Raw genomic sequence first — 57671 nt, forward strand, 5'->3', positions numbered from 1 at the left:
TATAACCGCATATTTGGCGGGAGCGAAGAGAAGGTGGAGAAGCATTTGGTTCAGTCGCTTAGCGCCTTGATTGCTCAAGGTTATAAGATTAACATTTATTCGGTATGGGGACCTGACCGCGAGGCGTGCAAGCGATTATACGCGAAGCTTGGGGACAAGGAGAACGTCGAGCTGGATCTGGAACTCTACCATCATGAGGATCTGCTTGAGAAGCTGAAATCCTACGCGCTGACCATTAACTTCAAGCTGCATGCGAGCTATCTTTCCGCATCGGCGGGGGTCCCTTTCGTTTGCCTCGGTTATCGTTTTAAAGCCATTGATTTTGGACTTTCGCTTAAGCTGCCTGAATTTGTGCTCTCCACTGGAGACGAACAGCTTAGCGACAGCATATTGGACAGAGTGGGCAAGATAGAGAAAGGGGCCGATAAAATACGCGAAACCTTCTATACGCAGCAGCGGCATTACCGGAGCCTGCTAGAAACGCCTTTTCAAGAAGGCCTGCTGTAATCCGATAACGATTCACTTGTGAAAAAGAGCCGTTCCAAAAGGTCCTCGACCTTTCGAACGGCTTCTTTTTTTTTGTTATTTTCCGAGCTGCCGGTTGACATTAAAAAATGGTTTATGTTATATAAAAATAAGGATTAGCACTCTAAGGAATTGAGTGCTAAGATAGAGGCTGACGCAGTTGAGCATTTGTACAAGCCACCTGTCACACATCCTTAATGATTTTATGATTGATGAATGGAAGGGGAACGACCTACTCATGTCCAAAAAACAGTTTAAAGCAGAATCGAAAAGACTGCTGGAAATGATGATTAACTCCATTTATACGCAAAGAGAGATTTTCCTAAGAGAGCTTGTATCGAACGCGAGCGATGCGATCGACAAATTATATTACAAAGCTCTGACGGATGATCAGCTTGTTTTCAACAAAGAGGATTATTACATCAAGGTAGTTGCAGATAAAGCAAACCGTACGCTGACCATTACGGATACAGGCATCGGCATGACGAAGGAGGACCTTGAGAACAATCTTGGCGTCATTGCCAAGAGCGGCTCCTTTGCCTTTAAGAAGGAGAACGAGCTTAAGGACGGCCATAATATTATCGGCCAATTCGGCGTAGGCTTCTATTCGGCGTTCATGGTTGCGGACGTGGTGACGGTCGTATCGAAGACGCTTGGCAGCGATGAGGCGTTCAAATGGGAATCAACAGGTGCGGACGGTTATACCATTGAGCCTTGCGAGAAGGACACTGTAGGTACGGAAATTGTGCTGAACATTAAGGAAAACACCGAGGATGATCAGTACGATGAGTATTTGGAGGAATATCGCTTAAAATCAATTATTAAAAAATATTCCGATTTCATTCGTTATCCGATCAAAATGGACGTCAAGGGACAACGTCCGAAAGCAGACAGCGAGAATGAGTTTGAGGAATACCAGGAAGAGCAAACGGTCAACAGCATGGTGCCGATCTGGCGCAAAAACAAAAACGAGCTGACCGCTGATGATTATGAGCAGTTTTATTTCGAGAAGCGTTATGGCTTCGATAAGCCAATCAAGCATTTGCACATAAGCGCTGACGGCGCTGTTGTATATAACGCGATTTTGTATATTCCGGAGAACACCCCATTCGACTATTACACGAAGGAGTACGAGAAAGGGCTGGAGCTCTATTCGAACGGCGTTCTCATCATGGAGAAGTGCTCGGACTTGCTGCCCGACTATTTCAGCTTCGTGAAAGGGATGGTAGATTCCGAGGATCTGTCGCTGAATATTTCCAGAGAGATGCTGCAGCATGACCGCCAGCTGAAGCTGATCGCGAAAAATATTAATAGTAAAATTAAAAGCGCGCTGCTTGGCATTCTGAAGGATGAGCGCGAGAAGTACGAGACCTTCTACAAAGCTTTCGGCAGACAGCTGAAATTTGGCGTGTACAATGATTACGGCGCTAATAAGGACGTGCTGCAGGATCTGCTGCTGTTCCACTCCTCCAAGGAGAACAAGCTGGTTACGCTGGATGAGTACGTATCGCGCATGGCAGAGGATCAGAAATATATCTACTACGCATCAGGTGAGTCGATTGAGCGGATCGAGCGCTTGCCGCAAACGGAAATGGTTTCTGACAAGGGCTACGAGATTTTGTACTTCACGGACGATATCGATGAGTTTGCGATTAAAATCGTAGCGAAATACAAAGATAAAGAATTCAAATCGGTCTCAAGCGGCGATCTTGGCATTGAAGCGGACGAGAAGGACAAGGAAACAGCTGAAGAGCAGGATGCCAACAAAGAGCTATTCGAGCAAATGAAAACGATCCTTGCAGGCAAAGTGAAGGACGTTAAAGCGTCGAAACGTTTGAAAACCCACCCGGTATGCTTGTCTACTGAGGGCGAGGTTACGATCGAGATGGAGAAAATCTTGAAGGCGATGCCAAACAGCCAAGACGTAAAAGCGGACAAGGTGCTCGAAATCAACGTCAATCACGACATTTTCCAATCGCTAAAAGCAGCTAACGAGCAGGATAAAGAGAAGCTGGGCCTTTATACAACCTTGTTGTACAATCAGGCGCTGCTGATTGAGGGCTTGCCAATTCAAGACCCTGTTGCGTTCACGAACGATATTTGTAAAGTAATGGTTTAAGAACCAATTGCCCGTGGGATGGCCTTCATCGTGAAGGTTGTTCCACGGGTTTGTATTTATTTACAAAAAAGCGCTTGCAGAAAAAGCAGTTAATGTGATATAACCGAATTATACAAAATCTAAACGTTTAAAAAAGGGGTGCTCGCGTGACTAACATAAGCATTAAAGACATCGCCGCAAAGGCGCAGGTATCCACAGCGACAGTATCCTATGTATTAAACGGCACACGCAATGTCAAGCAAAATACCCGGGAACGGGTGCTTCAAGTCATTGAGGAAATGAATTACAAGCCCAATAATGCTGCCCAGAGCTTAAAGCGCAGGCGAACCAACACGATCGGCGTTATTGCGGAGGATGTAACGGTATTTAACGTACCGGAAATCATTGACGGCATTCATGATTGCGCAGAGCGGCTCGATATGCATATTTTGCTAACGAACATGAGGCTGGACAAACGAATTAGACATAGCTTGGACGATATGGACACTTATCGGCAATATGCGGAAAGTGCCGTTTCCGAGCTGCTTAGCAAGCAGGTAGAAGGCATTATTTATATCGGTGTGCATCCGCGTGACTTAACAGGGCTGTGCGATACTTCCGGAAAGCCGATTGTTTATACCTACAGCTACACACAGAGCAACCCTTCTATTCAATACGATGATGAACAAGCAGCTTATGATGCGATGAAACATTTGATCGACAAGGGCCATTCGCGAATTGCGATTATTAGTGGAATTATGAATTCCATTCCTTCCCGTCTGCGTTTTAACGGTTTTTACAAAGCCGTTACAGAATTTGAGCTGCCCTTTGATCCTTTGCTGATTAAAATGGGCGATTGGGAAGCGGAATCCGGTTACCAGCTGACGAAAGAGCTGCTAGGTCTCTCTGTTCCGCCAACGGCTATACTGGCAATGAATGATGTGATGGCAGTAGGCGTGATGCGGGCGGCGTTTGAGATGGGTTTTGCGATTCCTGAGCAGCTATCGGTTATGGGCTTTGATAATCGTGAGTTCACCCAATATTTAATCCCGCGCATTACGACGATGGATTTGCCGCTGCATGAGATTGGCTATCAAGCGATGGAAGCCATATCCCGTATTCTGCAAGGGGAAGACGCTCAGATTTCCGAGAAGCCCTTATGCAGATTAGTCGAAAGAGATTCCGTAGCTCCTCCAAAAAGGTGAACACCTTTTTTTTAGTGGGTAAGTTAAACGTTTAGATATTAGTTGGAAACGCTTACTTTCAGGTTGGCTATGATCCGATAGGATTGAGCATAAAAAAACGTTGCGGGGGATGAAGAAATGCGCAAGATGGGTCTAGGTTTGACAGCACTATTTTTAGTTTTGACGATGGCGTTGACAGCATGCAGCAGTACAAATAACGGTACGAACGTTAAGCCCTCGGCTTCGCCGGCAGGGACGAAAGCCGAAGGTGGCGAGGCGCCGCCAGCAGCGGAACCGACAAAACTAACGCTCTGGACCTTCGTTCAGCAGCATGCCGATTTCTACAACTTTATGGCTGCCGAATGGAATAAAGGCAATCCTGACCAGCAAATTGAGCTTGATGCGCAAAATATACCTTACGACGATATGCACACCCGGCTGCTGCTTGCGCTTCAGTCTGGCAAAGGTGCACCCGATCTGGTTGACATTGAGCAAAGCAAGTTTCCTAACTTTATGAAGGGCGATGTGCAGCTTGTCGAGCTTAACGATATCGTTGAGCCGGAAATTCCGAATATCGTCAAGTCGCGCGTTGAAATTTACAGCAAGGATGGGAAATATTACGGTGTTGATCTTCATGTAGGCGCGACAGTCATGTACTACAACAAAGAGCTGATGGATAAAGCGGGCGTAAATCCAGACGATATTAAGCTTTGGAGCGATGTTGAAACTTACGGAAAAACAGTCGCTGAAAAAACGGGCGTTCCGTTTATTACATTTGAAGGTAGCGGCAACTGGTCTTGGTGGCCGGCCATTAACCAAATGAAATCGGATCAAGTAGGTCCGGACGGCGAAATCACCGTAGATGATCCGCGCAATATTCAAGCGATGACATTCTTTAAGAAGCTGGTCGACGAGAAAATTGCCGCAGTTTCTCCAGGAACAGGCCATGATACTCCGGAGTACAAAGCCTTTATGAATGGCGGGGGAGCCGCAGCCGTATTTATGCCTTTCTGGTTCATGAATCGCTTTACGGATGAAATGCCTGATCTAAAAGGGAAAATGATTATCCGGCCAATGCCAGCGTGGGAAGAAGGCGGCAACCGCTCGGCAGGTATGGGAGGAACGGGTCTTTCCATCACAAACCAAACCAAAGCGCTGGAACTCTCCAAGAAGTTTCTAGCTTATGCGAAGCTTTCAAAAGAAGGCAACATTCAAGTATGGAAGCAGCTAGGCATGGACCCAATCCGTACTGAGGTTTGGAGCGATCCGGCGATGTCAGAGCCAAATAAGTTTACGGACTACTTCGGCACGGATATTTTCGCAACGCTGACTGAAATTAAAGACGAGATTTATCCAGTCAATATTCGTGAGACCTCGCCGAAAGTATTCGACGCCGTTCGCAACGAGATTGTGCCTAAAATTTTTCAATTCGGTGAAGATCCGGAGACGGTGATTAAGAAAGCCGCTGAAGCGCTTCGCAAAGATACAGGGAAATAATTAAATTCATGAAATAGAGAGTAGGATGGCAGCCGGCGCTGCCAGCAGCCGGAAATGAGGCAGCAGCGCTGGTGGTCATTTTGCAACAGATTGCGTAGGGGTGAGACAAATATGAACGCCGGTAAACAAGTCCAATATGGCCAAAGCAGAGCTGTTAGGACAAGAAAGATCAATGGGCAAAAGCTGGCACCCTATCTTTTTATTCTGCCTTTTATTTTATCGTTTCTCATTTTCTTCTCGTACCCGTTATTGAATGCCATTTTGATGAGCTTCCAACGGGTGCTGCCTGGTGACGTCGCATTTATCGGCTTGGATAATTATAAGAAGCTGCTTAACCCTGATTTCTACAAAGCGCTGCTTAACAGCACTCGCTATACCTTCTGGACATTGCTTGTGTTAATACCGCTGCCGCTGCTGCTCGCGGTGTTCCTGAACGCGAAGCTGATGCGTGCTCGAAATTTCTTTAGAGCAAGTCTCTTTATTCCCGCGCTTACCTCCATCGTCGTCGCGGGCATCATCTTTCGCTTAATTTTCAGTGAGCTTGACGGTGCGATTATGAACTCATTTATTAGCTGGTTTGGCTTCGACAGCCAGAAATGGCTACTCAGCTCATCGCTCAGCATGGTTGCCTTAGTCGTGCTTGCAACATGGCGCTGGGCGGGTATTAATATTCTCTATTTTCTGTCTGCGCTTCAAAGCATTCCAAACGAGCTATACGAGTCGGCAGATATCGATGGAGCGGGAACGCTAAATAAGTTTTGGAAAATAACGGTACCGCTGCTGCGGCCAATCACGATATATGTGTTTACGATTACGATCTATGGCGGCTACGCGATGTTTACCGAAAGCTTTATGCTGTGGGGAAGCAGAGGATCACCGCAAAATATCGGCCTGACGATGGTAGGCTACATTTACCAGCAGGGCTTTCAATATTTTGATTTGGGCTTTGGCTCGACCATCGGTATCACACTGCTAGCCATAACGCTGCTGGTCAGCATGCTGCAGTTAAATGTGCTTGGTTTCTTTAAGAAGGAGGACTAGTGGGATGGTAGAAAAACGATCAGGGAAAATACCCTCCTTCGTATTGATTGTTTTCTTTTCGGTGCTTGCCGTCATATCGTTGTTTCCGCTGTTTGCTTTATTTCTGGCCTCGGTGAAGCCGGCTTCGGAGCTTTTTCGTTACGGGCTGAACGTGCGGCTTGATTTCGATGTGATGACCTGGGCGAATTACAAGGCTATATTTTCGGGCAAAGGCGGCTCGCAAAACTTTTTTTTCTGGTACCGCAATAGCTTAGTCATTACGGCCGTATTTACTTTGTTATGTTTGTTTTTATCATCGATGGTAGGATACGGACTTGCCATGTACCGGTTCAAGGGAAGAACGCTCGTATTTACTCTGGTGCTGGCCGTAATGATGATTCCGGTCGAAATCATTATTTTGCCGCTCTACAAGCTATCGATTGATTTGTTTATTATCGATTCGATTTGGGGAGTCATCTTGCCATTTGTTGTTGCGCCGCTGCCGATTTTTTTCTTCCGCCAGTTTGCCATGGGCTTGCCCAAGGACTTTATGGATGCAGGAAGAATCGATGGCTGTACGGAAATGGGCATCTTCCTGCGTATCATGGTTCCGCTTATGCTTCCCGCTTACGGGGCCATGACGATTTTGCAGGCGTTGTTCAGCTGGAATAACTTCTTGTGGCCGGTCATCGTGTTACGGTCGACGGAAAAGTTTACGCTTCCAATCGGCCTTGCAGGCTTGTTGTCGCCAACCAGCAACAATTATGAGGTGCTGCTTGCAGGCTCCATTTTAACCATTTTACCTATACTGCTGCTATTCCTGTTCTTTCAGCGCTTCTTTATCGAAGGCCTGACGGTAGGCGGCGTGAAGGGATAACGATAGAGCGAAAAGGAGAAAGAGGCATGATTAATAAACAGAACCATACGTTCTCCGAGCCATCGGCAGTTCAAAAGGTAAGCATACAGGATCATTTTTGGTCGGACTATATTCAGTTGGTTCGGGATGTCGTGGTTCCTTATCAATGGGAAGTGCTGAATGACCGCGTAGCAGACGCGGAGCCAAGCCACGCGATCCGAAACTTTAAGATTGCTGCCGGACTCGAGCAGGGCTCATTTTACGGCATGGTGTTTCAGGACAGCGATGTGGCGAAATGGCTGGAGGCGGTCGCTTATTTATTGGAAATGGCGCCTGACCCTGAGCTGGAGAAGGCGGCAGACGAAGTGGTCGCGCTAATTGCCAAAGCGCAGCAGCCCGACGGCTACGTGAACACTTATTTTACGATTAAAGAGCAGGGACAGCGTTGGACGAACTTGGCGGAGTGCCATGAGCTTTACTGCGCAGGCCATCTCATAGAGGCGGCGGTTGCGTATTCGAAAGCGACGGGGAAAAGTGCCATTCTTGATGTTGCCTGCCGATTTGCAGATCATATTGACCACGTATTTGGTTCGGAGCCCGGCAAGCTTCAAGGCTATGACGGACATCAAGAAATTGAGCTGGCTCTGATGAAGCTGTACCGGGCGACAGGCAGAACAAGCTATTTGGAGCTGAGCCGTTTCTTTCTGAACCAGCGCGGCGCGAAGCCTGATTTTTATGAGCAGGAGTGGGAAAAACGAGGGAAGACGGTTCATTTTCCTCATTTGTCTATGGTCCAAGATTTGGAATACAGCCAAGCCCATCAGCCTGTGCGGGATCAGGAGCAGGCGGTAGGTCATGCGGTCCGCGTCGTTTATATGTGTGCCGCGATGGCGGATGTAGCCGCGGAGACCGGAGACGAGGGAATGCTGGCGGCATGCAAAAGGCTGTGGGGAAGCATCGTTTCCAGGCGCATGTACTTGACAGGCGGGATCGGCTCCATGGCGCAGGGTGAGTCCTTTACACAAGATTATGACCTTCCAAACGATACGATTTATGCGGAGACTTGTGCTTCCATCGGATTGATTTTCTTTGCCCGGCGGATGCTGGAGATGGAACCCGACAGCGAATACGCGAATGTGCTAGAGCGAGCGCTCTATAACACCGTTGTCAGCGGCATGTCTCGGGATGGCAAGCACTTTTTCTATGTGAACCCGCTGGAGGTATACCCGCCGATTCTTGGCAAAAACAAAAATTATGACCATGTGCAGCCCCGCAGGCAGGGCTGGTTCGGCTGTGCATGCTGTCCGCCTAATATTGCCCGTCTGCTTGCTTCTCTTGGCCAATATGTGTATACCGTTCAGGATGACGCCATTTATGCCCACTTATATATCGGTGGACAAGCGGATTTTCTTATTAACGAAACGGCCATCAAGCTTGAGCAGCAGTCCAATTATGCTTGGGAAGGGCAAGTGCGCTTCACTGTCTCCGTCTCGCAAAAAGCGGAATTTACGCTGGCCGTCCGGATTCCTGATTGGAGTACCGACGCTCAGCTTGTCATCAATGGTGTTGACTACTCCCCTGACGAGAGTGATGTCGTGAATGGATATTTGCGGATCAAGCGGGAGTGGCAGACGGGAGATACGCTTGATATTCAATTCGCTATGCCTGTTCTTCGGATGAAAGGACATCCGCTTATTCGTCAAACGGCCGGCAAAGTCGCGCTGCAGCGGGGGCCATTCGTTTATTGTCTGGAGGAAGCCGATAATGGAGCACAGCTGTATCATTTGAGCCTTCCATCAGCCAGCGAGCCCCAAACCGTGTTCGATGCTAATTTGCTCGGAGGCATGCAGGTGATCCTGGTCGAAGGCACGCGTTACGATTCCGCGGATTGGGAAGATGAATTGTACCGACAGGATACGAGTGAAGCAGCGGAAAAAATAGATTTGAAATTTATTCCTTATTTTGCATGGGCGAACAGGGAGCCTGGAGAAATGGCGGTTTGGATCAACAGCTCCCTTTAGCTACCCATAGACGAAAGCGAAATTCCCCTAGGTTCAGCAGCAGGCTTTTACTTAAGTGCCGCTCTGAGCATTAGGGGTTTTTAGTCGTCCTTGCAATAAATGGAGAGGAGGTGATGCGCGGTTGCAATAACGAAAGGAGGGATAGAGGCGGCAATGCAGGCAGCGTTGCTTCAGACGTAAAGAAGAATCTAAGCAACAGGATATGGACATAAGGCTACTCATAATTTATTTTTAGGAGGCATTAGGAATGAGGGTCCAATCGCTACCTGTTAACAAGAAAATGCTTATGCTTGGCGCTAGCTTTTTTGTAACCGCTTTATTTATATTGTTTACTCCTCAATCGGCGTTTGCCTACACGCTCTCCGACAGCAACTTTAATATTACGACCGGTACGCACGGCGAAATTAATTCGCTTCGGCTCACCGGCGATACGTTCAACACGCAATATGTAATGAATCCGACCGTTACGCCCAACCAGAATACCTCCGACCATCAGTGGCTGGGCGAGCTGATGTTCAAATACCGCTTCGGGACCGGCGCTTGGCAAACGGCGATGACGCAAAGCTCCGCAGATGCGAGAACGCAAACGCAAAGCGGAAATACAGTAACGGTTACGTATCAAAATTCTACCAATGCCAACGGTGTGAAAAACTTCAAGTTGGTTAACACCTACTCCCTCGTCAATGATTATTTCCTCTGGCAGTTTGAGCTAACGAATACGGGCACCCAAACGATTGAATTCGGCGATGTGGGACTTCCGCTGCCCTTCAACGAATTTTGGTCTGGCGGCAACAACGAGCAAATCTATGAGACAAGAGTGCTGACTCACTCCTTCGTCGGCAATAACAGCTCTTACATCACGGCAGCACGGCCAAGCGGAATTGGTCCATCGTTATTGATGGTACCGGATGCAAGCACAGGTGCAGGGTTCGAATACCAGGATCGTTGGAGAGTGGAGGAGCACCCGGGCAGTAAATGGGCTATGGATCAAGGCGGATGGGTCGAAGGCTTGAATGTGTTTTATATCCATTCCAACGTGATTAAGAGCACGAACCGCGGATACCTTCCGAACACGAGCTTGACGCTCGCGCCAGGCGCAAGCAAGACGTATGGATTTAAATTTTTTAAGGTAGCTAATGAAAATCAGGTAAAGGATCGGTTGTACAATGAAGGCCATATTGACGTGACGGTCGTGCCAGGCATGATTGTGCCAACGAATCAAACGGCGAAGTTCGACCTTCATACAACTAAAACCATTAACTCCGTTACGGCGCAATTCCCTTCCGATACGACGATTGTTTCCCTTGGCACAACCGGCACGAATCACAAAATTTATTCCATCCAAATGAACAAGCTGGGGCCTAACAACGTGACCGTCAGCTATGGCAACGGCGAGAAGACGGTTCTGCAATTTTATGCGATAGAACCGGTGGATGCTGCGCTGCAGCGACATTCTACCTTTATGGTAAACAGCACGCAATGGAACGTGCCTGGCGATCTGAGAGACAAGGTATTCGACGACTGGATGATGGATTCAAACTCGAAGCGGAATGTATTTAATGGCTATTGGGGCTGGGGAGACGATTGGGGCTTGACCCATGGTCAATTCCTCGCAGAGAAAAACGTCCAGACGCCTGTCGCTTCCGAGGTTGAAGCGGTTGACGATTATTTGACGGTCGCCATCTGGGGCAAATTAATGCGCGAGCATCAGACTGATTATCTGATTCATGATTTCCTCATGCCGGACCCGAATGATACGCCAACGTATCGGGGTTACGCTTATCCTCATATTTACAATACTTATTTCAGCATGTACAAGATCGCAAAGCTTTACCCGGGTCTCATCACGTATGACAATCCGAGAAATACTTATCTGCTTCGGGCTTACAATATTTTTAACGCGTTATACGGACCAGGCGTAGCCTACAACTGGAATACGGGCTTGATGGGCGAGCTGACGACACCGGAAATTATTAAAGCTCTGCAGGATGAGGGATACACGGCGGAAGCTAATAATCTCATTTCCAAAATGGCCACCAAATACAATAACTTTGCGAATACGACTTACCCTTACGGATCGGAATACAACTACGACAATACAGGCGAGGAAGCGGTCTATACGCTTGCTAAGATGAACAATAACAATACGATGAAAAGCAAGATCAATACCAAAACGCGCGCGGCGCGCGGACATATGCCGGTATGGTACTACTATACCGATCCGGTAACCATTACGGGAGAGAACTGGTGGAATTTCCAGTACACCGTTTCACTGGCGGGTTATGCCATGGACGATTGGATTCGCAACAATTCCACGAACCCTGAAGTGGAGCAGCGCTTATCCTATGCAGCGAAAATCGCCAACGTAGGAGCCATTAACTCCGGTCAGATCAGCTCTGATCCTGCCGATATCGGGGCTGTCGCATGGACCTATCAAGCGGAGAAGGGCAATTATCCGGCGCTTGGCCATGGCGGAGGTCCTCTGCAAAACGGCTGGAGGGGCATGTCGGGCGAATCCGACCTGGGGCTGTTCGGAGCGATTAAAATTTTGAGTGCCGATGTTTCGGTAGATCCGATCTTCGGCGTTTATTGTTACGGCTGCGACGTAACGGACAGCACGGCAAGCTATACGGTCGTTCCGAAGGACGGCGTATTCCAAAGGTTGAATCTCATTACCGAGAAATTCGGCATGGAGCTGGAGCGGGACAAATATACGACTGCTACGGTCGCAAAGGCGAAAAATGCGCTTAGCTTTACGCTGAAAAACAGCACGCCAGGTACGGCGCATACAACGAAAGTGGCGCTTAAAGGCCTAGCTGCAGGCTCGTACAATATTTTGATTAACAATGCGGCTGCCGGCTCGGTCAATGTGGCTAGCGGCGCAAGCGCGACAATTAGTTTGAGTATTGGCACGGCAGCCACGTATTCCATTAGCTTGCAGCAAGGGACGCCTTTGCCTAATACGGCGCCAGTCGTTGATGCGGGAGCTAACGGAAGCTTCACGCTGCCTGCAGCTGTTACGCTCTTAGGAACCGTGACCGATGACGGTTTGCCAAGCGGAACGGTGACGACAACTTGGTCGCTCGTAAGTGGACCGGGAACAGCAGTCTTCGCAAACGGCGGTGCAATCAACACAACGGCAACCGTATCAGCGGCAGGCACCTACGTTTTCCGGTTGACGGCAAGCGATGGCAGCTTGACGGCAAATGATACGGTAACGCATACCGTCAATCCGGCAGCGGCGATACCAGAGGTTGTAGCCAATTATTTATTCAATGAAACAAGCGGAACGACAGCAAATGATGCTTCGGGCAACGGGAAGCATGCGACGTTGAGCGGAAGCACTTCATGGGTAGCGGGCAAATCGGGCAATGCGCTTGATTTGAACGGTACGAATGCTTATGCAAGCCTGCCCACAGGCATTGTCAGCGGACTGAACGACTTCACGATTGCCGCATGGGTGAAGATCGACAGCTTAAGCAATTGGGCACGCATATTCGATTTCGGCACGGGAACTAGCCAGTATATGTTCCTTGCACCACAGGTTGGCGGAGCGGGGCTTCGGTTTGGCATTACGACCAGCGGGAACGGTGCGGAGCAGCAATTGAATGCGCCGGCACTGCCAACGGGGGTATGGAAGCATGTAGCCGTTACGCTCTCGGGCACAACCGGGCGGTTGTATGTGGACGGCGTACAGGTGGCTAGCAATACGAGCATGACGCTTAAACCGTCAAGCCTTGGCAGCACAAGCCTCAATTATATCGGTAAATCCCAGTGGTCCGATCCTTATTTGGACGGAGCGGTGGATGACTTCAAAATTTACAGCAGAGCCTTAAGCGTAACCGAGGTAGGCGCTTTATTCAGCGGTTCGACCGCGTCTTCGAATATCGCTCCGCAGGGCGTAGCGACCACATCCTTTGTGTCATCATGGGAAAGCCTTGCCGGCTTGAACGATGGTTATGCGCCGACCAGTTCGGCGGATCGCGGGCATCCGATCTATGGCAATTGGAACAACCCGAACACGACGCAATGGGTACAATACGACTTCTCCCAAAACTACACGATCTCCAGCATTGAAGTTTATTGGTTCGATGATGACGGAGGCATTGATTTGCCGGCATCGTATACGATTCAATATTGGAATGGCACCGCATGGGTCAATGTCGCCAGCCCGTCAGGTCTAGGCCTGCTCGGTAACCAGTATAACACCACGACCTTCACGCCGGTCTCAACGAATAAGCTGCGATTGAACGTTACCGCGAAGGCAACGACTTCTACAGGCATATCTTCATGGAAAGTAAACGGTTCCTAAACGCAGTTGAACAAAACGCAGCCCTGGTGCATTCGCAGGGCTGCGTTTTTTATTTATTTCTATAAATCTAAAAGGAGGACCGATATTTGTAAGTTAAACTAAATTTCTCGAGAACGATCTTCTCGTTTGGCTTAAACTTCACTTCTTTCGTTCAACTGATCTAGACCCAACATGCCAACAACAAACTCATCCTATATAGAACCAACTTGAATACAACAAATCTATCTTAATTAGACCCAACACGCCAACAACAAATCTATCTTATTTAGATCCAACTTAAATAGAACAAACCCATCTGCGGTTAGGTCTGTATTGCGGGTTGCTGACTTTATCTAAGTTTTTCCTTCGTCGATTTTCGCATTGTTTTGGACAATGACTTCTCTCCATGTAACTTAGATGGAATTTGTCCCTCTATTTTTGATGATTTTAGGATTTTAGGTCATTTAGATGGAATTTCTCCCATTAATTCTAGTCTATTTCCCGAAAATGACTTGAAACCGTTAGATTAACGGGACAAAATCCAGTTAATTGTTTTTGCCCGGCGCATAACGGTATTTTAACAGGACAAAATCCAGTTAAATCATGCCCAGTCGCTCCAGCTACATAAAACCAGCCACTCTATAGCCGCTTAAGCAAATAAGTCCTGTCCAATTAATAGTCACTCTAGCAAAATAAGTCCTGTCCAGTCATTAGTCGCTCCAGCAAAGTAAAACCTGCCCCCACTATACTCGCTCCAGCAAAAAGGATAGATAGCAACGGAACGCTTACTGGGTCACTGGGAAGTCATCTTAACTGCAACCGTGTGGGGTTAGAGAGAAGCCGCCTCCTGCATGCTTGCTTCATATACACTGAAGGCGTTTTTGCCGCTGCGCTTGGCATGATAAAGAGCCATATCGGCGCAAGTGTACAGCTCCTCGGAATCTTGGGCATGCAAAGGGGCAATCGCGATCCCGATGGAGACGGTTGTGCTCAAGTCATTAATGACGTTCACGCCTTTGATTTCAATGGGGCGGTTAAGCTCATGAATGATATGCTTAGCTGCATCCATTGCTCCTTGTTCATTGTCGATATGTTTAAGAATGACGACGAATTCATCGCCGCCGAGCCGTGCGGTCACATGCTCGGGGTTTGCGACGGCAGAACGAATCCGTTTGCCAATTTCAATAAGAAAGGAGTCTCCCGCATCATGGCCAAGCGTATCGTTTACCCTTTTAAAATTGTCCAGGTCGATATGCAGCAGCGCGGTTTTTTTCTTTTTCTTCTTATTTCTATCAATTGTGGCGCTAAGGGCGCTTTCAAATGCGGCGCGGTTGGAGAGCCCGGTAAGCAAATCATGAGAAGCCAAATAAAGCGGTCTGGCAACCAGCTTGGAAATGATGTATGAAATAATGAGAGCAATGGCAATGGTAGCTAATAGCTGGAGCAGGAACACTTGGTTATTTTGCTTCAGCTTGCTATTTAATTCCGAATGGTTAAAAACGATTTCAATCATCCGCTGATCCGTAAAGCGGGTGATCTCGTTGTCGAACTGAACCGTGTAGGGCACATAACGGTAGGTAACAGGAAAGCCATCCCGTTCACCCTGAATGACCTGAACCGAGGACTCTTTCAGCGCTTGGTTGAACGTTGCGAGATTCTCATGGGATACAAGGAGCGATCGGGTGTCCTCTCCGGTTTTTCCGATTGATTTTCCCGTCGTCGTAAATATAGTAATGTCGTTAATATAGCTGTATTTTTGGATGAGGCTGTTACTGATTTCAAGAAAATTAAAGCTTTGAAAGACGGGATTACTATCCAAATACAGTCCGAGCTCAATTAAGTATTTGTGATCGGGCGTTGGCATGTAGCTATATTTGCGCAGCCTGCCCGTATTAGATTCCTGATCGATTCCATCAGCAGTGAAACGCTTGCCGTTTAATCGCTCTTCCAGCAGGCGTGAGAAGGAGGGGAGTGTGCCGCTGTCTTCATTGAAGTTCAATCCGACGTCAAGCGGGAAGCTGCTGAATCGAACGGTGAGAGAACGGTCAATAACATAGATGTCCATACCGTCCATTTGTTCTTTGAGCGCTTGGTAGTCCCAAGAAGAGACATCAGCCTGCTCACTATATTTTTGCAGCAATTTATCGGAATGGCCCTTCATTTTATTTTCGATGTCTTGATCCGAGAGCTGAAAGGCTTTGTCAGCAGCGGAGACGGCGGCGACAACGGTATCCTCCACTAAAGCGGACTCTCTCTCGTAACTTGCGATTAGATTGGTTTTTAAGCGGTTTTGATTCACCAGGGACACGCTGAGCGTCAGTAAAATGCTGAAGATGCCCATGATGGTCATTAGTTTAGCTTTAAAGCTAAGCTGCACAATACTACCTCCTCTTGGATGTTCATGGACGCAGCCCATGAGAGCAGCAGAAAGAGCTTCCTACAAGGGTTTGGAGGAAAAGAACTGCTAGGTCTATTTACCTAAACTATATATCGGTTGGCGAATTCATTTCCTGAACGGAGCGGTGGAAAAAATTTCAATAAAATGGCGAGCCGAATAGCGTTTGCGAATAGGCAGGAGCAGCATTAAAAAAGCTGCCTTCAAGGCGGTTAACCTTGAAGGCAGCTCTATGACTTGCGCATAAGCATTTATTCTGCATTATAGTTTTTCTGGTATTGCCGTGGCGTCAGCCCCGTCCATTTCTTGAAGGTAGAGCTGAAATGGCGCTCTTCCTGGTAGCCTACCAGCTTGGAGACGGCATAGATCTTGTAGCTTTGCCGGAGTAGCTCCTTCGAGCGCTCCACTCGGTACTGATGCAGGTAATCGAGGAAATTGACGCCGAGCTCCTGTTTGAACAGCGAGCTGAGATAGGAATTGCTGACAAAGGTTTCCTTGGCGGCAAGCTCAAGCGTAAGATTCGTATTGTACCGCTGCTTAATAAGCTCAATCGTAGCGGAAACGGTGCGATGCAGTGATTTTTGGTTGGATACCGCCTCCACGATGCTCTGGACAATTTTTTGGAGGACGACAGAGCAATCATCAAGCGTCTCCATATTCGGAATTTGTTCGATCCAGTTCACGAAGCTGTCCTGCCATTCAATGGAGGCAACCTTCCTTTCCCGAGCGAACTTTTGCAGCTCCAGAATCAGGCTTGTGGAGCGCAGGTGCACCTCCGCTTTGGAATAGCCGGAGTTATTGCGGATATGCGACATGCTGGCTTCGATCGCATCGACAGCTAGTTCATACTGCTCGTTTTGCAGAGCGATGAGCAGTTCTTTCTCAATGCGCTGCAGGAAGGGGTCCTCGAGGATGGAGCTCTTCGCAGCCTGCGGCTTGCCTTGGCCGGCGTAGAAGAAAATGCCGCCCCGGCCCTGATAGAAGCGGGCTTCCATCGCTTCAATTGCTTCCTGATAGCCGATATGGGCCGTATCAACTGAGCGCTGGGCGGAGCTGATGGAGATGCTGATCGAAAGCTTGAGATAAGCTTCGAGGTTAAGCTGAAGCTTCTTCATAGCGCCTTCTACCGCATCATGCGTCATATGGTCCGGATAATTGCCGATCCAAAGCATCTCGCCCCCATACCGGAACACCTCCAGATTTCCGCCGTACAGCGGCTGGAGCGTCTCATCGGTAATGTTCAGCAGAGCATAACGAATGAGCTCGAGATCCCTTTTCGAAGCGGCGGCATTAGGGCCGTTGCTAGAATCGATTCGGATAATGCCAACCTGGACCGGTCCTGGCAGAAGCCCCATACCTACTTCCCGCAGGACGCTTTGACGGTTCTCGAGCGGCATTAACGGCTGCTGAATCCACTGGGATAAAATTTGGTTTTTGAGCAAGTGAATGTTGCGGTTCCAGCTGCGGTTAAGATCGGACAACGCTTTATCCTCGTTTTCCGAGTCCTCGATTTTTTGCTTGAGCTCCAAAATTACCCGCACGATGTCATGCGGCATGCATGGCTTTAAGAGATAATCCGATACGCCGAGCTTGATCGCTTCCTTGGCGTATTCGAACTCGTTATAGCCTGTGAGCAGCACCGAGCGAAATTCAAGCCCGGCGGCTTTGGCCTCGCGGATCAGGTCCAGACCGTTCAGATGAGGCATGCGGATGTCGGTGAGAAGCAGATCCGGCGGATCATTCATAATCATTTCCAGTGCCTGCCTGCCATTTTCCGCTTCCCCCGCAATTTCAATGCCGTATAGCTTCCAATCCACTAACGTAAGTATGCCTTCACGGAAGGATTGCTCATCCTCCGCTACGATCATTTTTAGCGCCATGCCCATCGCCCCTTTGTTTGATTCGCAGTTGCACTCTTGTACCTAAGCCTTCCCGGCTTACGATCTCAAATTCCGCCTGCTCGTAAAATAAGGCAAGCCTTTCCTTAATATTGGATAACGCCATCCCCGAGTGGGGGGCATTCATCTGCAAGGCTTTCATCGGCTCCTGCTCGGGAGCCCTATTCAAGCGTTGAACTTGCGCTGCGGGCATGCCGGGCCCATTATCTGCAACCTCAAGCACAATGTGTGTGTCCTCGGTGTAAGCCCGGACATGGATGTGGCCGTTGCCGCCGGAGGGCTCGATGGCATGGATGATGGCATTCTCGACCAGCGGCTGCAGCAGCAGCTTCGGCATGCGGAAATGCTGAATGGACGGCTCCATATCAATCTCGAAATTAAACCGGGTAGTAAACCTTTTTTTCTGCAAAAATAAATAGTTCCGTACCAGCTCCATCTCATGCTCCAATTCGACAAAGTCGTTGCCGCTGTTGAGGCTGAGCCGGAACACCTGGGAGAGGGACACGACCATTTCGGATATTTCGTTGTCGCCTTTCTGCATGGCCGTCCAGTTGATCATATTCAAGGTGTTATATAGAAAATGCGGATTGATTTGCGATTGCAGCGCTTTAAGCTCGGCTTCCTTTTCCTTCAGCCGCGAGGCATACACATCATCGATCAATGTCTTAATCCGCCCGACCATCGTATTGTATAGGTGTCCGAGCCGTCCGATCTCATCATTGCCGTTAAAATGCACCCGCTGCGTGAAATCGCCGGTTTGGAGCGCCTTCATCGACAGCATCAGCTTTTTCATCGGATTGGTGACGATGCGGGCGATGACCCAAGACAGGGCAATCGTCACCAGCGTAACGACGGCCATGATCGAGAAGGTGACCGATCCGATATGCTTGAGCTCAAGCACCAGCTTGCTGCGGTCCTGAATGACGACCGTATGCCAGCCGGTAATGTCAGAGACGGAATCGGACACGATGTATTGCTCATTGCTCTTTAGCATCGCCAGGCCGCGACCGGGATGAATCGTTTCCGTATCCGTCTCATCGAACATCGGAAGCACCGTTACCGGCTTGCCGATCCACTTCATGTCCGTAGCTGCAAGCACAATGCCTTGATCGTTCATGATGAATTGGGCGGCATCCTCGTTGTCGTGGTATAAGGTTTTGCTCAGCTTATCCGAATCCATTCCGATAATGAGCAGTCCAGTGCGCGCGTAATTGTAAAAGTTTTTGTAAGGCTTGATCAGGACGATCTTATGGTGGTAGTCGCCCGGCAAAATGTAATCCGACGGATAGAACATATCCCATATTTGCCCGGAAGGCGATTTCGCCAGCCTCTCATAATAACGGGTCTTGGCAAAGCCATCCAAACTGATAGCGCTTGCAATACCTGTCTGCGTGATGGCAAACGGAGCTCCCGAGTTTTCCTCGCTGGAGGTTGGGTAAAGGATGAGCGATTGAATCGTTTCGTTCGTCACCATCAGCGGCAGCAGATTCTTGTATACTTGATCGCGCTGCTGCGGCGTATCCCCGTTCATCAGCATGCCCTGCACAGTCGGATTTAGGAACAAATAATTGGCGAAGCTAAGTGTGCTCTTGGCAAAATAGTCCAGCTGGTCCTTCGTCTTGATCGCCATGTTCATCTGGGATTGGCGAAGCTTATCGACCACCTCGCCCGAGGCGATGTAATAGGAATACAGTCCGGTAATGCCTACCGTTACAATAAGAAGCGGAATGACTAAGGTAAGCAGTTTGCGCTGCAAGGTAATATGTCGAAATGGTGGAAAAATTGCTCTCATCCTATTCACCTTTAGCCAGTTGAATTTGTGATTTCAGTATACCAAGAATTAAATCGGGGCAGGGGCTTTTTGCCTATGATCCAAAAAATGAGGCATCTATTCTAAATTATGGGTCATATTTTGGCGCGTGGATTCCAAGTTATAATGGGGGCAGAACAGGAAACGCCTGGTCAAATAAATAAAGGTGGGGTAGCGATGAGAAAAATATGGATCACGCTCGTAGCCATGCTGATGGTATTTTCGGTGGCAGCATGCAGCTCTGGCAACAATGGAACAAACGGAAACAAGGGGGCTTCGCCAAGCCCGACGAATGAGACGAAGGAGACGGCTGCGCCAGACGAGGGCAAGAAAGCCGATCCGGTTACGCTTAAGTTTTTCACGGCGCTTGCTGACCGCTCGAATGGAGCTGGCAAAATCGAGCAAGCGATCATCGACAGCTATATGGCTGAAAACCCGAATGTGAAAATCGAAGTCGAAGCGCTTCAGGATGAGCCTTACAAAGCGAAGATCAAAGTATACGCCTCAACGGATGCATTGCCCGATATTATTCAGGCTTGGGGACAGACCTCATTCATCAAACCTCTTATTGACAACAACATGCTGCTTGAGCTGAACGAATCGGAATTCGATAGCAGCAACTTCGTGCCAGGGGCGAAGGATGGCTTCTCCCAAGACGGCAAGCTGTACGGATTGCCGCGCGGTACCGATTTCCTCGTGATCTACTACAACAAGAAGCTGTTTGACGACAATGGCCTAAGCGTGCCGACAACGACGGCAGAATTGCTGGAGGTGTCGAAGCAGCTGAGAGCGAAAGGCATTAACCCCATTGCGACAAACGCGATGGAAGGCTGGTCGCTTCCGATCTGGTTCGAATATGCGGCGCAGCGCCACACAGGCGATTTCAACAAAATGGATGCCGTGCTGAAAGGCGAAGGCAAGTTCTCCGGCGATGCCGACTTCCTTGCAGCGGCACAGGACATTGCAGCCCTAGCTGAAAATAAAGGTTTGGCTGACGGCTTCCTGACAGCAGATTACGGCACATCCCGCAATCTGTTCGGCCAAGGCCAAGCAGCGATGTATGTGATGGGCAACTGGGAAGCAGGGCTTGCAACGGACGAGAACTTCCCTGAAGAGTTCCGTAACAATGTAGGCGCGATCTCCTACCCTGCATCGGACAAAGGAAAAGCGACCGACGTAGCGGCATGGTATGGCGGCGGATACTCGGTATCCAAAACTTCCAAAAACACGGAAGCAGCGGTAGCATTCCTGAAATATTTCTTTGCGCCAGAGAACTGGGCGAAGCAGGTATGGGAGACTGGTTCCGGCACGCCGGCTCAAAAGTTTGATCAATTCCTGACAGGCAACGAGACTGCGCTGCAAAAGCAACTGGTCGATATCTTTAGCGCCATGACTTCTTCAAGCGGTACGCCGGTCCATGATAATGGCACGGATGAATTCAAGACCAAAGTGATGGAAGCGCACCAGAAGCTGTTCGGCAAACAAATAACGCCAGAGCAATTTTTAACGGAAATGGATGCAGCGGTTGCTGTACTGAAATAAACAAAGATGAACCTGTCAAATGTGCGGCAGACGAACCAGCGTTCGGCTGCCTGCCTTTGCTGGCAAAGAGAGAGCGGGGAGAACCATGCACAAACTGATGAGCAATCGGATCACCATTTTCTGGCTAGTAGCACCTGGCTTTCTGCTGTTTCTCTTCATGGTTTGCTTTCCGATTATCATGAGTGGTTACTACGGTACGACGAATTGGACCGGAATTGGCGCATACGAGTTCGTTGGATTCGATAATTATACGAAGATTTTATTTCATGACGGCGTTTTTTGGCGCTCATTGCTTAATGCTCTGCTGCTGCTCGCAGCGACGCTGCTCATTCAGCATCCGCTCGCGCTGCTGTTTGCGATATTCGTCACCCATGCAGGCAAGTTTGAAAAATGGTTCCGGGCCATCTTCTTTATACCGGCTGTTATTTCCATCGTCGTTACTTCAAAAATGTGGGTAAGCGTATTTCATCCGAATTTCGGGATGTTGAATAAATTGCTGGAGGGCGTAGGCCTCGGCACATGGAAGCAGGATTGGCTCGGCGATCCGCAAATCGCCATCTGGTGTGTCATTGTCGTTGTGATGTGGCAGGGTTTTGGATATGCGCTGCTTCTGTATTATGCCGGGCTTCAAGGCATACCGAAGGATCTGTTCGAAGCGGCCGAGCTTGACGGCGCCGGACGGGTGAACCTGTATACGCGGGTCATTATTCCGCTGCTATCGCCGATGGTGCGAGTGGCGGTAGTCATTGCCGTTACCGCCTGCCTTAAGCAGATGGAGACTGTATTTCTCATGACGAACGGCGGACCAGCCAACACGACGCAATTCATTGGCAACTACTTGTACAAAACAGCGTTCTCTTCCTCGCTGTACGGCTACGGCAACGCAATCTCCGTCGTATTCGTGATCATCTGCTTGATCATTACGCTGGCGATGAACAAGGCATTCAAGAAGGACGTAGGCGAATTTTAGCACCAACACGATAGGCTATACGATTTTGATAGGAGGCATGCTTGTGGGAGCCATCACAGCCCAGACTAACCAGCATACGGCGGGCAGCAAGAAAAAGAAGGATGCCGCATCGCCCGCGTTAAAGGCCGTTCTCCATCTTATTTTGTGGGTAGTGGCGCTGCTGCAAATTTTTCCGCTCATCTGGCTCATTAATTATTCCTTTCTGAAGAGCGGCGATTTTTTTGGCAGCGGCATATTGAAATGGCCTAAATCGTTTGAATGGAATAACTATGTGAATGCATTCACATACGGGAGCGTTCCGCGCTTCCTGCTGAATAGCTTATTTATTACGACCGTGACGATTTTAGTCGCCGCTTTCCTAGCGCTCATGCTGAGCTATGCGTTCACGCGAATGGAGTGGAAGCTGCGTGGGCCGGCGATGGCCTTCATCATGCTGGGGATGATCGTTCCGATCCACGCGACGCTGCTGCCGAACTTTATTTTGTTCGACAAGCTGAATCTGATCGACAATCCGTTGTCGCTCATTTTACCGTATATTGCTTTTTCCCTGCCGATCAGCCTGCTCATTATTTCAGGCTTTCTCGAGACGATTCCAAGAAGCATTGAGGAGTCGGCAGTCATGGACGGCTGCTCCGTTTTTGGCGTCATCTTCCGCATTATTATGCCAATTACGAAGCCTGCGATTGCAACGGTATGCATTATGAACTTTATTAGCTGGTGGAATGAATTCATTATGGCCAATACGTTCCTGACCTCCGAGACCTTTAAGACACTGCCATTTTCCATTATGAAGTTCACAGGGCAATATTCCTCCAACTATGGGGCTCAGTTCGCAGTTATGACAATCATTGCGTTGCCAACCGTTATTATTTACCTGCTGTTTACAGAGCAAATGTCGCGCGGCATTACGGCAGGTGCAGTGAAGGGTTAAGCCAGGCAAATCTGGAGAGAGAGGCGAGGGTAGCGTGCAAACACCAGTGACGGCGAATACGGCGGTTAGCGTCCCGCGCAGGCAAAAACCGCTTTGGCGGCGGTTTTTGGCACAGTGGCAGGTGCAGCTGATGATTTTTCCTGCTTTAATCTTTATTTTTATTTTTAATTACATCCCTATGTATGGCGTGCTTATGGCCTTTCAGGATTACAGCTTGTTTAAAGGTTTTTTCGGCAGCACATGGGTGGGAGTTAAGCATTTTGAAATGTTTTTCAACTCGCCCGACTTCTTCCGCGTCATCCGCAACACCATTGTCATCAGCTTATTGAAGCTGGTCATTAACTTCCCTGCGCCGATCCTGCTTGCGCTGATGCTGAATGAAGTCAGAAACCTGGCGTTCAAAAAGATCATTCAAACGATCAGCTACCTGCCCCATTTCTTGTCGTGGGTCATCGTGTCCGGCTTTACAATCTCGATCTTGTCCGTGGACAACGGGAGCTTGAACATTTCCCTTCAGGCGCTCGGGCTTATCGATAAACCGATTAACTTCCTGTCCCTGCCTGAATATTTCTGGGGCATTATCGTGACGACGAACCTGTGGAAGGAAATCGGCTTTGCTACAATCGTATATTTGGCGGCTATCGCCGGCGTGAATCCAAGCTTATATGAAGCAGCTTCGATTGACGGAGCAAGCAAATTCAAACAGATTTTTCTGATAACGCTTCCATCCATAACGCCGGTCATTATTATTTTCCTCATTCTGAACATCGGCAGCTTGTTGAATGCGGGCTTCGATGATTTGCTCCTGCTTGGCAGAAGCGCAATGCTACGCGACGTGGCAGAGGTCATCGATACCTATGCTTACCGAATCGGGATTATCAATAACCGCTTCTCGTATGCAGCCGCCGTCGGTTTGTTCAAGGCAGTCATTAGCGTAGGGCTGCTGACCATGGCGAATTTCTTAGCCAGAAGAGCGGGGACAAGCCTATGGTAAGGCGGACCGTGCCTGCCAATATTCAGAAAAGTGGTGAAGCCGAGTGAAGCTGAGCAGCAGCGATAAAGCATTGCAAACCTTTATTTATTTTTTTCTGGTGCTATTAGGGCTGGCGACGCTGTACCCCTTCTGGAATTCGGCCGTCATCTCCTTTAATTTGGGGCTGGATACGGCGAAGGGCGGGGTTACCTTTTGGCCAAGGGCTTTTACGCTCGATAATTACAAAATAGTGTTCCAAAACGACCGGATTATCGATGCATTTGCCATTTCGCTCCTTCGTACCGCAGCAGGTACCGTGATATCGATTTTCTTTACCGCAATCTTTGCTTACGGCTTGTCCGTCAAGGGAGTAATCGGGAAGAAATTTTATATGATTTTTGCCATCATCACCATGTATTTCAGCGGGGGGCTAATTCCGTTCTACCTGCTCAACCGCGAGCTTGGCTTAATGGATACGTTCTGGGTCATGGTAATCCCGACGGCCGTAAGCGTATGGAATATGATTATCTTCCGTACCTTCTTCATGGGCTTGCCGGACGGGCTGGAGGAATCGGCCAAGATTGACGGAGCGAGCACGTTTGGCATTTTCTTTAAAATCGTGTTTCCTTTGTCGGGCCCGGTGCTGGCCACTCTCTCTTTGTTTACGGCGGTTTACCATTGGAATGATTGGTTCACGGCGACAATTTTCATTAACGACGCGAAGCTGTACCCGATTCAAACGCTGCTCCAGCAAATTATGAACTCGAACACGATGAGCGAGCAGCTATCGATTGCATCGCAAGGCAGCGGAGCCGCTACGGATGCGCTCAGCCGAATGCAAAGCGTGACGAGCAAATCGCTCACGATGGCCACTATGATGGTGGCTACCATTCCGATTGTGCTGGTGTATCCGTTCGTACAGCGCTTTTTCGTGAAAGGCGTATTGATTGGCTCCTTGAAGGAGTAGCATCGGTATTCGACCGGAGGGCTGCGGCTAAAGGTTTGGATATATAGATTAAAAATTGGGAGGCGTACGACTATGAATGCAAGAAAGCTGTTAACCACGCTGATAACTGTCGGTCTTGCGGGTTCCGTTCTGCTTGCGGGCTGCTCGGGCGATAACGGCGGTAAAGCCGGAAATCTAAGCGATCCGACAAATTCAGGCTCAAATAAAACGAATGAGAGCAATGGGTTTGTTTTGGGGGAAACACCGGTATCCTTCTCGTATTATGTGCATTATGACTGGTGGACGACCGAGCCGTGGGGCGTGAGCCCGAACAGCAAGTGGGTGCAGGATAACCTGAAGGTAACGGTCAATCCAATTCAATCCGGCGGTGCGGCAGCCCAAAAGCTGAGCACGATGATTGCATCCAAGGAGCTTCCTGACGCAATTATGATGGACCGCGGACCTGAGGTTGAACGGCTCAGATCTGCCGGAGCGCTCGTTCCACTGGATGAATATATCGACAAGTATCCCAATTTGAAAAAATGGGCGGGCGAAGAGACGCTGAACATGCTGCGCTCCAGTGACGGCAAAATCTATCAATTCCCGAACTGGTATACGGCAGAGCCTACAGGCAACGGCGGCTGGTTCGTGAACAAGAAGATGTACGCGGAGCTCGGCTCACCTAAGCTTGAAACGACGGATGACCTGTATGCTTACTTGCAGCAGGTAAAATCGAAATATCCTGACGTAGTGCCGTTAGAGGTTGGCGGCAACGGTTCAGGCGTCGAGGTCATGTTCCCTAGCTTCCAAGAAGGAGCAGCGGGTGCATTCCACTCGATGAAGGCTTATCCGAACGGCGATAAATTCGATACCATTTACAATAACGAGGCTTGGAAAGAAACGATGCTGTATGCCAGCAAGCTGTTTAGAGAAGGCTTGATGACACAGGATGCCATGACGCAAAAGGATGACCAAGTGAAAGAGAAGCTGGCGACGGGCAGAGTGGCTGTGTTTGTAGGCGGCAACGCTACGAATATGGGCCGTGAAGGCCATAATGCGCTGAAAGCCCAAGATGCAACCGCGGGCTATGAATTTATTTGGCCAATCGCAAAGTCGGGCTTGGACAAAAACAAGGTGTATCCAAACGGCTACAACGCGCTGGGCTGGAACGTGAACGTCATTACGACCAGTGCCAAAAATCCGGAAGCGATCTTCGCTTATTTGGATTGGATGACTGGAGAAGAAGGCACACGGGTCATGTTCTTTGGGCCGCAGGGCTTGTACTGGGATGATTTCGACGCAGATGGCGCGCCAATTCCGAATGATAAATGGTTCAGCACATCGCAAGAAGAAAAGGACAAAGACAAGCTGGAGGCGTATGTTTGGTCTGGAAATGCTACGTTCGTCGATAAGAGCAAGCAGAAGATCGAGCAAACGCTGCCAGAGGACCAACGCAACTGGGGCGCCTTGGCACAGCTCAACATCGCTTGGAAAACTTCGCAAAACATGACGCAATACAATAATATCGATCCGGCTCCCGAGACGGACGAAGGAATCATTAACCAGCAGGTGAAGGAAACGGCTGACGAGTATTTCGGCAAAATCCTGTTCGCAAAGAGCGACGCCGAAGTGCTTAGCCTGATCGAGGAAGCGAAGAAAACGACGACGGGCCTTGGCTTCGATAAAGTCAATGAATTCCGTACGGCAAGATGGCAAGAAAACTTGGCGCTGATTAGCGGCAAATAAGTGAGTGGCAGGAATGCTTGAATAGTAGTAGGTCTGCTCCGCTGTGGATGGATTCGCAGTGGAGCAGATTTTTTTGCGTTGCGTAACGTGGGATATAAGGCTGGCTGCTGCATACGCCAAAAGGACAGGAATAACGGTTCAATCCTTAAGTATTGCTAAGCAACGACTAGTCGGAGAATCGCGTGGGAAGGGGCTTGAAGTAAATCCATTCCGGATCGCCGTCATCGAGGTTTTCGATGATACCGCTTCGCTCGAAACCAACGGATTCGCAAACGCGCTGCATCGTTGCATTGGACTCATTGGTAGAGGTAAACAGCTTGGCGGTTGTGCAATGGCTCTCGATATATTGGATGAGCGCTCTAGCTGCGCCTTTTCTTCTAAACGAGGGGTTTACAATCAGCAGCGAAAGGTAGTCGTAGCCGAAAAAGGAGGCATCGAAGACAGCAAAGCCGATGATTGTTTCCTTTTCGATCGCTACGATGCATTGCTGCTTGGCGACCGCTTCCGTAAGTTGCTGCTCTCGGCTTCTTGAGCCGATAACGAGGCTGTCTATTTCGCAAATAGAAGGGATATGCTCTGCTGCTGCTCGTTCAATGTTCATAGTGCTGGCCTGCTTTCATGAGGGAGATGCTTGCTGCTATTATCGTACCAAGCAGGAAGGTGCATGGAAAGGTAAAGTATAACTATAGAGAACATTAGTTTAGATATTGACTTATTCAATTGATAACAATTATCATTTGAGCAAGAGGGAATGGCTCTTGGCGAGACGAAGGGCCGCGGAAGGAGCACGCGCTATGGAGCAGCTTGAAGCTGATTTTCATGTACACTTTTACGATTATTTCAACCAACTTGATCTTATAAAGGATAACGGAGCTTACATGGAAGCCTACTATTTGCCGGAACAGGCTGGAGAAGGTTCGCTGAGGCGCTTGATCATTAAACCTGGACTCGAGCTCATTTTATCTGATTATTGTTTCTGGTCGGACATCACAACGACTTTTAAGGGCGATGAACCGATGATAGAGCTTAATTATTGCCTAGAAGGGCATGGGATTATCGATGCATCCGGGCATTCTGCGGATATCCGGCAAAATGATTGCCAGCTTTGGCTCTTGAAGGACGTGGAGGCCTCGATGGTTCATTTGGCCAACAGGCGGGCTTCCTTTGTCGGTCTTCGCATGAAGGTTGATGTATTTGATAACTACATGCAAGCCTGCTATCCGGATGGCAGGAGCGGCTTTTCTTACATTCTTGGTTCGGGCCATCTGCGAATCTATCAGCAGACGATTTCCCCTGGCATACAGGCAATTATTCAACAAATTATGCACTGTCCGCGGCATGAGCCGTTCAAACGCATTTATATGGAAAGCAAGGCGCTGGAGCTGCTCTGGTTGAGTTTGGAGAGCTGTCTTCAAGAGCCGATCGATAGACATAAAAGCTCTATTTTACGAGGTGGGGACCTCGAGAAGATTAGAGCCGCGAAGCGGATTTTGGAAGAGCGGCTGGAACATCCCCCAACGCTGCTGGAGCTGAGCAGGCTCATCGGCTTAAACGACTATAAGCTGAAGGCCGGTTTTAAAGAGGTGTTCGATACGACGGTATTCGGCGCGCTGCGAGAGCTGCGGCTGGAGCGGGCGAAGCAGTATTTGGAGGCGGGCAGAATGAATGTCAGCGAGGTTGCCTTGTCGGTTGGCTATTCCAATCCGGGTTATTTCTCGGAAGCGTTTTGCAAAAAATACGGGGTCAAGCCAAAGCTGCTATTGAACCGTTAATAGGAAATCCTCCGTCTAACCGCATTTATAATCCGTTTAGAGGAGGTTTTTTTTTCGTTACAGTGATAATCTTTCTCATTGACGGCATGATCTACTGCTGCAAAAGAGAATGGGAGAGATTAGCATGAGCAAGAGGTTCGGCAAGGCAGGATTAGGAGTGATTATCGCTTTGATGATCGCATCCGGGAATAGATAAAGGAAGGCGGGAACGATGTGCGCAAAAAAACAGGATTGGCAAGATTATTGGAGCTCGCTGGCGAGAGAAAAGGGCTTCTCTGGCTTGCTGCCGTCTTATCCACCATTAGTGCCCTTCTCATGCTGGTACCGTATGCGTCTGTGTACTTTATCGTGAAGGAGCTGCTGGAGCATGCTGCAAATCCCGCGTTGGCGGACGGGGGATACATGATTCGGTATGGCAGCTGGGCGCTTGTGGCATTGCTTGGCAGCTTAGCTGCGATGTATGGAGGCGGAATGGCCTCGCATATTGCGGCATTCCGAATACTATATGGCCTTCGGATGAAGCTTGCCACACATATTGGGAAGCTGCCTCTAGGGTGGCTGAACGGGACATCCACCGGCTCGGTCAAAAAAACGTTGGACAGCAATGTGGAGAAGGTGGAGGGCTTTGTTGCCCATCAACTGCCGGACTTTGTTCAAGTGGTCGTGACGACAATTGTGATGATTTCCGTCATGTTCTATTTGAATGTATGGCTGGCGCTAGTCTGTCTGGTGCCCATTATGCTTGGCATTACTGCTCAGGTCATGATGATGCGCAGCGTCGATAAAGGGAACAGTATCAAGCACTATTATGATTATTTGCAGCAAATGAATGGATCGGCCGTACAGTATGTGCGCGGCATGCCGGCAATCAAGGTGTTCGGGCAGACGGTTCATTCCTTCCGTAAATTCCATGCGGATATGGTGAGCTATCGCGAATATTGCGTGAAATATACCGACCAGTTTCAAAACGGCTTCTTATTATTCAAAGTGCTGCTCAGCTCGTTTGCAGCGTTCGCGCTGCCGGTTGGCGTATTCTTGCTGGACCGCAATCCAGGCAGTACGGCCTTTGCGGCAGTTCTGCTCTTTTTCCTCATTATGTCGCCGGGACTGACAGCCCCTATGTTTAAGATGATGAGTATCGCATCCTCGCTGCGGGATATTAATGAGGGCGTGAAGCGCATCGATTTAATCTTGGCGGAAGAGCCGATTAAGGAAACGGGGACTGCCCAGTCGCCCAGCTCCTATTCCGTGAAATACGAGAAGGTATCCTTCTCGTACCAAGCCGAGACTTCGGCTACGCGTAAGGAAGCGTTATCGAATATTTCGTTCGAAGCAAAGCAGGGCAAAGTCACGGCGCTGGTCGGACCGTCCGGCTCCGGCAAATCAACCGTTGCGAGCCTGCTGCCGCGCTTTTGGGATATTCAGCAGGGCAAGATCAGCATCGGCAATATGGATATTCGCGAGATGCAGACGCATGACCTGATGGAAACCGTGGCATTCGTATTCCAAGATAGCTTCCTGTTCTACGATACACTGTACAATAACATCGCGGTTGGGAACCCCGATGCTTCGCGGGGGCAGGTTTATGCTGCAGCACAAGCAGCGCAGTGCCATGCCTTTATCGACAAGCTGCCGCTAGGCTATGACACGTTGATCGGAGAAGGCGGCGTCTATTTATCAGGTGGAGAAGAGCAGCGGGTTGCGGTAGCAAGGGCCATTCTCAAAAATGCGCCCGTACTCGTACTGGATGAAGCCACCGCTTTTGCCGATCCGGAAAATGAATATGAAATGCAGCTGGCCCTCAAGGAGCTAATGAAGGGGAAGACGGTCATCGTCATCGCCCATCGCCTGTCCTCGATCGTGGACGCGGATCAGATTATTGTACTGAATAACGGTGAGATAGCCGAGAAGGGTACGCATGAAGCTTTAATTGCCAAGGGCCGCTTATACTCCCAAATGTGGGAGGCTTATTCGAATGCTAGCCAGTGGCAAATGGGACGGGGAGGCGTGTCGGTATGAGCATGTTGAATAACATAACAGCAGGGCAGCCCAAGAAGCTATTGAAGCCCGTGCTGTATACTTCTCTCGCAAACCTTGCGGGAATTGTGCCTTTTGCATTATTGGTGGAAAGTGCTCGGTTGATATTTCAGCCGTTTGTAGTGCCGGGTACGCAGCTCGATACGGTTCGGCTTTGGTGGATATGCGGTTTGATGGCCGTTTCGTTTTTACTGATGTATCTTTGTGAAATACCGGCTTACCGCACGCAATATCGAGGCGCTTACAACACGGCGGCAGAAGGGCGGGCAGGGTTGGCTGAGCATTTAAGAAAGCTGCCGCTCGGCTATTTGCAGAAAAGAGACCCCGGCGATCTCGCGAATATGATGATGGGCGATTTTGCACTTGTCGAGCATGGCATGTCGCATCTGGTGCCCCAGATGATCGGAGCGCTAATTATGCCGATCATTGCGCTGGCTGGCTTATCGTTTCTCGATTGGCGGATGGCTGTCGCTATGTTTGCGGCATTCCCGGTTGCCGTGCTGCTGGTGCTGCTGACCACGGTGCTGCAGCGCAAGCTAGGGGAAGGGCATATGAAGGCGAAGCTGGATGCAACGAACCGTTTGCAGGAATATTTGAATGGCATTCGTGTCATTAAAGCCTATAACGTATCAGGGGCTAGATTCGTTCGGCTCGAAAAGGCGTTCCGCGAGCTGATGCGCCATAGCATCCGTTTCGAAGGCTCGCTCGGTCCCATTATTTTAAGCGCCTTTGCACTTATCCGTGCAGGGTTAACGATTATGGTAATCGTAGGGGTTAACCTGCTTCTCGGCGGTGAGCTGGAGCTGCTAACGTTTGTCGCTTTTTTGCTGATTGGCACCCGCATATTCGATCCGCTTTCTGCGGCTCTGGTTAATTATGCCACCTTCCGTTATTTCGAGCAGGCAGGCGAGCGTATCGTGAAGCTGCAAGCGGAGCCCGTTATGGCAGGAAATCGGCAGCCTCCGTCAGGATACGCGGTAGAGTTCAACAAAGTCGCTTTCGGCTATAACGAGCAGTTGACGCTCAAGAATGTAAGCTTGAACATTCCGGAAGGCTCCTTTACCGCTTTGGTTGGCCCTTCGGGCAGCGGAAAGAGCACGCTGCTGCGTTTAATTGCTCGCTTCTATGATCCTACCGAAGGAAGCGTAAAGCTCGGAGGAGAGGATGCTCGCCTTATGGACCCGGAAGCGCTGCTTCGCAAAATGTCCATGGTATTTCAAGATGTCTATCTGTTTCAGGATACGATTGGCAACAATCTGAGGTTTGGCAAAAGCGATGCGACGCAGCAGGAAATTGAAGCGGCAGCGAAGGAGGCTTGCTGCCATGAATTTATTATGAAATTGCCGCAGGGCTATGACACAATGGTTGGCGAGGGCGGGAATACGCTGTCGGGCGGAGAGAAACAGCGAATTTCCATTGCAAGGGCACTGCTTAAAAATGCGCCGATTCTGCTGCTCGATGAAGCGACGGCTTCGCTTGATCCGCATAATGAGTTGGAAATCCAGCGTGCGGTGGACCGATTGGTGCAAGGCAGGACCGTCATCGTCATCGCGCATCGCCTGAAGACGATTCGGAATGCAGACCAAATTATCGTTTTAAATGAAGGCTCGATTGCCGAGCAAGGCAAACATGATGACTTATTGGCACAGCAAGGGCTGTATGCGCGGCTGTGGACGATTCAGCAGCAGGCGGGCAGCTGGAACTTAATCTCTTAATGGAGGGAGCAGCACAGCCGTGTCATTTTAGAAGAAAGTTTGCCGGGTTTTCATAGGGAATAGCCCTTTCGAGTCATGCCGAGCCTGCTGCCTATGAGCGAAAATGAGAGATAGAGCTTATTTAGGAAGGCGAGGCGAACGGTTTGGAAGAACAAGTAGACAAGAAAAAATCGTTTTGGCTGTTTCTGGCTTGGGCGACTGCCGTACTGGCGACTGCCGGAAGCTTGTATTTAAGCGAGGTTATGCACTTTGCCCCGTGCAGCCTCTGCTGGTTTCAGCGAATCTTTATGTATCCGCTGGCGCTTCTGCTCGGCATTGCCTATACCAAAGGAGATACGGGCATCGTCTCCTACACGCTGCCTCTAGTTGTCATAGGTGGAGGCTTTTCTCTCTATCATTCGATACTGCAAAAGCTTCCGCATGACTCGCCTTTGGCGGCCTGCGGCCCCGTCTCTTGCCAGGGCGATTATTTGAATTGGTTTGGTTTTATTACGATTCCAATGCTGGCTCTTGTGGCGTTTTTAATTATTTTGACGGCGCTGCTGCGCTTGCGTAAGCTTAACCGCGCATAGAGGCGGCTGCGGCGGGCATGAAAGCGATCGGTAGACAATGGACCTCCCCCCGTGATATATAAAAAGAAGCGAAACACAGGGGAGGAATAGAATGATGCAACTACCGCTGACAGGTGCTGGCGCTACGGAGGCACATGCAAGCCTGCTGCTCGGCAGCTATCGCAAATGGACCGGCAATGAGCTGCTTGCGCTGAGAGCGGAAGCCGATTTGCGGGAGCAGCTCTTCCATGCGCCGACGGTCATTCTCTCGCATGGAGCCGAGCCGGATCCCGTTCTCAATTACGGAAATGCAGCTGGGCTTGGATTATGGGAAATGGAATGGGATACGTTCACTCGGACGCCTTCAAGGCTTACGGCCGAACCCATGGAGAGACAGGAGCGGGATCGTTTCTTTGAGGCGGTGACCGCGAACGGCTACGTCGACAACTACACGGGCATTCGCATTTCAAGCACGGGGCGGCGGTTTTATATTGTAAACGCGACGGTTTGGAATGTGGTGGACGAGCTAGGCGTTTATCGCGGCCAGGCGGCTGCTTTTTCGGATTATCGGTATTTATAGTTGGATGAGGCAAGAGAAGACAAGGAAAGCAGTTCTACGGTAGGCTCATGGGGCTTACGGCAGGGCTGCTTTTTTTCAAATATAAGAATGTATAAGGGCGCCGAAGGAGTTTACGCTTTGTTTGCGAAGGTTAGGTATAATAAGGAAAAAGCAGCAGAAGAAATGGAGGGGTACTATGCCGATACATATCGGACTGGCAGGCTGGGGCGACCATGATCGGCTGTATGTCCCAGGAGCAAAGGCAGGAAGCAAGCTGCGGCAATACGCAAAGCATTTTCCGTTGGTGGAGGTGGACAGCACCTTCTATGCCATCCAATCACAGGAGCGGTTCGTTAAATGGCTGGAGGATACGCCCGCAACGCTCCATTTTGTAGTGAAGGCTTATCAGGGCATGACGGGCCATCAGCGAGGACCTACCATTCCCGCTCAGGAGATTAACGAGATGTACGCAGCATTTCGGCATATGCTGGCACCCGTAATGGAGGCCGGCCGTTTGACGGCGGCATTGTTTCAGTACCCACCCTGGTTCGATTGCACGCAAGAGAATGTACGGGTGCTGCGGGAAACCAAAGCGCGAATGAACGGCATTCCGTGTGCGCTCGAATTTCGGCATCAAAGCTGGTTCACCGATGAATACAGGGAGAAGACACTCGCCTTCATGGAGCGGGAGCAGTGGCAGCACAGCGTCTGCGATGAGCCGCAGGCCGGAATCGGATCGGTGCCGACGGTACTGCGGGCAACGGATGCGCAGGCGACGATTGTCCGGTTCCACGGCCGGAACGTGTCCGGCTGGAATCAGGCTAGCGCCCCGAACTGGCGTGAGGTTCGCTATTTATATCGGTATAGCGACGAGGAATTGCTGGATTGGGCAAACAAGCTAAAGCAGCTTGAACAGCAGACCGAGCATGTCCACGTCATCTTCAACAATAACTCTGGCGGAGACGCGGCAGAGAATGCCAAGCGCCTGATGGAACTGCTGGGACTCACCCGCCCCGATGGCGGGGACCCGAACGAGCCGCCTCCCCCCGTGGTGGAGCAGTTGGATTTATTTTGAGCCTCATGTAGGGACCTTCCTCGTATAGATCTCGGATGAAGGTCTGCTCTTGTAAAAAATAAAGCCATGAAGCTCAGAAAAATCAGAGTTTCATGGCTAGATGTATTTTAAGGACTGGAAATTTCAATACCCGCGCTTGCAAATCCGCTAATTGTGTTGACGAGGCTAAGTCCGCTAGCAGTTGCCGAGAATACCAACATGTAACGGTTTCCTTTTGTAACGGTCACATTCATCGAGTTATTTTCACCTTCAGCAGTTGAACCAACAGCTAGGACGCCCGTGTAAGGAGTTAGCGATACTTCTGGGCCGACGGGCGCAAATGAATTGCTTCCTGAGGCTTCATAAAGCTGAGCGCTAACGGTTAAGGTTGTTCCGAGTAAGACTACTGCATTCGATGAGCTGAAGAAGGCGTTAAGTGATGTTATCGTGCCGGATCTTGGCATACTGAATGCGAAATTCTTGCCATTCGTAATGTCAATTGTACCTCCAGTTAATGTGGTACCACTTACTGAGCTTCCAAAACCAAGCAGCGCTCCAGTTCCTTTCAGTCCGCCTACTATTGTAGTTAAGTTGACTGCATCGCCAGAGGAAAACGGCATGATCGCAGACGATCCCGCAGGACCTGTTGCCCCTGTCACGCCTTGCGGGCCTTGAGGTCCCGCAGGTCCAGTAGCTCCAGTAGCCCCGGTCGCTCCGTCAGCGCCAGCAGGTCCCGCAGGTCCTTGCGGCCCCGCAGGCCCAACCGCTCCGTCTGCTCCAGCGGGTCCGGTTGCCCCGTCGGCGCCAGCAGGTCCCGTAGGTCCTTGCGGCCCCGCGGGTCCAACAGCTCCGTCAGCTCCCGCAGGCCCGGTTGCCCCGTCAGCGCCAGCAGGTCCCGTAGGTCCTTGCGGCCCCGCGGGTCCAACCGCTCCGGCAGCTCCCGCAGGCCCGGTCGCCCCGTCAGCGCCCACAGGTCCCGCAGGTCCTTGCGGCCCCGCAGGCCCAACCGCTCCGTCTGCTCCCGCAGGCCCGGTCGCCCCGTCGGCGCCCGCTGGCCCCGTTGCCCCGCTAGCGCCAGTGTCGCCTTTCGGTCCTTGCGAACCAGTGCTGCCAGCCGGCCCTTGAGAGCCTGTTGCTCCCGTTTCCCCTTTAGGACCCTGCACACCCGCAGCGGCGCCTGTAGAGATTTTTATCGTATTGGTGGATTGTTCCCAGCCCACCTGAAGCCCTAGCACTTCTGAGACAAAGCGTACGGGAATCCAGGCTCTTTGATTTCGAAGAAGGGGAGGCTGATCCATTTTATAGGTAATATTGGTTGTGCCCTCAGTAACGGTCGCTGAAGGATTGCCGATGGTCATTGTAACGGTTCGATCGCCCAATGTGGCCGCAATCGTTTTGGAGCCGGCATCCCATTTCACATCCATATCTAGCGCATTCTGAAAGAGAGAAATCGGAGCCATTACTACATTGTCAGATTTAAACGTCTCAATAACGGACCTTTGCCCGCTTATCTCGATATTAGTAGTGGAGCTTCCGGAAGCTTGCACGACGGAAACCATGATCACACAAAGCATTGTAAACAATGTGATCATTTTAATCATTTTTGAACGCATAAATTTTGTTCCCCCTGTAATTAATGTTGAAAATCAAAAAAAAAAAAATTATTAGTAAATGTTAGCATAATTGCTATCGTTTGTTAAGATATTTTATCTTATTAATCATTTATATCGTTTATAAAAAGTGATCCGAAGTTCCTATCCTGCTCCAAGCCGCAGGTAAAAAGACCACTGCCTCTTTGCCATATGGGAAGTTATAATAACATTTATGGAGATGCGCTCTGTGTCCGATTCTATAAATGAGCTTGCCTAACGAAGGAGGAGCACTGTGAATATTACGGAAAATTTCAGGGATGAACGTTTCAAAGCCTATGTTCTGGAAACCTATTGCGGAGGACGTCATGGGATTCTGGCAAGTGATGTGGATCGAATCGCAACCCTAGAGCTTGCAAATCATAACTACTCAAGCCTGAGCGGAATTGAGTTTTTCGTATCGCTTGAGGAGCTAGATTGCTCATTTAACGCGTTGACGGAGCTCGATCTCAGCAAAAATATAAACCTGAGAAGTTTGGATGGCAGAGGAAACCAATTAACTGCGCTGGATACGGGAAATCAACCGAATTTAGAAAAGCTGTCTTGCAATCATAACCGATTAATGGGGCTGGATCTCAGTCGCAATCCTATGCTAAAAGAGCTTAACTGCAACAAAAACGAGCTCCATGGCTTGGATTTAAAAAATAATGCAAGGCTAGAGGCGCTGGACTGCGGGTTTAACCGCATCCGGAATTTGGATGTCAGTTCAAACGCGATGCTCGCTAAATTGGATTGTTATTGGAATATCCTTTCGGAATTGCATGTCAATCACAACGTGAGCTTAAAAAAGCTTAACTGCAGCTACAACGCCCTGTTTGAATTGAATCTGGATCAAAATACGCAGCTCACCTATGTCGAATGCGCTAACAATTATTTGATCAGTTTGAACTTGAAGGGCTGCCCGGACTTGGTTGAGATACGCTGCAATCACAATCATCTGACGGGTTTGGACGTAAATGAAAATCCCGCGCTGCAAAGTTTAAGATGCTTCAATAATCACATCACGGCACTGGATCTCGGCAATAATAGGGAGCTAACCGAGCTCTATTGCTCGGAAAATAAAATTTCAAAGCTGGATACGAGCCATCTTCCCAAGCTGGCGCGGCTGGATTATTCAAATAATCTCATGGCGGAGCCGGATTATTCGGTCGAGGAGTTCGGGACCTTTCGATATGATGTCTCGCTATCTTCCTATGCAATGATGCTTCATTATGAGGGGAAAGAGCTTTCAGTTAGAGCGAATGTCTCTACTGAAGAGGAAATAAAGCGGCTGTCGCCAGTCATTAAGATAGCATGGGAGCGTTTTGGCGAGCTGATTGATCAGGCACTGAGCCTTATTGCCGAAATGCATCCGGACGAGGATGTAAGTGAATTGGTTCTGTCCGAGCTTGAATTTGATCGAGACAGCCATTTTCGGTTAGGTTATGATGCGGGGGATACTCCGGCGGGGCAGCTATACATTTACGCGGCTTTTAATAAGAAGCTTGAAATAAACAACGAGCTCATTTATGAAACGTATTAATAAAAGGCAAGGCATGAGCAAGAGGTTAACCAAAATAAGCCCAAGCGTGAAAGACGCTTGGGCTTATTTTGGAAATAGGCGATGTCCCCCATCGCTCCTATTTGCAAGACCGGGCGAGGCGGAATCCAAGATCATCGATGCAGAAGGACGGATGGCTTCGACGGCGGCACGTGGCTCCGCAGCCACGCTCCTCTTCCGCCCAACTCCCGCCTCGGAAGATGCGGTACGGGCCATATACATTCTCGTCATATAAATCCCAGCACCATTCCCAAGCATTTCCTAGCATGTCATAGAGCCCCCATGCATTCGGTTGCTTGAGGCCGACTTCATGGATTTGGCCATTGGAATTTTTATGATACCAAGCAATCTTATCTATTTCTCCATAACGATAACCGCTTGTTCCCGCTTTGCAGGCATACTGCCACTCTGCTTCGGAAGGAAGGCGATATCCGTCTGCTTCCCAATCGCAATGAATGTCGTCACCGTTTAGCGAATAACATTCTTGCAATCCGGCTTTCTGTGAAAGCAGATTGCACAAGGTGATGGCTTCATTCCAGGATACATTGACTACCGGCTTTTGTTTATCTTCCTTAGAGCTAGATGATTTTCCCGTTATCTCGCAATACAACGCCATGGTTACAGGAAATGACGCGAGCTGGAACGGCTTTATTTCGGACGTCCATATCTTTTTCGTTCGATCATCCCGTAATTCAACCTTGCCGTCCGGAAGCTTGACCATCGGATAATCAAATTCGTTGCTTAATGTTGCAGACATGGAGCAATTCACCTCAGCTTCAGAGTTAGCTCATACTTAGTTTTTCGATTCCTTGTTGCTCATTCGTCACGAAAAACAAATCTTTCCCTTTGTTGCTCTCATACATAAAGTCTTTAAAATTGTTACTGCTATACTCGGAAAAGTCACCGACAATGGCGAGTTTTATTTTATAATTGATAAATTTTTGCAAAATATCTCCGGCTAGTCGCGTCTTCAAGCTGAAGAAGTCCTCGCAGATGGCTAACTTATTCAAAATCATTCGATTGCAGTCCGTTTCATAATTTACGGTCGCTATGAGGTCTAAGGCGGACTGCACATCCGTGATCAGGATCTCACTGCTGTTAATTACCGCAATATCGATATTGTTCTCGCTGAGCTTCGTTATTTTCATTTTAATCCTCCAGTTGTTAGCCTTCTGATATAGTCTTCACTAACATAACGATTATCTTTGCCTTTCACAGGCTAATTAAATAGGGCAGGTTCATTCCAAATTTTATTTATACTGAACAGACAGAATATAGAAGGAATCCATCACGTTGTCAAGGTTGAGGAGGATAGGGGCGATCCAATGCTTTCGGAGAAGGTACTGGATCTTCAGCCAGACTTCATTATTGCGCAAAATGGGGACAACTATGAAGCTTTATCCAAAATTGCACCAACAATCGTGTATGAGTATGGCAAATTAAATACAATTGAGCAGTTGAGGCTATTTGGCGATCCTATTTCCTTGAGCCGGCAGCAAGCTTGGAGGCTCTATTCTATTATGTATTGGAAACTTGCTATAATACCTGTAGGCGAATAGCGGAATCCATTTTTTTACATGAAGGGTATGAGCAGCATGCATCAAAAAATTTTATTGGTTGAAGATGACCTCTCGATCGTCGAAATGGTCCAAAACCATTTGATAAAAGAAGGCTATGACGTCATCACAGCTTTTAATGGGGAAGAAGGCGTGTCCAAATTTAGAAATGGCCATTATGCTCTCGTTATCCTGGACATTATGATGCCGAAGCTGGATGGCTTGGAAGTCGTGAAGCTGATTCGGGAAAAAAGCCTCGTGCCGGTGCTTATGATGTCGGCCAAGGACAGCGACGTGGATAAAGCGCTGGGACTTGGCTTTGGAGCGGATGACTATATCGCCAAACCTTTCTCGCTTATTGAATTTTCAGCAAGAGTGAAGGCTGCCATTAGGCGAGCAACCAAATATTCGAGCCAAGCGCCAATGCCACAAGCAACTGCTTCCAATATCATTTCTTGGCAATCGCTGCGTATTGACCTGAACAACTTCTCGGTTATGAAAGATGGCGAGGACCTGAGGCTGACCGCCAAGGAGTTTGAGATCCTAAAGCTGTTCGTGACCAATCCCGGACGTGTTTTTACTAAAGCACAAATTTACGGGTTCGTCTGGCATGACAGCTATTATGGAGACGAGAATGTCATCAATGTGCATATCCGCAGACTTCGGGAGAAGATTGAGGATCAGCCTTCGAGCCCTCAGTTTCTCAAGACGCTGTGGGGAATCGGCTATAAATGGGAAGGAACCTGATATGTTTATTTTATTGCTTGTTGTGATTGGCATCTTATTGGCCATTATCGTATTCCAGTACCTGGCGAGCCGAACAAGAAGCGGTAATATTCAGCAACTGCAAGGAAAGCTAAAGCAAGTGATGGAGGATCGAACCGGAGAAAGCCTGCTGCTGTTTACCGATGATCGGGAGCTGCAATCGCTGCTGGTAGAAATCAACCAATTGCTGGACTATGCCCGAAAAAGGGCAGCAGCTTATGAAAAAACGGAAATGGCGACGAAAAAAATGATTTCCAATGTCTCGCACGATCTGCGAACGCCGCTAACCGTTATTCTCGGTTATATCGAAACCATTCATCTCGATCCGCTGATGTCCTCCCGAGAAAGAGAAGAATTGCTGGCAAAGGTATACAAGAAGACGCTCGAGTTGCTGGAGCTGATTCATAAGTTTTTTGATCTGTCCAAGCTGGAGTCGGGTGATGAGCAAATGCCGATCGAGCGTGTTCATATCAATGAGGTATGCCGGCAAAATATTTTGGCGTTTTATGAGATTCTGACGAACAAAGGCTTTGACGTTCGTATCGCCATTCCGGATGAAGCTATATTTGTGCTCGGAAATGAAGCCGCGCTGAACCGGATGCTGAACAATTTGCTCTCCAATGCGATCCAGCACGGCGGAGACGGGAAAGTCATCGGGCTGACCTTGAGAACAGAAAAGGAATTCGCGCTAATCGAAATTTTGGATCATGGAAAGGGCATTTCGGAGCAGCATCAGGACCGTGTATTCGAACGATTATATACGCTTGAGGACTCGCGAAATCCGGCTTCTCCGAGCAGCGGCCTCGGTCTTGCGATTACGAAGCGGCTGGCAAGAGCGATAGGGGGAACGGTTACGCTCTTTAGCAAGCCTCATGAGCAAACTGTGTTTTCTATCCGCTTAAAGCGAATTCAATATTAGTGCTTAAGAAACAAGTAAGAATGGGGTAAGAAAAAAGTGGACTTCAGCCTTTAATATGAAGGTATTGAGAGGGTGGAGGGATAACAGATATGACTTATATTGTACAAACGCATCAATTAACAAAAACGTTTAACGGGCAGGAAGCTGTATCGGGCGTCAGCATGAACATCCAGAAGGGCGACATTTACGGTTTGCTTGGCCCAAACGGCGCAGGCAAGACGACGATTATGAAAATGCTGACGAATCTGGTTAAGCCGACGAGCGGCGAGGTTGTATTATTCGGAGAGAAAATAACGGATGCTTCCTATAGCATGTTGGGGAGAATGGGATCGATTATTGAATATCCGATCTTTTACGGCAAGCTCTCAGCCAAAGAAAATTTGGATTTGCATTGCGAATATATGGGTTATCCGAATAAAAAAGCGATTGACGAGGTGCTGGAGCTCGTTAAGCTGAGCAATATTGACAATAAAGCGGTGAAGCACTTCTCGCTTGGCATGAAGCAGCGGCTTGGCATAGCTAGAGCCATGATTACGAAGCCGGAGCTGTTGATTCTTGACGAGCCGATTAATGGCCTTGATCCGATGGGCATTAAGGAGCTACGAGATTTGTTCCAAATGCTAAGCAAGCAGTATGGCATCACGCTTCTAATATCCAGCCATTTGTTAAGCGAAATTGAGCAGGTGGCGGATGCGATCGGCGTTGTTAATCATGGCAGGCTGATCCAAGAGGTTTCTATGGAGCAGGTGAGGGCGCAAAATACGGAATATATTGAGCTCACAACGAATGACTGTAAACAAGCTGCCTATGTGCTCTCCAATGATCTTGGCATCTCCAACCTGCGGGTGATCGACGAGCGCGTGATTCGGGTGTATGGAGCTTCTATTCCACAAAGCGAAATCACGAAAGCTTTAATCTTAAGAAATATGAATATTGAATCTATCACGAAGAAAAACAGCTCGCTTGAGGATTATTTCCTGACTTTGCTGCATGGAGGCGAATACCGTGCTTAAGCTGATGAAATTGGAGCTGCGCAAATTTAAATTAAGCGGCTATATCCGGGGCGCTCTCATTGCGAATGTGATCATTCTGGGGCTTTTGCTTTTAATTGGCTATACTTCCGAAATTGAAAAAGAGCTTTCCTTTACTGATTTTGAGCGGGTGCTGTCCCTGATTGAAACGTTTGTGCGGGCGACGTTTGTTGTGTTTGCGTCGGTGCTGATCTGGACGATGGTTATAGGGGAATTTAAAAGCAAATCGATGACGGTTATGTTCTTGTACCCGATCAATCGAAAAAAAATCATGATAGCCAAGCTGCTTGTAATTGTTCTTTTTACCTTTAGCGCAATGCTCGTCTCGCTTGTTTTCGTAACGCTCGGTTTTGCAATCGCTCATTCCATTTCACCTATAGTTCCCGATGCTTCCTTTTGGCCCGTCATTAAACAGCATGCCGTAGGCATCGTAATGAACACGGTTGCAGCTAGTATCATGAGCTTGATTCCTTTGTACTTCGGCATGCGAAGCTATTCAGGACCTGCGACCATCCTGTCTTCATTCCTTATTGTAGTGATTGTATGCCAATATTTTGGAGACATTACGTTATATTCGTTCATAATTATACCGATCACCTTGGCTCTCATCGGAGCGTATGTCGCGTATTTAGCCATTCGAAACGTAGAGAAAAGAGACATTTTATAAATGAAATTTTGAAAAAAAAAACGACGAGCAGACATGGATTTTCATGCGTGCTCGCCGTTTTTTTGTTTCGTGCTCGTTTGAACAATTATCCACGCGGTTTACCGGTTGCTTGGAAGTCTTCGTCCCATTTGTATTTCTCGTTGTAAACGTTCATGACTTCTTCATAGAGCGGCACCGTGAACGCCCCGGGGCTCGCCTGAACCATACGGTAAAGCCTCAGGAAGCGGTCTTTGGGCAGCCTGCCCGCATAGCGCATGATCAGGTACGGATACAGCAAGAGGTACCGCTTCATTCGCACAGCCGCGCCGGCCACTCCGATAAGAATGCTCTCCCCATGCTCCATTTTCAGGATATGGGCTTCATGCAGCAGCATGTACCGGAACGCATTTTCTTTGATCAGGTCCCGCCTAATCTTGGCAAGCTCGCCGATGTATTCGACAAGGTCAGGGTTAAAATGGTCCATCAGGAGCGGGTCGAGCATCAGGTCCATGTCCTTGCGCAAAATAAAGGATTGCAGCAGCAAAATTTGTTCCACGCGCAGCTGGTCGGTATGGACGAGCGCGCCGATCTCGCGCAGCATTTCGAAAGCGAGCGGTTTATCGCCTTCATGGAACACTTTGATAGCCGTTTCCCGGTCATTGGCGAGGCCTGCGGCGAGGGAGTAAGCCTCCTTGAGAAATAATTTTTCGAGTTCCCGCCGTAAAAGTGCAGGGGTCAGGCGTCTTTGCATCGTCCATAATAGAGCGAGTAGCACCATGCCTCCTGCACTGATGAGAATAGTATGCAGCGTGGAAGGGCTAAGAACAATGCCTACGCTTGCGATAAGAACGACAATAAGACGTGTCATCCATGCCGATTTGGTTAGGGTGGCAGAAGCTCGCTGCTCCACGCCTTGCAAGGCGGATTTGCCGCATGCCGGGCACTCCGTATCGCCAAGAACCGTGAAGTAATTGCAGCGCCTGCAAATTTTAAGCTTATTATAAGGGTGGCGTGTTTTAATATAAGGGTTAAGTAGTACCGGCAGCTTCTTCATCATTCGCGGTCACGCTGCCCGCTGCTTTTCAGAATGGAGAAGACAAGCTTATCGAGCTGCTCGTGAGACAGGGCACGCTTCCCCTGTGCACGGTAGTCAAGGGCTTTGACCAAGACAAAAAGAAACAATAGTCCAAGACAGACGTATGTAACCATAGGCTGTTCCTCTCTTACAGTAATAGTGATTTCTGGGAATCTATCAGGTATACTCATTCCATAGTATATCACCATAGGGGGAGCAGTGACTAACAGTGACTATTGGACTAGCACGGTAGACGAGCTTGTCCCCAAGTAAAGGAGTAAGAAACCATGAATTCACTCAAACGTATGACACGTCATCTCATATTGGCCGCAGCGGTGCTGCTGCTGCCCCTTGCCAGCTTTACCACCGCTCACGCAGCACAGGGCGCTTCACAAATCGATGCGGTGCTGGTGCTCGACGTCAGCAATTCCATGAGCACAAGCGATCCAAGCAAAATCGGCAATGAAGCGATGAAGATGTTTATTGATATGCTGCCAAAACAGGGCGACCAAGTCGGAATCGTCGCTTATACGGACCAAATTCAGCGCGAGAAGGCGCTGCTTGAAATCCAGTCCTCCAAGGACAAGGAAAATTTAAAAGGGTTTATTGACCAGTTGAACCGCGGCGCCTATACGGATATATCGGTTGGAGTTAAGGAAGCCGTACAAATATTGGCCGATGGTGCCGATCCAGCGCATGAGCCGATGATTATTTTGCTGGCGGATGGCAATAACGATTTCGACAAACGCTCCGGCCGGACGCAGTCAGAATCCGATGCAGACATGGAGAAGGCACTGAAGGAAGCGAAGGACAGCGGCGTCCCAATTTATACCATCGGGCTCAATGCCGATGGCAAGCTGAATGAAGCGGCGCTAGCGAAGCTGTCGGATGATACCGGCGGCAAGTCGTTCGCAACGGATTCGGCAGATGACCTGCCTAAGATACTCAGTGAAATATTCGCGAGCCATTTGGAGCTAAACGTTGTGCCGGTCGATTCCTTCACGGCGGACGGCAGCTATCAGAACGTGAAAATATCGGTGCCTAACGCGAATGTGCTGGAGGCCAACATCTCCATCATGTCAACGAAGCCGGTAGAGGCCAAATTGCTTGACCCTTCAGGCAAGGAAGTCCCGATCCCATCCGATGAGGTTTTGCTGTCGAAGTCGAAGAGCTACTCGCTGCTGAAGCTGCTCTCGCCGACGGAAGGCGATTGGACGCTGCAGGTGAAGGGCGTGAACCGTGACAAAATCGATATCAATCTCGTATTCAATTACGACTTGAGCTTGGCGCTTGATCCGCTTGCCACAACGTCTTATTCGAAGGGCGATGAGGTGAAGTTCAGCTCTTATCTGATGAGCGGCGGGAAAAAGCTGGAGGATCAGACGCAATACAGCAACATGAGCGCCGTTTTGCTCGTTAAAGATTTGGATACAGGCAAGACCGAGGAAATGAAGATGGACAATGCGGGCGACCATTTTGCAGGGACGTACAAAATTGCCGAGAAGCATGACTACGAGATCAAAGTAAAGGCCGAGGAAGCAAGCTTCTTCCGGGAGACGGACGCGGTTACGATAACGGCGAAGGGCAGCGGTCCGGCGACATCGCCGTCAGAACCGGCCGCTGAGCCTAAGAAGGCGTTTCCTCTAATTCCTGTTATATTGGGCGTTGTGGGCCTTGCCATCTTGCTTGCGGCAGCCTACTTCGTGCTCCGGCTTCTGAAGCAGGCGAACCGCGGCTTTGTCGGCCAGCTTGTCATCGAGATCCGCGACGAGAATACGGGCGACAAAACCTCGCCGCAGTACAAGAAGCTGTCCGCCTTCAAGGGCAAGCTGCTGCTCCATCAGCTGCTGCAGCTCGCTCCCGAGCTGAAGGAGACGGAGAAGATTGTGTTCAAGCCGGGAAGCAATGACCGCATCGTGCTGCAAAATGGATCGCCGAGCACGATCGAGAAATCCGGCCGGGCTGTAGACGCATCACGTGAACTGGAATTGAAGAGCGGAGACCGCATTACGGTATCGCTGAAGCAAGTAGACAAAACGATATTTATCGAATATCTCGTTTAAATAGAGCCCAGGAGGTTGTAACGTATGAAACCAATTGTAAGAGAACATATACAGCAGCTTGACGTTTCGCTTGGCGGAGGCATTGTCAGCGAGAAAATCAGGGTAGACACGATAGACAATCCGATTCTCATTATCGGGCTTGGCGGTACCGGCATCGATGCGCTGCTGCGCTTGAAATACCAAATTAACCGCCGCTTTAAGCTGCCGGCTGACCCGGTCTCCAAGAGAAAACGCGAGAAGCCCGACAATGTGGAGTTTCTTGCCTTTGAAACGAATGAGCAGGACCGCAACAAAAAATATAAGGGCATCGGCCTTGATCCGATCAATGAATTCGTGCTGCTGTCGAACGCCGAGGTAGGCGGCCTGCTGCAAAACCGCAGCATTTTGGAGCCGTATATTACCGATTGGCTATCCCCGGAGCTGAGCATTACCGATGGCATGAACGGAGCGGCGGGGGTACGCCAGGCTGGGCGCCTGCTGCTGTTCACGAAGATTAATCAGGTCGTGCAGAGCATCGACAAAAAAATTAAAACGTTATCCGTCGGCACGAACAAGAAGCTGATGGTGTTCTTGCTTACAGGATTGTCCGGAGGTACCGGCAGCGGCTGCTTCCTTGATATTTCGTATATCGTCCGCGGAATTATCGAACGCGACCACGGCTCGGCGGGCATTGACCGCGTGAACACGCTTGGTTATTTGTTTACGCCAGATATTAACCTCGCGAACAAAAGCCTGAGCGACCATACGCGCGAGTATATTAAGAAGAACGGGTACGCTGCGCTTAAGGAACTGGATTACTGGATGAACGTGGACAGCAGGGGGGAACGCTTCAAGCAGCAGTACGGCAATATTTTGTCCGTGAACTCGCCGCTGCCGCCCTTTAACCTTTGTCATTTAATCTCAGCTACGAATGCGGAGGGCAAGCTGCTTGAGAATGCCTATGATTACTGCATGAACGTAACGGCGGAAAACATTACGAACTTTATATCCAGCGAAGAGAAGCAATCCGGCGAGGAATTCGCTATTCATGACTATATCAGCAACATTCGCACAAATATTGCGCAGATGAACAAGATGTATCCGGCCAACTACGATTACAACATTATCGGCGCATCCTCGGCGGTGCTCCCGATTGAGGAAATGACCACCTATTTAGCTTACCGACTCTTTAACAAAATGGACAAGATGTTCGAGAAGGCGCCGAGCCAGGATGACGTAGAGAAGTTTGCCCGCAAGCTGGGCATCGATCTGGAAACGATGATGAAGACGTTTGATTCGCGCGTGCCGGAGCCGCTGCCGGGCTTCGAGAACAGCGAGCGGCTCAGCTACAACAACGTAATCAAGATGCAGGCGGTCAACATGGACACCGAGCTGGAGCAAAACTTTTTGGCGCGTGCGCGGGAGGAATACATCAAGGCGAAGAAGCAGCTCCCAGGCGAGATTGTTGGCCAGTTTACCGATCAAATCCGGCGGACGTTCCTTCATCCGGAGCAAGGGCCGTTTTATGTTTCACGCCTCTTGTATACCGAGAAAGGCTTTTGCCTGCTGAAAATGCTGCTCTCCTATATTGAGACGCTGCGCGAGGGCTTGACGCGGCTTCCGCGGGAAATCGAAGCGGCGCGGGAGCAGGCGGAAGAGCGTATGGGCGATGCCAAAAGCGCGTTCGTGTCCAAGGACAAGAAGAAAAACAATTATATCGAAGCGAAAATCAATGAGTACTGGCTGCATGCCGACGTAGAGCGCATGGAGCAGCTTATTGAGTTTTACGAGGATCTTCACCAGCTCCTTAATAACGAGAATAACCGGATTTATAATGTGTTTACGGAAATTTTAAATGTGCTGAATACGATTTTCGCCAAAAACGGCGATCTTCTGACGAACGGGGAAGAACAGGCCGACCATAAAGGAAACAAAACGTACTATTGGAATATCGTCGGCGTGCCGGACATTTCGGATGTCATCAGCCGCCTGATGGATAAGAAGGACGGGGATGACCTGATCCGCGACTTTACGCAGGAGCTGCTCGACCATTCCAACCTGTGGGTGAAGGAACAGGAGGTCGATATCGTCAGCTCGATCTCGGAGTTTTTGACTGATAAATTCGGAGATCTGATTACTAAATCGATGGAAGAATTCCTCGTGATGAAATACGGCAACGACGAATCGATCGAGAAGTTCGTCGAGCGCCATATTGCGAGCAAGCTCGATGAGGAAGCAATTCCGGTGTTTCATCTCAGCAACAGCTCCGGCAATTTGCATGTGCCGTCATGGGGCTTCGTCTCGGTGCCGGTGCAGGCGCCTAGCATTTTGCGAGGCATCAAAAACTATCAAAACAATTCTATCGGCAAGTCGCACTTCACGATTAAGGAGAGCGAGGTCAAAAACCGCATTTTCTGGTTGAATACGAGAAACGGCGTGCCTTTATTCGTCTATACGCCGCTGAAAGTGTATGAGGAAAGCTACGAGCGGACCATTATGGACAAAGAAGGTATTGGGCGCCATCTGGTACAGACCGACCGGGTCAACTGGACGTTCCTGCCTTCCCCGATTCCGGAAAAGTCATGGGGAGATACGTACGTTAATCCGCGCGTAAAAAGCTATAACGCCAGAGTGCGCGCTGAATTTGTCCAAGCGGAAAGCTTCCGAATTATCGTAGAGAAGGGCATCGATAACAATACGAGCAGCCGTTATTCGGTACGCTTTACGAAGCCGTTTCATCTGTTGGAGGCGTTAAAGCCGTTCAATATGCAGCTTGATGCGGCAAAGCCGAATTTGGGTGAGGTTAAGCGGGCGGTAACGGAGCTTAAGCGGCTGTTGTCCGAGGGACTTGAGCTGGAGACGACGAAGGATATTTTCGGAAGCTTCACGGAGGAGCTGGCGCAGGAGAATCTTATTCGCTCTCCGGAGCAGCTAAGGCTTGTTCGCGAGGAATTGGCGAAGTATGAGGCTATTGCGGCGAAGGCGAGTGAGCTGGAGCAATTGCTGCTTTTGCACCAAGGCGAGGAGAAATGGCTCGATCAATTTATTGAGGCTCTTTATACAGAGACGATTTGCAAGAAGGGCGCCCTTTACGTATACGACCGTGACCCCGAAGAGGAAGCGTGGGCACCCTTTGCCAACCTGATGAAAAGCAGCAGCTATGTCGAATTCGAAGTGTTCGAGAGCTTCCGCCAGCTTGATGAGAAGAACCGCAGCCTGCTGATGCGCAAAGCCGCGCGCCGGGTAACGGAAGTGACAGCCTCGGAGGATACTTCGCTGCTGCTGGCGAAGCTGGAGGAGCTGTTCGGCAGCTTCCTGGATGCGCGCGAGCGTCTGGAGTACGAGAAGGTAGAGCTTGCCAATGGCGAGGAGATGTACCGCTTCTATAAGGAAATGACCACCAAGCTTAATGACATCCGCAGAAAGCTGAAATAACGATGAGAGCCTTGTTGGATCGATTCGCCAGCGATTATTCGGCCGCTGAACAGAAGCTAAGCGGTCTAGAGGATGATCAGAGCAGCATTCATTATCCTACGGTGTTCTTGTTTGTTGGCGATGAGGCGGGAGACGCTATTGAACCCATGATCCGGTCAAACGAACAGAAATGGGACAACAACGCCGGAGTCATCTATTTTCATGTGTCATCCGGGAGCGGCAAGAAGTTAGCAACCGCTAACGGTGAAGAGCATATAGGGAAATCGGCGGCCAAGGTCATTCGCGTAGCGCTTAACGGAGTCGCGGGCGGGCCAGAAGACAACCGTACGAAGCGCAAAGCGATCGGGGAGGCCTTCCACAAGGAAGGGCGGCATTTGGCTGAGCTTAACCGCGCGCTGCGGCAGGTCAGTGATACGATTGCGGATTACGGGAGGCTTTACGCCTCCTTTGACCGGCTGCATCTTGCGGTCATTACGAGGGTGGATGATCCGCTAACCGTATTGATCCCGGAAATATCGCTCCTTGCGCAATCGATCTTCCAGCAGCTATTCAAGTCGGTACAAATGGATTTGTATGGCTTGATCCATGAACGGGAGCAATCGGAAACATTTGGTTATGCGAGTGCGGCGAGCATCAGCTTCCTCCGCGAGCTAGAAGGCATGCAGCGGCCCGATTATTCGTATTCCGCGCGGCTTCAGGTGACGGGAGACGGCTTGTCGATCCCAGTGAATCACCATGCGTCTCCGTTATTCGATCTTGTTTATCTGCTGTCTGATCGCGACGAGTGCGGCATGACGACGCTGAATGGGATGCTGGATAACTATGAAATCATTTGCCATGTGCTCCTGCTCAAAAACAGAAGAAGGAAGGAAGCGCAGGTTCAGTCAAGCGAAGCCAACTACAACAATGCTTCCTTCAAGAACAGCCTGATGTCCGAATCTGGCAGGCAAGGCTTCGTCTCAGCGGGGCTTGCCAAGGTGAAGCGTCCCAGCTATTCCATCGCCTTGACTGTGTTGTACCACTTCTTCAAACAATTGTCGGAGCGGCTTAAGCATGATCCGGAGCTAGGCAGCAAGGAGAAGCTTGCCTTTTTCGGGCTGGATGCGGAAGCCATTGAGACCCGTACGGCAGATATGCTTCCGGGCGAGGAGCTGCTGGCCGATATGGGGGGCCTTCTGACAAGCGGTATTCGGTATGAGGAGTTGCGGCGCATGACGTTGCGTGAGGCTGAAGACGCTTTGTACGGCGACAGCAGCGCGGCGTTCTTTCATAAGCATTTTACGGGCGTGGCCGAAGAGCGTCTGTATGAAGTAAAAGCTGCGCTGGAGCTGCGGAGAGCCGTTAGCCGCAACTTAAGGGAGCATCCAGGCATCAGCTTCTATCAGGTTGCGGAGTGGAGCGACGAGAAGAACGAGACCGGCAGCATTCCGGCAGCTGTACGCGCCCGCATGCGCGACTTGGTAAGAGAAATCGATCTGGCTCAGGAAGAGCTGGAGCGGGCAAGCAACCTGCGGGTTGATGACTTAAAGATCAAGCGGCTGCCATTTATGGATAAACAAAATTTACGCGCGCTAACTAGAGCTTTGTTCGATACGGTATATCGAATGAAGTGGCAGCTGCTGCGCCTTGAAACGGAGCTTGCCTTGTACAGGAAGTTCATCGGCGAGATGGAGCAGCTGCATGGCGAGTATCAAGCCCGCGTGGCTCAAATGACAGGGCTGGAAGCAGAGCTCAAAGAAACGGCGCTGCAGAGCATCCGCATGGCGGATGACTATATCGGGCAGAACATTTTCGATTATTACGATCGAATAACGGAAAATGCCATGAAGGATTTTGAAGAGAAGCGCGGCAAAGGCGCGTTCTTCGAGGAACGATTGATAGGCAGCGTAGAGGAGCTTCTGGCGCTTGGAGACCAGGCATTCACCGAGCGTCTGGTCGACGTTTGCCGCAAGCATATTTTGACGGCGGAGCCTTTCGCCCAGACCTTCGAGGAGGAGCTGCTGCAGCGGGCAAACGTATCGGTTGCTTACACCAACCGGAAGGCTTTGTCGCGGGATGAGCTGTTCCAGAAGCTCTACCGGATGCTGGAGGACCACGCAGCGATTCATATCCGGCTGCTTGATTACACTCATGAGCATCGTTATGAGGAAAAATATTTGTTCGGTGACCGTGGCAGCGAGTTTATCCGTTATGCGCTTGGCATTGATGATAGCTCGCGCATCTACAAGCTGGGCTGCGTGCACGAGAAGCGCAGAAGCGGGGTCGAGAAGCTGAACCTGATGGGCGGCTTTCATTTGGAAGACCTTATGTATTACCGGAACGGCAAAGTCTATTACGAAACCTATTTGCAGAACGGGTATGAATTCCATGCGCTTGATTCGTCCCTTCTGCCTGAGCTTCGCTGACCGATCTACGTGAATCATCAGTGCGGTCTACTAGCAAGTGCGGAAAGGATGCTTACATCATGCAACGAAAAATAAACCTGCTGCTCCTATTGTTCAGCCTGATTGGCGGCGCAATCGGATTTGCAATCGGCGAGGTTATTCTTGGCTCTCTGCTAGGGACTTGGCCGCGTTTTGCCGTGGTTGGCCTCTACTTCGGTGTTCTTGCTTTGTGCATAGGCTTATTTTGCCTAATTGCCGAGCTAATAACGCCACGTCTGAACGGGAATTCCTGGAGACAGCGCTACACGGATTTATCTTGGAAGCTGCTTGTGCCGGCGACGCTTGTGCTGCTGTTTATTGTAGGCGGCTTGCTTCAGCTGCTGTACGGGCTGCATTTGGGCGGAGCCAAGCAGGTGAAGGATATTGTACTCGTTATCGATAATTCGGGAAGCATGCTCGAGACTGATCCGGATAACGAGCGCTACACGGCTGCTAAGCAACTGATTGACAATATGGATGACGACAAGCGGGTAGCGATTGTCATGTTCAGCAACACGGCGGAATTGCTTTTGCCTTTTGTCAATGTAAGCTCGCAGGAGAAGAAGAACGAGATCCATGCAGCCATCGATGCTATAGAGCCGACGGACGGAGGCACAGACTTCAGACTTGCGCTGTCGGAGGCGATGAAGACGATACAGGGTGAAACGGGCTTCGCACGCGGCACCATGGTTATTCTGCTCTCGGACGGCTTTAGCGAATCGAGCATTAACCAACAAATCGAGGATTATAAAGAGCAGCAAATTGTCATTAACACCGTAGGGCTTAGCGTGGTCGATACGAGAGGCTCAGCCTTGCTGCAGCAAATCGCGGACGCTACGGGAGGCAGCTATTACGACGTGACCGAAGCAAACGGCGTGTCACTCGTTTTCCAAAACATTTACAAAAAGCTTGATAACCGGACACTCTTAACGGAGCGTAAAGGCACGCTGGAAGACAGTACGCTCTACATGCTGCTGCGTATTCTGGCCTTTGCTCTCATTGGCGCAGCAATCGGGGTATCGCTCGGGCTGGTGTTTGATAACCGTTTTCTGGCGCTTAGCTTTGGCGCAGGCGGAATTGTAGGCGGCATAGCTGCCGGTTATATTTTGGATTATGGCTTGTCGGGGCATGACTTTACCGACGGGTTCTGGCGCTTTATCGCTGCCCTTGTGCTGGCGGCCGTTATAGGGCTGTTTACGCTGATTGTACCGATTAGGGAGAACAGCGGCACGAAATCACGCGGAGGCGGAAGAAAAGGCAGCGGCTCGGCGCTTCCCTCCGCGGGCATGGGCGGACGGTCGAAGGATAGCCGCAGCCATGGTTTTTAACTGATTCAGGAGGCGAATAGACATGCGTTTTATCGACGCGGAGAAGGATACTCCGGTGATCAGCGGGCTGACCCGGATGATGGAGGAGGACCGCTGCACGCTGCGCTGGACCTGGCCGCGGGAGATCGAGGCGGTTTATATTGGGAAAGCGCCTGCTGAGCATGCGGATTCCATGGCCGGGGACATCGGAAACGCGAAGCTGTATACGCGGGCGGAATATAAGGCAAACAATGGTTACCACAGCCGGATTGAAGGCATTGGCCGTTATGTATTTACGGTCTATGCCTGTCTGGAGGGCAGCGGGGGCTCGCAGCTCGTTCTTCAGCAGGATGGCAATAATCGAATCGAAATCAGTGCCGGAAAGGCTAAAATATATTATTCCGTAACGGAAAAGAACGGTTTCTTTAGAAAGTTCAAAACGGTTCAAATTCAGGTGACGACGGAGGTTCCAATAGCGAAGGAGGTGCTCTGCTACGTAAAGAAGCAGGGCGGTTATCCTTCGAATAAAGAAGATGGGATGCTATATCCGTTCGTTGCCCCGTTTGCGGCAGGACGAAACGTGCTGCCAGCCATCGAGGTAGGCAAGCAGGATTATATCCGCTTGTTCTTTACCGACGGACGGTCACACGGGCAAATGTATGATTTGATTTCAGAATAAAGGAGGAAGATCGCATGGGCATTTTCGATCTTTTCAAGAAAAAACCGGAAGCCAAGCAGCGGCCGTTGTTTTATGACATTGTCTGTCCCTATTGCTTCAGCAAATTTACGCCAGACGAGGCTGTGTTTCGCGCCACCCATTCCCGCGAGGACGATGAGGACTACGCGCTCGGGGAAGACGAGGCGCTGAACAAGTACCGTGAGCGCTTTGGCCTAGACTCTGTGCATGACATGGAAGCGGTGCTCTATCCGGTTGACGTGCCGGAGGAATACCGCGTGTACTCGGATCACGTGCTGATTGGGCTGCATGACCGGTATGGCGAGCTGACGCGCAGAAGGCTTTGCCCGAAATGCCACAATGAGCTTCCCGTGACTGCTGGCAAAACGCCAAGCAACATCATTTCCATCATCGGAGCATCGCAGGTTGGCAAATCAGTGTATATGACTGCCTTGATCCATACGCTTCAGAACACGACGGCTGATCATTTTGACGCGGCCTGCATGCCGCTGAACGCGGAGATCAGCCGCAAGTTCCGCACCTATTATGAGGAGCCCTTATTCGAGCGTGGAGACTTGCTTGCTTCTACCCAAAAGGAGAAAATGCAAGAGCCGTTTATTTTCCAATTCGTCTTTAAGGATGAGACGAAGCCGCCGCTTACGCTCGTATTCTTCGACGTGGCGGGCGAGGGAATGGTAGAGCAGGATTACCTTGGCCTGCACGGACAGCATATCAAAAACTCGGCAGGCATTCTGCTAATGGTTGATCCGCTGCAAATTCGCTCCATCCGCGAGAAGATCAGAATGAACCTTGGCGATAAGCCTGGCGAGTGGGTTTCCCAATACGATGAGCCGCGTGATGTCGTGCTGACGATGTTCGGCGATTTCATCGCTTACCAGGAAAATAACAAAACGGATATTCCGACGGCCGTCGTGTTGACGAAGAGCGATATGCTTCATTCCCTTAAAGACGAGGATGGAGAATACATCAAATCGAATAGCAATATTTTTAACAATATGGTGCACCGCAATTATTTCAACCTGACCGAGTTTGAAAATATTGATGGCGAAATTCGCCGTTTTATTGAAAAGGTCGATCGTCCGTTCAAGGGGACGATGGACGTTTATTTCAAGGATACGGCTTATTATGCGGTATCGGCGCTTGGCAGTAACCCCGTGGATCAGAAGCTGCAAACCGTCGTGAGTCCAATCCGTGTGGACGAGCCGTTCGTATGGCTGCTCTACAAGCTGAATTATATTGAGGGGAGAAGAGAATAGTGCGCGATTCCATGCCCCGTAGTAGCATTCAGCAGCAGATGTACGCACGGGAGAGACGCGGTATTTTCAGATCCACGGAAGGTTATGACACGATTGCGAGGTCAAGCGGGCTAGAGCCGGCATATATCAAAAAAGTGCTTCATCCGTTCTGCGTCTACGATGCGCCAACGGAGCTTGCGACGCGCGGCGAGAAAGACGGCAGCGCCTATCCAGAGACGATGCACCTGCTTCATCTCGACAACGGCGATATTCTCCTTGGGCGCAGCGTGTACAAGGCGGTGGATTTCACCGGTCTGCGCAGCGCGTTCTTTACCCATAACTACTTGATACCTGCGGGGCATGAGGATGAGTCTGCCGAACGGTATGAAAGCTGGCTGCGTGCTTCCTTCGAAGATCAATACGATATCGAGAAAGGGACCGAGCTTGCCGAGCTAGCGAGCCTGCCGACAACTAGGGCATCTGCGATCAAACCGTCCTATCGCTCGACATTAGCGCTCCTGAATATTGGAGAGATTCCATTTAAGCAGCTGCTGTATGCAGTAATGGCTGCCGTTGGCGGAGGCAAGAAGAAGATTTATGTCTCGCTTGATGTGCCGATTGTACAGCTGCCGGAGAAAGCGAGGCAATTGCTGAACGTCCTCTATGCGAGTCTGCCGTACGCTTACCGAAAGCAGCTTGGCTTCATGACGTATGCGAAGGAGCCGCAAAGCCGGAAAGGCGTGCATCTCACCTTCGTTGAACAAGGGAGCCTTCGCGCTAGCGACCGGAGCATCGAGAAGGATTATACGTTTGATTTTGCGAGCGGCCGAATTACGAATGTAGATTTGGATGGAGCGGACCAGCCGTATTTGGATTTTGCATGGGATAATCTAGAACGACCATCGCGTGCGGACGGCTTTTACCCATTCGCTGAGCTAATGCTAGCCGACATGGGGGAGGAAAGGAAAGTCTCTGCTGCCAGCTATCATGAGCTTTGCGTCATCTATCAGATCGAGGAAGGCAATGAGTCACTGTATGAAGCGCATAAAAGCGCGGTGCTGCGCGGCTTGCTCGATTACTTGCAGCCTTCCGGTGCGCTGAATGCCAAGATTCGCCTGTCAGATGTGCTTCTTTCGCGATTCGATTATGAGTTTGACCGCGTACGGCAAGGTCAGGTTCCGGATGCGTTCATCGTCGACGTATTTAAGGAATATTACCGAATTGACGGCAAATACTTTGAAGGGAAACTGATATCCTTTTTCCTCTCCGCGCTAAATAACTCGAGCAGACTCAGTGACCAAGCAGCAGTAGAGTCATTATATGACGGTGTAGAAAGCAATGCTGATTTCAGCTATGCGTTCTTCCGGATGCTGATTGCGGATTCGAGGTTGATGGGGAGCTTGTTTATCCCTTATTTGGAGAGAAAACTTCAAGCCTTGTCGGGAGCAGGCAGCGTGCTCCAATTGATCGAGCATTGGGGAAATGCTTATCCGAAGCTGTTTGACTATGAATCGTTTCAAGCGCTAGTTCGAGAGCAGCTTACGGCAAAGCTGGAGCGTGATCGATATTCGCTGCCAGCAGTTCATACGGTACTCGAGCAGCTGCGCAGGATTGAAGGAGAGTCGAGAGCAGGGACACCGAAGCATTCATTCGATGGAGCGGCGGAGTTCTACCAGGAACTGGAACTAGCGCTATATCGGAAGATGCTCGCTGAGATGAATCTGGATCGATTGACTAAAGAGCAGCTCTTGTCAGCCGGCTTCCTCTCCCATAAGGAGCAGCTGCAGCGCTGGAACGGCAAGCTGCAGGACCCTCGGGAAAGAACGGCCGCGCTCAAGCTATTGGCTTTATATGAATGGTTCGCGCTGCCGGAGCCATCGGATCGACTATTTAATCGGCTGTCACCGGCGGAAATCGATGATGTTCAACAGGCAGGGAGACGGCTGCTAGAGGAACAATTGGAGGAAGGAGCGTGGCCGCGCCTCGTGTTGGCGTTTTTGAGCAGCTCCGATACGGAAGTTGTGGACAATACCGAGCTGCTCGATTATTTGCATCGAAATGCTGCGAATAAGGAAACCGTGTACCGTTTCTTCCAATGGTCTGAGAAGCAACCGGAATTTATGCGCCCGAGGGGTTTTGTGCCAGCGTATATTACGGCAATCGTCGCTTATTTCACCAAATATGACCGTGAAGCGTTTAAGAAGCGCGCGAATTGGAAGCAGCATTTTGATAAGGGAGGCCCTGCGCTTCAAGCGGTATACAAGCAGGCGAGTCGGGAGCTTTCTTCGAAAGCCCGATTTCCCTTTCGGAATGGCAAAGCGGCGGTAATCAGCTCCATCGCGTTATTGGGGATTATTATGGTCGTGGCCGGCCTCTTGTGGTCCAATTCGGACAAAGGCGACAACGGAAACGAAGGAGCGGGGCTGCCTGAAATTCAGCCTTCGGATGAAACGAAAATTCCGGGTGCGGATGTGGTTGTATTCGCGGAACAAAATCCGGCTGCTGAAGGAGCGGAGGCAACAACCTCACTGGTATTCCTATTCAAGAACGCGGCTGCCTGCGCGGACTTTAAGCCTGCTATTTTAAGCATCGCGGCCCCGGGGGTAGAAGCGGTTGAATACAAAGAGCTTGGTCTGGTAGCTAATTGCAGCACCGATACGGCGAGCCCAACTGCTCCCGCTGGAGATGGAACGGCTGCCGACAGTACCGCATTGCCTACCGATTCGACCACAGCAACGGGCACGGTTGAGCCATTGGGAACCATCGTACCGACGGATTCAGAAGAGCAGGTAGGGAAGCCGTCTGCATCACCGCCGCCTGGGGATCAGCCAACTGCTACGCCTGTCATAGGTTCGCAGACCGATGCTACAAACGTTGGAGAGACGGAAAGCCAAACTGATGCTGCTGGTTCAGAATCGGACCCTTCGGCTTCAACTCCTGAGGGATCTGTTGATGAGCAA

Annotated in this window: 42 protein-coding genes (2 of these 42 cut by a window edge); 33 read left to right on the forward strand and 9 right to left on the reverse strand. The window is 49.8% G+C overall.

Annotated features, from left to right (window positions below):
• The 8 genes from FJQ58_RS10260 to FJQ58_RS10295 form a co-directional block, all read left to right on the forward strand.
• Positions 1-507, forward strand: partial view of a polysaccharide pyruvyl transferase family protein gene (locus FJQ58_RS10260; protein WP_139992967.1) — the 3' end only. Its footprint begins 552 nt before the window's first position; only the last 507 of its 1059 coding nucleotides appear in the window; its start codon lies off the left edge, out of view; its stop codon occupies positions 505-507.
• A gap of 256 nt (positions 508-763) precedes the next feature.
• Positions 764-2644 carry a molecular chaperone HtpG gene (gene htpG, locus FJQ58_RS10265; protein WP_139992969.1) on the forward strand — a complete coding sequence of 627 codons (1881 nt, stop codon included), beginning with the start codon at positions 764-766 and terminating at the stop codon, positions 2642-2644.
• 146 nt (positions 2645-2790) lie between these two features.
• Positions 2791-3828, forward strand: a complete 1038-nt coding sequence (locus tag FJQ58_RS10270) for a LacI family DNA-binding transcriptional regulator (protein ID WP_139992971.1) — start codon at positions 2791-2793, stop codon at positions 3826-3828.
• Positions 3829-3945: 117 nt separating this feature from the next.
• Positions 3946-5304 (forward strand): ABC transporter substrate-binding protein, encoded by a 1359-nt coding sequence (locus FJQ58_RS10275; protein ID WP_139992973.1) that lies wholly within the window; start codon positions 3946-3948, stop codon positions 5302-5304.
• 111 nt (positions 5305-5415) lie between these two features.
• Positions 5416-6345, forward strand: a complete 930-nt coding sequence (locus FJQ58_RS10280; RefSeq protein ID WP_139992975.1) for a carbohydrate ABC transporter permease — start codon at positions 5416-5418, stop codon at positions 6343-6345.
• Positions 6346-6349: 4 nt separating this feature from the next.
• Positions 6350-7201: a carbohydrate ABC transporter permease gene (locus tag FJQ58_RS10285; protein WP_139992977.1), complete on the forward strand. Its 852-nt coding sequence runs from the start codon at positions 6350-6352 to the stop codon at positions 7199-7201.
• Between the two features lie 26 nt (positions 7202-7227).
• Complete coding sequence (locus FJQ58_RS10290; RefSeq protein WP_139992979.1) at positions 7228-9201, forward strand: glycoside hydrolase family 127 protein; 1974 nt, start codon at positions 7228-7230, stop codon at positions 9199-9201.
• 247 nt (positions 9202-9448) lie between these two features.
• On the forward strand, positions 9449-13513 hold the full coding sequence (locus FJQ58_RS10295; RefSeq protein WP_238403954.1) for a DUF5695 domain-containing protein: 4065 nt from the start codon (positions 9449-9451) through the stop codon (positions 13511-13513).
• A gap of 808 nt (positions 13514-14321) precedes the next feature.
• Here the strand turns inward: FJQ58_RS10295 and FJQ58_RS10300 are convergent.
• From FJQ58_RS10300 to FJQ58_RS10310, 3 genes are all read right to left on the reverse strand, one after another.
• On the reverse strand, positions 14322-15869 hold the full coding sequence (locus FJQ58_RS10300) for a GGDEF domain-containing protein (protein ID WP_139992981.1): 1548 nt from the start codon (positions 15867-15869) through the stop codon (positions 14322-14324).
• Between the two features lie 269 nt (positions 15870-16138).
• Positions 16139-17767 (reverse strand): response regulator transcription factor, encoded by a 1629-nt coding sequence (locus FJQ58_RS10305; protein ID WP_162341412.1) that lies wholly within the window; start codon positions 17765-17767, stop codon positions 16139-16141.
• Positions 17736-19577, reverse strand: coding sequence for a sensor histidine kinase (locus FJQ58_RS10310; RefSeq protein WP_139992985.1), 1842 nt, complete (start codon positions 19575-19577; stop codon positions 17736-17738). The genes FJQ58_RS10305 and FJQ58_RS10310 overlap by 32 nt, the downstream gene beginning before the upstream one ends.
• Positions 19578-19772: 195 nt before the next feature.
• Between FJQ58_RS10310 and FJQ58_RS10315 the strand changes: the two genes are divergently transcribed.
• The 6 genes from FJQ58_RS10315 to FJQ58_RS10340 all read left to right on the forward strand — a co-directional run bounded on the left by FJQ58_RS10315 (position 19773) and on the right by FJQ58_RS10340 (position 26703).
• Positions 19773-21137 carry an ABC transporter substrate-binding protein gene (locus FJQ58_RS10315; protein ID WP_162341414.1) on the forward strand — a complete coding sequence of 455 codons (1365 nt, stop codon included), beginning with the start codon at positions 19773-19775 and terminating at the stop codon, positions 21135-21137.
• Between the two features lie 19 nt (positions 21138-21156).
• Entirely contained in the window at positions 21157-22107 is a 951-nt protein-coding gene (locus FJQ58_RS10320; protein WP_238403955.1) for a carbohydrate ABC transporter permease, read from the forward strand.
• 43 nt (positions 22108-22150) lie between these two features.
• The gene (locus FJQ58_RS10325; RefSeq protein ID WP_238403957.1) at positions 22151-23038 is read left to right on the forward strand and encodes a carbohydrate ABC transporter permease; all 888 of its coding nucleotides are present in this window, start codon (positions 22151-22153) and stop codon (positions 23036-23038) included.
• A gap of 130 nt (positions 23039-23168) precedes the next feature.
• Positions 23169-24032 carry an ABC transporter permease gene (locus tag FJQ58_RS10330; RefSeq protein WP_139993174.1) on the forward strand — a complete coding sequence of 288 codons (864 nt, stop codon included), beginning with the start codon at positions 23169-23171 and terminating at the stop codon, positions 24030-24032.
• Positions 24033-24075: 43 nt separating this feature from the next.
• Positions 24076-24978 (forward strand): carbohydrate ABC transporter permease, encoded by a 903-nt coding sequence (locus FJQ58_RS10335; RefSeq protein WP_139992992.1) that lies wholly within the window; start codon positions 24076-24078, stop codon positions 24976-24978.
• A 72-nt stretch (positions 24979-25050) separates the two neighbouring features.
• Positions 25051-26703 (forward strand): extracellular solute-binding protein, encoded by a 1653-nt coding sequence (locus FJQ58_RS10340; protein ID WP_139992994.1) that lies wholly within the window; start codon positions 25051-25053, stop codon positions 26701-26703.
• Positions 26704-26869: 166 nt separating this feature from the next.
• On the opposite strand, the gene FJQ58_RS10345 is transcribed toward FJQ58_RS10340, so the two are convergent.
• Entirely contained in the window at positions 26870-27304 is a 435-nt protein-coding gene (locus FJQ58_RS10345; RefSeq protein WP_139992996.1) for a GNAT family N-acetyltransferase, read from the reverse strand.
• Between the two features lie 157 nt (positions 27305-27461).
• On the opposite strand from FJQ58_RS10345, the gene FJQ58_RS10350 reads away from it, so the two are divergent.
• The 6 genes from FJQ58_RS10350 to FJQ58_RS10375 all read left to right on the forward strand — a co-directional run bounded on the left by FJQ58_RS10350 (position 27462) and on the right by FJQ58_RS10375 (position 34412).
• Entirely contained in the window at positions 27462-28475 is a 1014-nt protein-coding gene (locus tag FJQ58_RS10350) for a helix-turn-helix domain-containing protein (protein ID WP_139992998.1), read from the forward strand.
• Between the two features lie 213 nt (positions 28476-28688).
• Complete coding sequence (locus FJQ58_RS10355; RefSeq protein ID WP_139993000.1) at positions 28689-30494, forward strand: ABC transporter ATP-binding protein; 1806 nt, start codon at positions 28689-28691, stop codon at positions 30492-30494.
• Entirely contained in the window at positions 30491-32227 is a 1737-nt protein-coding gene (locus FJQ58_RS10360; protein ID WP_139993002.1) for an ABC transporter ATP-binding protein, read from the forward strand. Before FJQ58_RS10355 ends, FJQ58_RS10360 begins: the two co-directional genes overlap by 4 nt.
• Positions 32228-32370: 143 nt before the next feature.
• Positions 32371-32799 carry a disulfide oxidoreductase gene (locus FJQ58_RS10365; RefSeq protein ID WP_139993004.1) on the forward strand — a complete coding sequence of 143 codons (429 nt, stop codon included), beginning with the start codon at positions 32371-32373 and terminating at the stop codon, positions 32797-32799.
• Between the two features lie 91 nt (positions 32800-32890).
• Entirely contained in the window at positions 32891-33358 is a 468-nt protein-coding gene (locus tag FJQ58_RS10370; RefSeq protein WP_238403959.1) for an MEKHLA domain-containing protein, read from the forward strand.
• Between the two features lie 175 nt (positions 33359-33533).
• The gene (locus FJQ58_RS10375) at positions 33534-34412 is read left to right on the forward strand and encodes a DUF72 domain-containing protein (protein WP_139993006.1); all 879 of its coding nucleotides are present in this window, start codon (positions 33534-33536) and stop codon (positions 34410-34412) included.
• Between the two features lie 107 nt (positions 34413-34519).
• Here FJQ58_RS10375 and FJQ58_RS33180 read toward each other — a convergent pair whose 3' ends face one another.
• Entirely contained in the window at positions 34520-36004 is a 1485-nt protein-coding gene (locus tag FJQ58_RS33180; RefSeq protein WP_274382323.1) for an exosporium glycoprotein BclB-related protein, read from the reverse strand.
• Positions 36005-36275: 271 nt separating this feature from the next.
• Here FJQ58_RS33180 and FJQ58_RS10385 point away from each other — a divergent pair, with 271 nt between their 5' ends.
• Positions 36276-37562, forward strand: a complete 1287-nt coding sequence (locus FJQ58_RS10385; RefSeq protein ID WP_139993008.1) for a leucine-rich repeat domain-containing protein — start codon at positions 36276-36278, stop codon at positions 37560-37562.
• 97 nt (positions 37563-37659) lie between these two features.
• Here the strand turns inward: FJQ58_RS10385 and FJQ58_RS10390 are convergent, their stop codons facing one another.
• Positions 37660-38337 carry a formylglycine-generating enzyme family protein gene (locus FJQ58_RS10390; protein WP_139993011.1) on the reverse strand — a complete coding sequence of 226 codons (678 nt, stop codon included), beginning with the start codon at positions 38335-38337 and terminating at the stop codon, positions 37660-37662.
• A 25-nt stretch (positions 38338-38362) separates the two neighbouring features.
• Complete coding sequence (locus FJQ58_RS10395) at positions 38363-38728, reverse strand: DUF4180 domain-containing protein (RefSeq protein WP_139993013.1); 366 nt, start codon at positions 38726-38728, stop codon at positions 38363-38365.
• Between the two features lie 135 nt (positions 38729-38863).
• Here FJQ58_RS10395 and FJQ58_RS10400 point away from each other — a divergent pair, with 135 nt between their 5' ends.
• From FJQ58_RS10400 to FJQ58_RS10420, 5 genes are all read left to right on the forward strand, one after another.
• The gene (locus tag FJQ58_RS10400) at positions 38864-39139 is read left to right on the forward strand and encodes an ABC transporter substrate-binding protein (protein WP_476641272.1); all 276 of its coding nucleotides are present in this window, start codon (positions 38864-38866) and stop codon (positions 39137-39139) included.
• Positions 39140-39175: 36 nt separating this feature from the next.
• A complete protein-coding gene (locus FJQ58_RS10405) occupies positions 39176-39883 on the forward strand; it encodes a response regulator transcription factor (RefSeq protein ID WP_139993016.1) in 708 nt (235 codons plus the stop codon).
• A 1-nt stretch (position 39884) separates the two neighbouring features.
• Positions 39885-40820 (forward strand): sensor histidine kinase, encoded by a 936-nt coding sequence (locus FJQ58_RS10410; RefSeq protein ID WP_139993018.1) that lies wholly within the window; start codon positions 39885-39887, stop codon positions 40818-40820.
• Positions 40821-40909: 89 nt separating this feature from the next.
• Positions 40910-41833, forward strand: a complete 924-nt coding sequence (locus tag FJQ58_RS10415) for an ABC transporter ATP-binding protein (protein ID WP_139993020.1) — start codon at positions 40910-40912, stop codon at positions 41831-41833.
• Entirely contained in the window at positions 41826-42518 is a 693-nt protein-coding gene (locus tag FJQ58_RS10420) for an ABC transporter permease (RefSeq protein ID WP_139993022.1), read from the forward strand. Before FJQ58_RS10415 ends, FJQ58_RS10420 begins: the two co-directional genes overlap by 8 nt.
• 85 nt (positions 42519-42603) lie before the next feature.
• Here the strand turns inward: FJQ58_RS10420 and FJQ58_RS10425 are convergent, their stop codons facing one another.
• Positions 42604-43554 (reverse strand): hypothetical protein, encoded by a 951-nt coding sequence (locus FJQ58_RS10425; RefSeq protein WP_139993024.1) that lies wholly within the window; start codon positions 43552-43554, stop codon positions 42604-42606.
• Complete coding sequence (locus FJQ58_RS32295) at positions 43551-43706, reverse strand: hypothetical protein (protein WP_162341416.1); 156 nt, start codon at positions 43704-43706, stop codon at positions 43551-43553. Before FJQ58_RS32295 ends, FJQ58_RS10425 begins: the two co-directional genes overlap by 4 nt.
• Before the next feature lie 153 nt (positions 43707-43859).
• Here FJQ58_RS32295 and FJQ58_RS10430 point away from each other — a divergent pair, with 153 nt between their 5' ends.
• The 7 genes in view from FJQ58_RS10430 to FJQ58_RS10460 are tightly spaced (at most 59 nt apart) and all read left to right on the forward strand, a layout consistent with a single transcriptional unit that may run on beyond the window.
• The gene (locus FJQ58_RS10430) at positions 43860-45635 is read left to right on the forward strand and encodes a vWA domain-containing protein (protein ID WP_139993026.1); all 1776 of its coding nucleotides are present in this window, start codon (positions 43860-43862) and stop codon (positions 45633-45635) included.
• Positions 45636-45659: 24 nt separating this feature from the next.
• The gene (locus FJQ58_RS10435) at positions 45660-49049 is read left to right on the forward strand and encodes a tubulin-like doman-containing protein (protein ID WP_139993028.1); all 3390 of its coding nucleotides are present in this window, start codon (positions 45660-45662) and stop codon (positions 49047-49049) included.
• 2 nt (positions 49050-49051) lie between these two features.
• The gene (locus FJQ58_RS10440) at positions 49052-51454 is read left to right on the forward strand and encodes a transcription initiation factor TFIID (RefSeq protein WP_139993030.1); all 2403 of its coding nucleotides are present in this window, start codon (positions 49052-49054) and stop codon (positions 51452-51454) included.
• 59 nt (positions 51455-51513) lie between these two features.
• Positions 51514-52800 carry a vWA domain-containing protein gene (locus FJQ58_RS10445; protein ID WP_202915245.1) on the forward strand — a complete coding sequence of 429 codons (1287 nt, stop codon included), beginning with the start codon at positions 51514-51516 and terminating at the stop codon, positions 52798-52800.
• Positions 52801-52822: 22 nt separating this feature from the next.
• Complete coding sequence (locus FJQ58_RS10450; protein ID WP_139993033.1) at positions 52823-53458, forward strand: beta-mannanase; 636 nt, start codon at positions 52823-52825, stop codon at positions 53456-53458.
• A gap of 14 nt (positions 53459-53472) precedes the next feature.
• Positions 53473-54732, forward strand: coding sequence for a TRAFAC clade GTPase domain-containing protein (locus tag FJQ58_RS10455; RefSeq protein WP_139993035.1), 1260 nt, complete (start codon positions 53473-53475; stop codon positions 54730-54732).
• Positions 54732-57671, forward strand: the 5' portion of a protein-coding gene (locus FJQ58_RS10460; protein ID WP_139993037.1) for a GAP1-N2 domain-containing protein. The gene runs 120 nt beyond the window's last position; 2940 of the gene's 3060 nt are visible here — the first part of the coding sequence; the start codon lies at positions 54732-54734; its stop codon lies beyond the right edge, outside the window. The genes FJQ58_RS10455 and FJQ58_RS10460 overlap by 1 nt, the downstream gene beginning before the upstream one ends.

The sequence above is a fragment of the Paenibacillus paridis genome (assembly GCF_006345825.1).
Classification (GTDB): domain Bacteria; phylum Bacillota; class Bacilli; order Paenibacillales; family Paenibacillaceae; genus Pristimantibacillus; species Pristimantibacillus paridis.

Excerpts from the sequence above, each read along its gene's own strand:
- FJQ58_RS10295 (WP_238403954.1), top strand. The coding sequence starts at position 9,449 with ATGAGGGTCCAATCGCTACCTGTTAACAAGAAAATGCTTATGCTTGGC.
- FJQ58_RS10275 (WP_139992973.1), top strand. The coding sequence starts at position 3,946 with ATGCGCAAGATGGGTCTAGGTTTGACAGCACTATTTTTAGTTTTGACG.
- FJQ58_RS10345 (WP_139992996.1), bottom strand. The coding sequence starts at position 27,304 with ATGAACATTGAACGAGCAGCAGCAGAGCATATCCCTTCTATTTGCGAA.
- FJQ58_RS10340 (WP_139992994.1), top strand. The coding sequence starts at position 25,051 with ATGAATGCAAGAAAGCTGTTAACCACGCTGATAACTGTCGGTCTTGCG.
- FJQ58_RS10370 (WP_238403959.1), top strand. The coding sequence starts at position 32,891 with ATGATGCAACTACCGCTGACAGGTGCTGGCGCTACGGAGGCACATGCA.
- FJQ58_RS10315 (WP_162341414.1), top strand. The coding sequence starts at position 19,773 with ATGAGAAAAATATGGATCACGCTCGTAGCCATGCTGATGGTATTTTCG.
- FJQ58_RS10410 (WP_139993018.1), top strand. The coding sequence starts at position 39,885 with ATGTTTATTTTATTGCTTGTTGTGATTGGCATCTTATTGGCCATTATC.
- FJQ58_RS10440 (WP_139993030.1), top strand. The coding sequence starts at position 49,052 with ATGAGAGCCTTGTTGGATCGATTCGCCAGCGATTATTCGGCCGCTGAA.
- htpG (WP_139992969.1), top strand. The coding sequence starts at position 764 with ATGTCCAAAAAACAGTTTAAAGCAGAATCGAAAAGACTGCTGGAAATG.
- FJQ58_RS10280 (WP_139992975.1), top strand. The coding sequence starts at position 5,416 with ATGAACGCCGGTAAACAAGTCCAATATGGCCAAAGCAGAGCTGTTAGG.
- FJQ58_RS10395 (WP_139993013.1), bottom strand. The coding sequence starts at position 38,728 with ATGAAAATAACGAAGCTCAGCGAGAACAATATCGATATTGCGGTAATT.
- FJQ58_RS32295 (WP_162341416.1), bottom strand. The coding sequence starts at position 43,706 with ATGGTTACATACGTCTGTCTTGGACTATTGTTTCTTTTTGTCTTGGTC.
- FJQ58_RS10310 (WP_139992985.1), bottom strand. The coding sequence starts at position 19,577 with ATGAGAGCAATTTTTCCACCATTTCGACATATTACCTTGCAGCGCAAA.
- FJQ58_RS10320 (WP_238403955.1), top strand. The coding sequence starts at position 21,157 with ATGTGCGGCAGACGAACCAGCGTTCGGCTGCCTGCCTTTGCTGGCAAA.
- FJQ58_RS10450 (WP_139993033.1), top strand. The coding sequence starts at position 52,823 with ATGCGTTTTATCGACGCGGAGAAGGATACTCCGGTGATCAGCGGGCTG.
- FJQ58_RS10425 (WP_139993024.1), bottom strand. The coding sequence starts at position 43,554 with ATGATGAAGAAGCTGCCGGTACTACTTAACCCTTATATTAAAACACGC.
- FJQ58_RS10390 (WP_139993011.1), bottom strand. The coding sequence starts at position 38,337 with ATGTCTGCAACATTAAGCAACGAATTTGATTATCCGATGGTCAAGCTT.
- FJQ58_RS10430 (WP_139993026.1), top strand. The coding sequence starts at position 43,860 with ATGAATTCACTCAAACGTATGACACGTCATCTCATATTGGCCGCAGCG.
- FJQ58_RS10455 (WP_139993035.1), top strand. The coding sequence starts at position 53,473 with ATGGGCATTTTCGATCTTTTCAAGAAAAAACCGGAAGCCAAGCAGCGG.
- FJQ58_RS10360 (WP_139993002.1), top strand. The coding sequence starts at position 30,491 with ATGAGCATGTTGAATAACATAACAGCAGGGCAGCCCAAGAAGCTATTG.
- FJQ58_RS10305 (WP_162341412.1), bottom strand. The coding sequence starts at position 17,767 with ATGGCGCTAAAAATGATCGTAGCGGAGGATGAGCAATCCTTCCGTGAA.
- FJQ58_RS10375 (WP_139993006.1), top strand. The coding sequence starts at position 33,534 with ATGCCGATACATATCGGACTGGCAGGCTGGGGCGACCATGATCGGCTG.
- FJQ58_RS10285 (WP_139992977.1), top strand. The coding sequence starts at position 6,350 with ATGGTAGAAAAACGATCAGGGAAAATACCCTCCTTCGTATTGATTGTT.
- FJQ58_RS10330 (WP_139993174.1), top strand. The coding sequence starts at position 23,169 with ATGATTTTTCCTGCTTTAATCTTTATTTTTATTTTTAATTACATCCCT.
- FJQ58_RS10290 (WP_139992979.1), top strand. The coding sequence starts at position 7,228 with ATGATTAATAAACAGAACCATACGTTCTCCGAGCCATCGGCAGTTCAA.
- FJQ58_RS33180 (WP_274382323.1), bottom strand. The coding sequence starts at position 36,004 with ATGCGTTCAAAAATGATTAAAATGATCACATTGTTTACAATGCTTTGT.
- FJQ58_RS10415 (WP_139993020.1), top strand. The coding sequence starts at position 40,910 with ATGACTTATATTGTACAAACGCATCAATTAACAAAAACGTTTAACGGG.
- FJQ58_RS10445 (WP_202915245.1), top strand. The coding sequence starts at position 51,514 with ATGCAACGAAAAATAAACCTGCTGCTCCTATTGTTCAGCCTGATTGGC.
- FJQ58_RS10405 (WP_139993016.1), top strand. The coding sequence starts at position 39,176 with ATGCATCAAAAAATTTTATTGGTTGAAGATGACCTCTCGATCGTCGAA.
- FJQ58_RS10435 (WP_139993028.1), top strand. The coding sequence starts at position 45,660 with ATGAAACCAATTGTAAGAGAACATATACAGCAGCTTGACGTTTCGCTT.